The sequence below is a fragment of the Actinophytocola sp. genome (assembly GCF_036555685.1).
GTDB lineage: Bacteria > Actinomycetota > Actinomycetes > Mycobacteriales > Pseudonocardiaceae > Actinophytocola.
Genome location: NZ_DATBKY010000028.1, coordinates 1 through 44,916, shown reverse-complemented (window position 1 = coordinate 44,916; position 44,916 = coordinate 1). Strand labels below are relative to the sequence as shown.

Here is a 44,916-nt window from a genome sequence, read left to right as displayed (position 1 = left end):
CGGGCCGGCGTGCTCGAGCCGTCCGGCGGTCGGCGGGACGGCCGGCTGGCCGTAGTGGTCCCGCTTCACGATCGACATGTGCTCGAGCTTGTTCGCCCGTACCTGCTTGGCCGAGAAGTAGATGTCGCCACCCACCTGCGGATACGACTCGTCGAACGTGAGGTGCTTGCTCATCTCGTTCGGGTCGTGCCACGGCGCGCCCTGCGCGGGATCGGCGACCTTGTAGTTGGCCTGTCCGATGTAGAGGTTCACGTCCGTGCCGTCGACCACGGCGGACCACCACGGCACGAGCTTCGCGTAGTCGGCGACCGCGAAGCCGATGTTCCAGTACACCTGCGGCGCGATGTAGTCGAGCCACTCCTCGCGCACCCACTTGCGGGTGTCCGCGTACAGGTCGTCGTAGGTCTGCACGCCACCCTGCGTGGGCGAGCCCTCCGGGTCGGTCGACGCGTTGCGCCAGATCGCGAACGGGCTGACGCCGAACTGCACCCACGGCTTCTCCGCGCGGATCGCGGCGGAGAGCCCGGAGATCAGCGTGTCGATGTTGTGCCGCCGCCAGTCCGCGATGTTGTCGAAATCGCCGCCGTACTCGGCGTAGGTGCCGGCGTCGTCGAAGGTCTGGCCGGCGACCGGGTACGGGTAGAAGTAGTCGTCGAAGTGGACCGCGTCGATGTCGTAGCGGCGGACCGCGTCCATGATCGCGTCGATCGTGAACCGCTGGACCGCCGGCAGGCCCGGGTCGTAGTACAGCTTGCCGCCATACGGGATGACCCAGTCCGGGTGCACGCGCGCGGGGTGGGTGGGCACGAGCTCGTCGACGTTGGTGTTCATGGAGATCCGGTACGGGTTGAACCAGCCGTGGAACTCCAGGTTGCGCTTGTGTGCCTCGGACACGGCGAACGCGAGCGGGTCGTAGCCCGGGTCCACGCCCTGCTGTCCGGACAGCCACTTCGACCACGGCTCGAGCGGCGAGGGCCAGAACGCGTCCGCCGTCGGCCGGACCTGCACGACCACGGCGTTGAGGCCGAGGTCCACGGCCTCGTCGTACCAGCGGAGCAGTTCGGCCTTCTGCTCGTCGGCGGACAGGCCCGGCCGCGACGGCCAGTCGATGTTGGTGACGCTCGCGATCCACTCGGCGCGTAGCTGCTGCTTCGGCGTCGCGGGGTCGGGCGCGGGGCAGTCCGCGCCACCGAGCGGGTCGGCCACGGCCGCGGCGGGGACGGTCAGCAGGGTGAACGCCACGATCGCGGCGCCGGCGAGACGGCGAAGACGCATTCGCGAATTCTGTCCCGCCGGCACCGTGCTGTAAACCGTGAGTACCTAACCAGTTGCTATCGATCAATCTGAATTGTCCACGACCTGCACGCTGCCACGCCGAGACCGGAGATGCCGCCATTGGCATACGCGGCGTAGCCGAAGATCGTGTACCAGCCTGGCTCAGGCGGCACGAGGGTGTCCTGGACCGTGCCGCTGTGCCGTCCGGGCCGACCGGAACGGTGTGTTCCGGCTGGCCCTCTTCACCCTCGAACGAGTAGGTGAACGTGGTCGCGCCGTCCTGCGGTGCTCGCCCGGGTAGTCGCGAAGTTGGTGATTCCTTTACAAAGGCGGCGTCAGCGGGATTCGGGTCACACCGGAACTCGGTTGCGGGAATATCCACGCCAGGAGGATGCTTGTATCCAGCAACTAGTTGGATGATGCAAGCAACGGGAGTTGAGCGGTCGTGGTCGCACCGGAGCAGGACGTGCTGACCGGCGAGCGGACCGAGTGGGAATTGGAGTGCGCGCGCCGGCTGGCCGGGGCTATGTTCGCCCTCGGCAAGCAACAGGCGAGCCTGGCCAACCGGATGAGCAAGGCGGGGGTCGACCGGTCGTCGATCGTGCTGCTCAAAACGCTGGTCATGCACGGCCCCAGCAGGTCGAGCGAGCTCGCCACGGCCGTGTACTCCGATCCCTCGACGGTCTCCCGGCAGGTCGCGGCGCTGGTCCGCGACGGGCTGGTGGAACGCCGCGCCGACCCGGAGGACGGGCGAGCCAGCGTGCTCGTCGCCACCGAGAGCGGCAAGGCGATGCTCGAGGAGCAGCGCAAGCGGATGGGGCTCGCGCTGGCGCGGGTGGTTCGGCAGTGGGAACCCGACGACGTGTCCCACTTCCTCGAGTTGCTGGAGCGGTTCGTCGCCGACCACGAACGCGCTTTACCGATGTTGATTGACGAATGCGCTGTCCGGGCGCGTTCCGAAGGGGAGAACTGATGTCCGAATCTGCCTCGCGCGCCTTGCCCGAGGCGTCGGCACCGTCCACGGGGGGACGGGGCGCGCTTTCGCACCGCGAGATCATGACGGTGCTCGCCGGGCTGATGCTCGGCATGCTGCTGGCCGCGCTCGACATGACGATCATGGCGTCGGCGACCAAGACGATCGCCGACAAGCTGCACGGCCAGACCATCCAGGCCTGGGTCACCACGGCCTACCTGATCACGTCCACGATCTCCACACCGCTGTACGGCAAGATGTCCGACATCTTCGGGCGCAAGCCGATGTACCTGACCGCGATCTCGCTGTTCCTGACCGGTTCGGTGCTGTCCGGCGTCTCCAGCTCGATGTACGAGCTGGCCGCGTTCCGCGCGGTCCAGGGTCTCGGTGCCGGTGGCCTGATGTCGCTGGCGCTCGCGATCATCGCCGACGTCGTCTCGCCGCGGGAACGCAGTCGCTACCAGGGCTACTTCATGGGCGTCTGGGGTATATCCAGCGTCGCGGGCCCGGTGGTCGGCGGCTTCTTCGCCGGTGCGGGCACGGTCTTCGGCATCGACGGCTGGCGCTGGGTGTTCCTGGTGAACGTGCCGGTCGGCATCATCGCGCTGGTCGTCGTCACCAAGTTCCTCAACGTGCCGCACAAGCGGGTCGACCACCGCATCGACTACTGGGGCGCGGGCGCCCTCACGGTCGCGCTGGTGCCGCTCCTGATCGTGGCCGAACAAGGCCGCGAATGGGGCTGGGGCGCCGGCCGGTCGATCCTGATGTACGTCATCGGCTTCCTCGGTGTGGTCGCGTTCATCGTCATCGAGCGGATGATGGGCGACGAGGCGCTGCTGCCGATGCGGTTGTTCCGCAGGTCGGTGTTCTCGCTGTCGAACGTGATCAACTTCGTGATGGGTCTCGGGATGTTCGGCATGATGATGTCGCTCCCGCTGTACCTGCAGATCGTCAAGGGTGCGACGCCGACCGAGTCCGGGCTGCTGACCCTGCCGATGACCGCGGGGATCATGACCGCGTCGATGGGCAGCGGCATCGTGATCTCCAGGACCGGGCGGTACAAGCGCTTCCCGATCGTGGGGCTGGCGATCGTGTCGGCGGCGATGTTCCTGTTCGCGCAGATCGGCGTGGACACGCCGATGTGGCAGACGATGGTCGTCATGGCGGTCGCGGGCGTCGGGCTGGGCCTGTGCATGCAGACCCTGATCCTGGCGATCCAGAACGACGTGCCAGCCAAGGACATGGGCGTGGCCACCTCGTCGGCGACCTTCTTCCGGTCGATCGGCGGCACGGTCGGCACCGCGGTGTTCCTGTCGATCCTGTTCGGCGTGGTCGGCACCAAGATCGCCAACGCGTTCGCCGCCGTGCGGACCGACCCGGCGTTCCTGGCCGCGCTGTCGCACAACCAGCAGTTCGCGCACACCCTGCAGGGCGGCGGAGGCGGCCTGGACCTGAACAACACGGAGTTCCTGAACACGCTCGACCCGGAGCTCGCCCGGCCGATCCTGACCGGGTTCGCCGAGTCCGTCGACACGGTGTTCATGGTCGGCGGGTTCGTGATGCTGGTGGCGTTCGTGCTGATGTGGTTCCTCAAGGAGGTTCCGCTTTCCGACAAGTCGGGCATCCAGCGGGTCGCCGACGACGAGGCGGCCGCGGCGGCGCCGGCCACGGTGCACTGAGTTTCGCCTGACCGGGGAGGTGCGGGGCCCCGCGCGCAACGCGCGCGGGGCCCTTTCTCACTGCTGGTGGTCCTTGAGCCGCTGGTAGGAACGCCTGATCTCGGCCTCGGCCTCCGTGCGGCCAACCCAGGAGGCGCCCTCGACGGACTTGCCGGGCTCGAGCTCCTTGTAGACCTCGAAGAAGTGCTGGATCTCCAGGCGGTGGAACTCGGCGAGGTGGTGGATGTCGCGCAGGTGCTCGGTACGCGGGTCCACGGCCGGAACGCAGAGGACCTTGTCGTCGCCGCCCTTCTCGTCCTGCATGCGGAACATGCCGATGGCGCGCGACTTGATCAGGCAGCCGGGGAAGGTCGGCTCGATGACCAGGACGAGCGCGTCCAGCGGGTCGCCGTCCTCGCCGAGCGTGTTCTCGACGAAGCCGTAGTCGGCGGGGTACTGGGTGGCGGTGAAGAGCGTCCGGTCGAGGCGGATCCGGCCGGTCTCGTGGTCCATCTCGTACTTGTTGCGTTCCCCCTTGGGGATCTCGATGGTGACGTCGAACTCCACGCTGTCCCCCTCACTCCGGTCAAGTCTTGCCGCGCTGCCCATTAGTGTGGACCACCGCGAGGAGGAAGACTTGGAGGGCACGTGCCGCAGCCAGGGGACACCAATGGCGACGAGGGCGCAGCCGGCCGCGCGCACAGCCCGGCGACCTGGCCCGTCTCCGATCTGGAGCAGGGCAAACGGCTGACCCGACCGGTGTCGCCGAGCACGCCGTCATCGCCTGCCGGGGCCGGCGGTTCCGACACGGCGACACCCCCCGCCGCGGGGCCTTCCGACGCGGTGGACGCAAAGGCACCAACCGACTCCGCCAAGGAGCGGACCCCCACTTCCGCCCCACCGGCCAAGCCGGCCGCTGCGGGTTCCGCCACACCCAAGGCGGTATCCGAGCCCCCCGCCGACTCGACGAAGCCCGCGACGGGTTCGCCGGAGAAGCCGGCACCGGCGACACCACCGAGCCCGCCGCAGTCCGAGGCGCCGGCCGGCGCGCAATCCGAGCGCTCACTGTTCGAGCCCTACATCCCACCGGCACCCCAGCCTCCGATCGCGGACGCGCCGGAACCGTCCCGCCTGGGCCACCGCTCGTGGTTCAAACCGCGAGCCAGCCGCACGCCGGCCGAGCCCGACTCCCGCGCAGCCGGCGAGACCTCGACGAAACCGGCGTCCCCGCCCGACTCGCCCACCGCCCGAGTGGCCGAGCGACGCCCGGCCGCGTCCCCCGACAAGCCAACACCCGACACACCGGCGGACGCGGAGCCGCGCCCACCGGCCGCGCCGAGCAGCCGGGGAACGGAGCCGCGGCCACCGGCAGCGCCGAAGCCAACTTCGGACGCGCCGAGCGGCCGTGTCGGGGAGTCGCTCCCATCCGCCGCCCCCAAGCCGACTCCGGACGTGCCAACCGATGGCGCGGAGCAGGGCCCATCAACCGGCCCGACGTCAGACGCCTCCGGCCGCCCAGCAGTGGAATCACCCCAGCCGGCCAAACCCGGTGCGGAACCGCACCCACCGGCCAAACCAAAGCCAGACTCGCCGAGCGACCAAGCCGCCCGTCCACCCGCCGCCCCCGAGAAGCCGACTTCCGATTCGTCCGCGGGGCGGGTGGCGGAGCCGCGTTCACCTGCTGTACCGGACAAGCCGTCCGCCGATTCGCCAACCGGTCGGGTAGCGGAGGCGCGCTCACCCGCTGCGTCGGACGAGCAGACCGGTGCGCCGCGGCCGTCGGAGAAGCCGTCTCCGGACTCGCCGCCCGGCCGGTTAACGGGTCCGGACAAACGGACCGGTGCGCCGGGCGAGCGTCTCGCTGAACAGCGCCCCTCGGCGGCGGAGAAGCCGGACTCGCCCGCCGGCCGGTCAGTCGAACCGCACTCACCCGACGCGCCGCAGGAGCAGACCGGTGCGCCGCGCCCGGCGGCCTCGCCGGACAAGCAGGCGGGTACACCAGCCGACCAAGTCACCGAGCCACGCCCACCGGCGACACAGACCAAGTCCCCGGAGGCACCCGGCGGCGGGGTCGCTGAGCCGCGCCCTTCGGCCACACCGGACAAGCCGTCGCCAGACGCATCCAGCGGCCAGCCTGCCGAGCGGCGCCCAACGTCGCCGCCAGCAGCCACGACGCCAGATTCTCCTCGTGGCCAAGCCGCGCCCGTGCCAGTCAAGCCGGCGTCCGACTCGCCCGGTGGCCGAACAGCCGAGTCGCGCCCGCCGGCGGCGCCGGACAAGGAGCAGGGCGGGCCAGTCGATCAACGCCCGCCGACTCCGCCGACCAGGCCGTCCCCGGACTCACCCAGCGGCCGCCTCGCAGACCCGCGCACTCCCGCGCCGTCGCCGGACGTGTCAGCCCCCGCCGCAACCGGCGATCCGACGGCCGAACCACCCGCGCCGACGCCCTCGCCCGCACCGTCGACGGATTCGCCCGCCGGCCGGGTCGCCGAGCCGCAACCACCCACCGCGCCCGGCAAGCGGCCGGACGCGCCGGCTGACCGGGTGGCCGAGCCTCGCCCGCCCGCCCAGCCTTCGCCGGGTTCACCCGCCGGTCGCGGAACGGAACCACACCCGCCGACCGCACCGGAGAAACCACCTGCTGACGCGCCCAGCGGCCGCGTCGCCGAGCCCCGGCCGCCTGCCCCACCGACCGAACCGGCGCCGGAGCAGCGAGGCCCGCAGGCTCCCGAATCGCCGAGTGGTCGGATTGCGGAGCCGCGTCAGCCTGCTTCGTCCGACATGCCCTCGGCCCCGCCGAGTGGCCGCACGGCCGAGCCGCGCCCACCCGCGGCACCAACCGGCCCGGCACCGGACGGACCGGAAAGCCGAGTAGCCGAACCGCGCCCGCCCGCTACGCCCGAGAGGCAGACGCCCGACTCGCCCAGTGGCCGGCTCGCTGAGTCGCGGCCGCCGACTTCGCCCGACCCGCAGTCGGGTGCGCCGAGCGGTCGTGGTGCCGGGCCGCGTCCGTCGGGTCCGCCGGCCGGGCCATCGCCGGACGTCTCCGGTGGCCAACTTGCTCAACCGCGGCCGCCTGCCGCGTCAGAGGGCCCGTCGCCCGATTCGCCTGCTGGTCGGGTTGCCGAGCCGGGCGCACCGGAGAAGCCGTCGCCGGACTCGCCCCGCGGTCGGGTCGCCGAGCCGCCGCTCGCCGCGCCGGATGCGCGGACCAGCGCTCCGGCCGTGCACCCCGCGGAGCCGCGTCAGCCGGTGCCCCCGGGCAAGCCGGATTCGCCAGGTGGTCGCGTTGCCGAGCCACATGCGCCTGCCGCACCGCGGCGGCCGTCGCCCGATTCACCTGCTGGTCGGGTTGCCGAGCCGGGCGCACCGGAGAAGCCGTCGCCGGACTCGCCCCGTGGCCGGGTCGCCGAGCCGCCGCCCGCCGCGCCCGACCGGACGAGCCCGCGCGACGGTCGGGTGGCCGAGCCGCGCCCGCGGACTCCGGACTCGCCTCGCGGTCGCGTTGCTGAGCCGCCTGTCACACCGGCCAAGCCGGCGCCCGACGCACCCGGTGGCCGGGTGGCCGAGCCGCGCCCGCAGGCGCCGGACTCGCCTCGGGGCGGTGCGCCGTCCACTGCTCAGCCTCCACATGAGACCGAGCGCCCGGCTACTCCGCCGCGTGGCAAGCCAATCGGCCGGCCCACTCCTTCGGACGAGCCGCGCCAAGGGCACGCGCCGATCGGTTGGCCGACCGCGCCACCGGATTCGCCGCGAGGTCGGGTAGCGGAACCGACCGAACGCCCGCCGACCGGCCCCCAGCCGCCACGCGCGGACGCACCCACGCAGGCCAGGCCTGACTCGCCGCAGGCACCGGCAACTCGCCCGCCATGGGCGCCGCCGGCTCCGCGCGACACCACCCAGGCGCCACCTGTTCGGCGGCCCGACCAGGCCACTCCGCCCCGCCCGGACTCGCCTCCGACGCCGGCCGGCCGCCCCGACTCGCCGCCGGCGCCATCGGCCGATCGCACGAGGTGGCCTCAGTCGCCGCCTGACGCACCCCCCGCCAAGCCGCCGGTTGAGCGAAGCTCACGGGCCGACGCACCGACTGAGCGGAAGTCGTGGCCGTTCGAAAAGCTGAGGCAGCTCGTCGAGCGTGCGACCCCTCTGGGTAGCCCGCCCAAGAAGCCGGACGAGCAGGCGCGTCCAGCGGAGGCGCCACCGGCGAAGCCGGATGAGCGGCCCGGAACGAAGTCGCCGAGCGACCGGACGGCGTGGCCGGACTCGCCTCCGGTGCGGGAGCGGCCCGCGCCCAAGCCGGACGAGCGAACCGGTCGTCCGCCGGCCGAGCCGGATGCGCGGCAGGGCTCGCAGACGAGACCGCCGACGGAGCGTCCGCGGCCGGACTCACCCCAGACGCGGCCACCAACCCGGCCGGATTCACCCCCGGCCGACCGTGCGCGCCCCGACACCCGACCGCCCGCCGAGCGAGTCCGCCCCGATTCCCCGCAGCCGCGCCCGCCGGCTGACGACACTCGGTCCGATTCGCAGCAGACGCGGCCGCCGGGTGAGCACCCCCGTTCGGATTCGCCGCCGCCGCCTCGAACCGACAGCCCATCGGCTGATCGGACCCGGCCGGAGGCGCCGCGAACCCGGCCACCGACGCGGCCTGACGTGCCGCCGGCGGACCGCGCGCGGCCGGATACCCGGCCGTCGGGTGAGCGGGTTCGGCCTGATTCGCCTTCGGCGCGGCCGCCGGCGGACGACACGCGGTCGGATTCCCAGCAGACGCGGCAGCCGGGCGAGCGCACGCGTCCGGATTCGCCGCAGACGCGACCGCCGACCCGGCCTGATGCGCGGCCGGGGGACCGGACGCGGCCGCCTGGTGAGCGCGCACGGCCGGACTCGCCGCCAACACGGCCGCCGGCCGCGCCTGATGCGTGGCCAGTTGATCGGACGCTGCCGCCTGAAGAGCGGGTTCGACCGGACTCGCCGTCGGCGCGCCCGGCTACGGACGACACGCGGTCGGATTCGCCGCAGACGCGCCCGCCAGGTGAGCGCACACGTCCGGATTCGCCGTCGGCGCGGCCGCCGGCTGATGACACCCGGCCCGATTCGCAGCACACGCGTCCTCCGGCCCGGCCGGATTCACCGACCGGTCGGACGGACTCGTCGCGGACCAGGCCGCCTGGTGAGCGCACGCGACCTGACTCGCCGCGGACGCGGCCGCCCGCTCGGCCGGATTCACCGGCGGCGAAGCCGCCTGTCGAGCGGGCGCGCCCGGATTCGCCTTCGACGAAGCCCGACGAGCGGCCGCCGGCGCTGCCCGACTCGCCCGAGACCAAGCAGCCGACCGATCGCACGCGGCCCGACTCTCCGACGACCAAGCAGCCCGCGGACCGCGGGCCGTCGGACGGGCAGCAGACTCGGCCGCCCAGCGAACGGGATCGCGCTGACCAGGCGGACGGGCCAACCACGCGGCCGCCAGGCGAGCGCACGCGGCCGCCGACCCGGCCGGATCGCACGCGGCCGTCCGGTACCCGCTCCGACTCGACCGAGACGCGGCCGCCCCGGGACCGGACTCGGCCGGATTCGCCGCCTGCGCCGCCGGTCGAGGAGCGGCGGGACTCGCAGCAGACCCGACCGCCCGAGGAGCGGAAGCGGCCGGACTCGCCGGACGCTCGGACGGATTCGTCGCGGACGCGGCCCTCCGGCGACGACACGCGAACCCGTCGCACCTCGCGCGACGACACGCGGCCGCGGCCGCCCGGTGACGACACGCGGACACGGCCAGATGACTCGCGCACGCGGCCCCCGAGCGATGACTCGCGAACGCGGCGGGACGACTCGAGAAGCCGGCGAGACGACGAGCGCACACGACGGGACGACACGCGCACACCGCGGGACGACTCCCGAACGCGACGCCCCGGCGACGAGCAGACCCGCCCGCCAGCCGACCGCACCCGGTCCGACGGCCCCCGGACGCGCCCACCGCAGGGCAGGCCACCAACAGAGCCACCCTCGCGCCCCCAAGGCGGACGGCACGCCGCCCACCCGCCGGCCGACCCACGCACCCGCCCGCCGGGCGGCCAGAGCCCCACCCAGCGGCCGATACAACGGCCACCCCAACGTCCGCCGGTCCAACGACCGGGCCCGCCCCCGGGCCGGATCGAGCCGCGCACCCCGCCGACCGGCTTCCGGGGCGAGGCGACGCAGTTCCTCCGCCCGTCGCGCAACAGCCAGGACGAGGCGACGCAGTTCATCCCGCTGCCGGTAATCCGGCCGACCGAGGTCCGACCGGGCGACGTCCGGCCTGCCAACGGCCGGCCGGCAACGCTGGACAAACCGGTCGAGAGGCCGGTCGAAGCACCGAAGAAGACCAAGCCACCGAAGACCAAGCCGCCAAAGACCGGAGAGCGACGCGGAAAGCCCCTGGTGATCACGGCGATCGCGATCGTCGCGGTCGTCGCCGCGGCGGCCGGCGTCGTCTTCGCCGTCCCCGGCCTGTCGGCCAAGCTCGGCCTGACCAGCGCCGAGGAGGTCGCGGTCGCCCCGCCGGCCCCGCCCGTCAAGTTCCAGCCGGGACTCCAAGCGCCCGGCCAGGACGCCCCCGCCCCGACCCCGGACGGCGTACGTGCCGCCCTCGCCGGGCCGACGAGCGCGGGTGAGCTGGGCACGCTCACCGGCGTCGTCTACGACCCGATGACCAAGGAAACCCTCTGGGAGAACAACGCGACGACCCCGCTCGTCCCCGCGTCGACCGGCAAGCTCCTCACCGCCACGGCCGCGCTGCTCAGCCTCGACCACACCGAGCAGCTCACGACGCGCGTCGTCGAGGGCGACCAGCCCGGTGACGTGGTCATCGTGGGCGGCGGCGACCCGACGGTCTCCTCGCTCAAGCCCGGTGTCGAGTCCGTCTACCCGGGCGCCGCGCACATCTCCGACCTCGTCGACCAGGTGAAGAAGAGCGGCGCGCAGGTCAGCACCGTGCACGTCGACCTCAGCCGCTACGAGGGCGACAGCATGGCGCCGGGCTGGTCCAACGCCGACATCGGCGCCGGCTACATCGCGCCCATGGTCCCCGCCATGCTCGACGGCGGCCGTGCGGATGCCAAGGAGCAGGACGGTCCCCGCACGTCCAACCCGGCCCGTCAGCTCGCGGAGGAGTTCGCCGCCCGAATCGGCGCCACGGTCGCCGACGGCGCGGAGACCAAGGCGAAGGACGGCGCGAAGGTCCTCGGCGAGATCAAGTCCGCGCCGATCGTCGAGCTCGTCGACAACATGCTGCACACATCCGACAACGTGCTCGCCGAGGCGGTCGCGCGGCAGGTCGCGAAGGGTGCGGGCGAGGAGGTGTCCTTCACCGGCGCGAGCAAGGCGACCATGGACATCCTGCGGAAGAACAAGTTCGACCTCGACGGCGTGAGCATGTCCGACGGCAGTGGACTGTCCACTCAGGACCGCGTGCCCGCGCGGCTGTTCGGCGAGATCCTCGGCGTGGCCGCGGGGCCGGACGGCAAGGACCCCCGCACCGCCAAGCTCCGGCCGCTCATCGGCGGGCTCCCGGTCGCCGGCGGCACCGGCACGCTCGACAAGCGTTTCGACGACGTCGGCGCCGAGGGCCGCGGCTGGGTGCGCGCCAAGACCGGCACGCTGTCCGGGGTCAACTCGCTCGCCGGCGTGGTCCTCGACAAGGACAACCGGCTGCTCGTGTTCGCGCTGATGACAAACGGCGGCGGCGCCACCCCGACGGTCCGCGACAAGCTCGACGTCGTCGCCGCGACCTTGCGCGGGTGCGGCTGCCGGTAGTCCACGGCCGTTTCACGAAACGTCAGGTAGCGTCGAACACATGAGCGCGGCGGCCAGCTCTGCGGAGACGACGGAAAGCCGGACACCGGTCGACTGGGGGATCGCCGTGTCCACGGCGCATGCCCTCATGAAGCCGGGACCGGCGGTGCCGAGGGCAGAAGCCGAGCGGACCGTCGAGCAGTTACGTGAGGTCACCGGTCCGGCCGAGGCGCACGTCCGCGAGCTCACCGGGCTCGGCGAGGGCCTGCCGCTGCTCCCCGGCGACGTCGTCGACCGGCGCGGCTGGGTGTCCGCGGCGGCCGAGGGACTCTCGATCCTCACCGAGGGCGCGCTACCCGGCGGCCCGAACCGGACGATCGGCCCCGTGCTCGCCACCAGCGCCGGCCTGCAGGCCGGCATGGTGCTCGCCTACCTCGGCGGCCGCGTGCTCGGCCAGTACGACCCCTTCGGTGGCGGCGACGGTGGCGACGACGGTGGCGACGTCGGCGACGGAGGCGGCCACCACAGCGGCCGGCTGCTGCTCGTCGCGCCCAACATCATTGCGGCACAACGGGCCCTGGACGTCCCGGCAGACGACTTCCGCCTGTGGGTCTGCCTCCACGAGTGCACCCACCGGCTGCAGTTCACCGCCGTGCCGTGGCTACGCGAGTACTTCGCCGGGCAGGTCCGAACGTTCCTCACCGGCCTCGACGAGACCGCGACCACCGCGCTGAGCAGGCTGCCCGACGTCATCCGGGCGGCGCGCCGGCGCACGGAGGAGGGCACGAGCGGCGGCCCGCTCGGCCTGATGGAGCTGCTGCAGTCGCCCCAGCAGCGCGAGGTGTTCGACCGCCTCATCGCGCTGTCCACGCTGCTCGAAGGCCACGCCGACCACGTGATGGACGCCGTCGGGCCGACGGTCGTGCCGAGCGTCGCCACGATCCGCGCGCGGTTCACCGCACGGCGCCGCGGCGGCGGGGTCCTCGACCGGATCCTGCGGACGATCCTCGGTGTGGACGCCAAGGTCAAGCAGTACGCCGTCGGCGCCGCGTTCACCCGGCACGTCGTGGACGCGGTCGGCATGGACGGCTTCAACGCGATCTGGACCTCGCCGGAGACCCTGCCGCTGCGCGCGGAGATGAGCGACCCGGCCGCCTGGGTGCGCCGCGTCCACGGCCGTGACGGATAGCCAGGCGGTCGCCGAGGTGCGCCGGGCGGTCCGGACGCTCCTCGACGAGTACGAGCCTGCCTCCGGCGTGCTCGCGGTGGCCGTTTCGGGCGGCGCCGACTCACTCGCGCTCGCCGCGGCCACCGCCCAGCTCGCGGCCCGCCGCGGCCTGACCCTGCACGGCCTCGTCGTCGACCACCAGCTGCAGCCCGGCTCGGCCGACGTCGCCGGACGCGCCGCGAAACAGCTGCGGGCACTGGGTTTCCCCGAAGTCCGCGTCCTCGAGGTCGACGTCCGCGGACCGGGTGGGGTGGAGGCCGCCGCCCGTCGAGCCCGCTACGCGGCGCTGCGCGAGGCGCTGCCCGCGCCCGACTCGCTCGTGCTCCTCGGCCACACCCGCGACGACCAGGCGGAGACCGTCCTGCTGGGGCTCGGCCGCGGGTCCGGCGCCCGGTCGATCGCCGGCATGCGCCGGCTCGACCCGCCGTGGGCGCGACCGCTGCTCGACGTCCCGCGCGCGGTCACCGCGGCCGCGTGCGCCGACCTGGGCCTCGACCCGTGGCAGGACCCACACAACGCCGACCCCGGGTTCGCCCGCGCCCGGCTGCGGCACGAGGTGCTGCCGCTGCTCGAAGACGTGCTGCAGGGCGGGGTCGCGCATGCGCTCGCGCGCACGGCCGCACAGCTGCGCGAGGACGCCGACGCGCTCGACGCGATCGCCGCGGAGGTCCGCGAGCGCGCCGGCAAGGAAGGTGAGCTCGACGTGGCCGAGATGGCCGGCGAGCCGCCCGCCGTGCGCCGCCGGGTGCTGCGGCGGTGGCTGCTCGACACGGGCGTCGCGGAGCTGACGGATGCTCATCTGCGCGCGGTGGACGCACTGATCGGTGAGTGGCGTGGTCAGGGCGGTGTGTGGTTGCCCGGCGGCTTGGAGGTGAGCCGGGCGCATGGCAGGCTCTCGGCGAGGCAACGGTGAGTTTCGAGAGGGGACCGCGTGTACGGCGACGACATCGCCTCCGTGCTGATCACTGAGCAACAGATCCAGGAGAAGATCCGCGAGCTCGCGAAACAGGTCTCCGACGACTACCCGGAACGCGGCGACCGCGACGACCTGGTGTTGGTGGCGGTCCTCAAGGGCGCGGTCATGTTCATGACCGACCTGTCCCGCGCGCTGTCCGTGCCGGTACAGATGGAGTTCATGGCGGTCAGCTCCTACGGCGGGGCGACCTCCTCGTCCGGTGTCGTGCGCATCCTCAAGGACCTCGACCGCAACATCGCCGGCCGGCACGTGCTGATCGTCGAGGACATCATCGACTCCGGCCTCACGCTGTCCTGGTTGCTGAAGAACCTGGAGACCCGCAGCCCCGCATCGCTCGAGGTGTGCACGCTGCTGCGCAAGCCGGACGCGGTGAAGGTCGAGGTGCCTGTCAAGTACGTGGGCTTCGAGATCCCCAACGAGTTCGTCGTCGGCTACGGGCTGGACTACGCGGAGCGCTACCGGGATCTGCCCTACATCGGCACGCTCGACCCGAAGGTGTACTCCTCTTGACCACTTTCCTCACCCCGCTGACGCTGGACTTCCTGTGGGAGTCACTCGATGCGGGGGAGCCGCCGTACCCGCTCGAGGTGATCTCGCACGGCACGACCGCCGACGAGCGCAGCGCGCTGCGCCGCCAGGCGACGGGTGAGCTGCAGGCGCTCGACGGGCGCGTCGAGGACTGGCTGTCGCTGCTCGCCCGCGCGGAACGCAGCATCGACTCGGTGTTCCAGGAGGAGAACCAGCCGCCGGTGTCGGTACTCGCCGTCGCGGCCGGCACCCAGGCGCTGCTCGCGACCCAGACCGGCGAAGGTCTGTGGCTGCGCCCGATCGACCCCGGCTCGCTCGCGTCGTCGGTGATCGGCTCGCTGCCACCCGCGCCGCGCGGCAGCGAGCCGTCGATCAGCGTCGCCGAGTCCGACCTGCCGCACGGACGCTCGCCCGCGGACCGGCAGGTCCTCGCGAGCCTTGCCAGGCAACGCAACCGCCGGGCCGGCCAGCTCGCCGTCAACGCCCGCAAGCCGCTCGGCGGGCGAACTCGCTCGCCGGTGCTGTCCTGGTTCGACACCGAGTCCGGCCGCTACCTGACCTACGCCAAGCGCGGCGCGGACGGGACCGACTGGATCACGATCGCCCCGGCCGACGCGCCCACGCTGCGTCACCGCCTCACCGAGCTGATGTCGGCGCTTCCCGTCTGATCCTCGCTGTTCCCTCGTTGTGCTGATTGACATCCGGACTGTCAGAGGGGTGCGTTAATCTTCTACACAGGGTTACGCGTCGCGCCTGGGGCGGCGCACTCGGTGACGTGAGGGGGATGGGATGTTCGAGGCCGTCGGCAGCGCGGTGGGTGCGTTCAGCAACGCGGCGGCGAGTGGTCAGGTGTCGATCGAGGCGGCGGCGGCGCAGGACGCGCTCGCGCGGATCGGCGACGTGAAGGACCAGCTCGCGCAGCTGCTGCACACGTCCGGCACCGGCGGGGGCGAGGTGCGCCTCGGCGCGAACCCGGTCGGCGTCGCGATGGCGCACAAGTCGATGAGCCGCTACGACGGGGACGACTCGTTCATGGCCGCCTTGACTCTGCTGCTGGAGCAGACCGACAAGGCCGAGCGCGCGTTGCGCCAATGCATCGACAACTATGTCGACATCGACGACGGGCACGCGGCGGACTACGGGCGCCAGGCGTGAGCCGAGCTTGCGGAGCGGACCGGCGAACAGCGGACCGGCGAACACCGGGCGACCGCGAGCGGCGGCACGGAGCATGCGAGAGGGCGTCGTGAGGCGAGCGGCGCTGTCGGTGGGCTGCGCGGCGCTGCTCGCCGGTTGCGGCTCCGCGACGGCCGGTGAGCCGGTTGCGTCCGAGCACGCCCGACCGTCCACCGTGGAGCCTTCGACGAGCGCGGCGGCGGAGTACTCGCTCGCGCACCTGTGCGACCTGCTGTCCCCGGAGGAGAGCAGCAGCATGGGCGGCGGCCGCGCGGGCAAGAAGGGCAACGCCCTCAACGACGGGCACGAGATCTGCGCCTGGGCCGACGAGATGAACCTGCTCATCGGCGTGCAGCCGGACATGCGGACCCATGGTGGCAACAAGGGCCCGAACATCACCAACAAGCCGGTGACCGTCGGCGGGATGGCCGCTGTCCTGTCTCACCAGACGAAGCCGTTCGTGCTGTGCCAGGTGCTGGTGAACCTGCCGAGCGGCAACCTGTACAGCGCCGGCGCCGGACCGCTTTCCCGCGGCGAGGGCAAGTACGACCCGTGCGAGCTCGCCATGCGAATGGGTGAGCTCACCGTGCCGAGAATCAAGGATCAGTAGGGGGAGACCATGGCGCCCAACCACCGCCACCACGGCCACTACGACACGCAGGACTACGCGAGCGACCAGGCGACGCGGACGCATCGCTCGATGCAGCACATGCCGTCCGAGGACCGGGTCGACCGCGGAGATCTGCAGGACTCGATCGCGGGCAGTCAGGCCGCGGAGCTCGCGCCCGAGGTCCGCATGGGCGACGACCGCGTGCTCGGCGACACGCCCAACTGGGAGGGCTTCACCAGCGAGCAGTTGTACGACTTCGCCACGAAGAACAACGAGCCGCCGTCCGCCGACAGCCTCGGGCGCGCCTTCAACGACGGCGGCAACAGCCTGGCCGACGCGGCCAACGGGCTGCTCGACGCGGTGACCCGGCTCGACGGCGCGTGGAGTGGCGTCGCGGCCGACTCCGCGCGGTCCGCGCTCGCGCCGCTCGCCCAGGCCGCCGGGCAGGCGGGCCAGACCGCGCAGATGATGGGCGTGCAGATGTCCCGCCAGTCGCTCGCCGCGGCCGAGGTGCGCAAGTTGCCGCCGGCGAAGACGTTCGACCGGCAGCGGTCGATGCAGGCGATGCTCGCCGGCGGACCGGCCGCGATGCAGGCCGACCTCAAGGCGCAGAAGGAGGCCGCGGACGCGGTCAAGCGCGAGCAGGTCTCCTATCTCGACGCGTACACGCAGGCCATGAGCGCGATCGACGCGCAGACGCCGAGCTTCGTGCCGCCCAAGGGCCGGATCCAGCCGGGCCACGGCGGCGACGCCCGGATCACGGCCAGCCCCGTGGCGTACGCGTCCCGGCACGGCCGCGGCGAGCAACCGACCTCGACCGGCGCGCCGTCCGGCGGCTACACCGGCGTCGGGCCGGGTGCGGGCGCCGGTCTCGCGGACAACCCGGACGGCTCGGACCTTGGCGACTTCACCTTGCCCGGCAGCCTGCCCGGCACGAGCACGGCCGGCTTCAACCCCGGTGGCACCGCGCCGGTGTCGGCACCATCCGCCCCGGTCGGCGCTCCGGCGCCGCCCGCCGCGCCCGCCGCCGGCGCGGGCGGGTTCGGCGGCGCGTTCGGCAACTTCGGCGGCGCGGTGAGCGGCGGCGCGGGTGCCGGGTCGGTGCCCGGTGCCTCAGGGCAACCCGGCGAGAGCGCACGTGGCGGCACGGGTGCGCGTGGTCCGGTGCCCGCCGCGGTGGCCGGGCAGGGCGCGGCCGGTCGTGGCGCGGCCGGCATGGGCGGTGCCGGTGGCCGCCGCCAGGACGAGGAGGACGACGAGCGCGACAAGCCGTCCTTCCTGCTGGAAGGCGACCCGGAGGGCACCTTCGGCAACGACCAGCTGGCGGCGCCGACGGTCATCGGCGCGGACGAGGACGACTGACGTGGCCGAGCGCCTCATCGCACCGCTCGCCCTCGACTTCCTCTGGGAGGCCCTCGACGCGGGCGAGATGCCCTACCCGCTCGAGGTCAGCTCGCACGGCGCCACGGTCGACGAGCGCAACGCGCTGCGCCGCCGGGTCCGCGAGGAGCTCGCGGCCGGCGGCCTGATCGACAACGTGGGCCGGCTCGAGCCCGAGCTGGCGGGCTGGCTCGGCACGCTCGCGCAGCCCGACATCAGCATCGACGCGGTGTTCCTGCCGGAGCTGGACGCGGTACCGGTGCTCGCGCTGGCCGCGTCCGGCCGGGCGGGCGCCGTGCTCGCCGTGCAGCAGCCCGACGGCCTGCGCCTGCGCTCGATCCACCGCGACGGCCTCGTGTCGGCCATCGTCGGCCTGTTGCCGGGCGCCCGGCGGGGCTCCGAGCAGTCGATCTCCGTGCCCGCCGAGGAGCTGCGGGCGGTCCCCGCGGGCGCGCCGGCCCGGGCGAGCACGCAGGAGACGCGCAAGGCGCTGCACACGCTGACCGCGATGCCGAACCACCGCGGCGGGCAGATAGGCGTCAACAGCCGCACCGACATGCGCGGCCGCCGCCGCTCACCGGTCCTGGCCTGGTTCGACAACGACTCGGGCCGCTACCTGACCCAGACCCGAGACGGCTGGGTGACCATCGCCCCGGCCGACGCGGCCGCCTTACGCCACCGAGTCGGCGAGCTGGTCACCGAGGTGACAACCGACCGCCGATAGGGCCTCCGGACGCGCCCCGCACGGTCGGGCCGGATACTCCGGCGCCCGTCCGATCCAGCCACCGGTGTCGCGCCGCGGTCGAACTCTGGTGCACCGACTCGCGCGATCTGCCGCGTGACCGCTCGGCCGGACTACCGTCGCCCACATCACGTCGCGGACCGTTGACCTGCAGCAGCGGCTCGGGAACCGATCCCGGCCCGTGGCCGTTCATCTGAAGAGAGCAAGCCCGCGGGTACTTCGCAGCGTGGGTGCTCTGCTGCGGGCGGTACGCTGGGTGGACCGGAGTGCCTTGTCCGGCCGGTAACGGGCGACGGTGCCCTAAATGCATGTCAGGGAGGGTCGGGCCGCACGGCGGCCGTAAGTTGATGGACCGCAAGCGCCTGCTGCGCAACCCGCTGGTGTGGATCTTGGTGGTGTTGCTGCTCTACTTCTTGATCAGCATGCTGTTCGACGACACGCGCGGCTACACGGAGGTGCCAACCTCCAAGGCCGTGTCGCAGATCACCAACGGCAACGTCGAGAAGGCCGAGCTCGAGGACAAGGAACAACGGCTCAAGCTGACCCTGCAGGACCCGATCGAGCAAGACGGTCAACGGGTCACCCAGATCATCACGCAGTACCCGGCCGCGGCGACCGGGGACATCTACCGTGAGCTGCAGGACCAGGCGAAGAACAAGACCGAGTTCAACACGACGGTCACCCAGGAGTCCTTCCTCACCCAGATCCTCATCTTCCTGATCCCGCTGGGCCTGCTGCTCATCCTGCTGATGTGGATGATGAACAACGTCCAGGGCGGCGGGAACCGCGTGCTCAACTTCGGCAAGTCGCGCGCCAAGCAGCTGCCGAAGGACATGCCGAAGACGACGTTCGCCGACGTGGCGGGCGCCGACGAGGCGGTCGAGGAGCTCTACGAGATCAAGGACTTCCTGCAGAACCCGGGCCGCTACCAGGCCCTGGGGGCGAAGATCCCGAAGGGCGTCCTGCTGTACGGCCCGCCCGGCACCGGTAAGACGCTGCTGGCCCGGGCCGTGGCCGGCGAGGCGGGCGTGCCGTTCTACTCGATCTCCGGTTCCGACTTCGTCGAGATGTTCGTCGGTGTCGGTGCCTCCCGCGTGCGTGACCTGTTCGAACAGGCCAAGCAGAACGCGCCGTGCATCATCTTCGTCGACGAGATCGACGCGGTCGGCCGCCAGCGCGGCGCCGGCCTCGGCGGCGGCCACGACGAGCGCGAGCAGACCCTCAACCAGCTGCTGGTCGAGATGGACGGCTTCGACGCGCGCGGTGGCATCATCCTGATCGCGGCCACCAACCGGCCCGACATCCTCGACCCGGCGCTGCTGCGCCCGGGACGGTTCGACCGGCAGATTCCGGTGTCCGCGCCGGACCTGATGGGCCGCAAGAAGATCCTGCAGGTCCACTCCAAGGGCAAGCCGCTGGACGCGGACGTCGACCTCGACGGCCTGGCCAAGCGCACGGTCGGCATGTCGGGCGCGGACCTCGCCAACGTCATCAACGAGGCCGCGCTGCTCACCGCGCGCCAGAACGGCTCCACGATCAACGGCGCCGCGCTGGAGGAGTCGGTCGACAGAGTCGTCGGCGGGCCGGCCCGCAAGAGCCGGATCATCTCCGAGAAGGAGAAGAAGATCACCGCCTACCACGAGGGCGGGCACGCGCTCGCCGCGTGGGCGATGCCGGACCTCGAGCCGGTGTACAAGCTGACGATCCTGCCGCGCGGCCGCACCGGCGGGCACGCGCTCGTCGTCCCCGAGGACGACAAGCAGCTGATGACCCGCTCGGAGATGATCGCCCGGCTGGTGTTCGCGCTCGGCGGCCGCTCCGCGGAGGAGCTTGTCTTCCACGAGCCGACCACCGGTGCGTCGTCGGACATCGAGCAGGCCACCAAGATCGCGAAGGCGATGGTGACCGAGTACGGCATGTCGGCCCGGCTGGGCGCGGTCAAGTACGGACAGGACCAGGGCGACCCTTTCCTGGGCCGCTCGATGGGCCACGCGCCGGACTACTCGCTGGAGGTCGCGCACGAGATCGACGAGGAGGTGCGCAAGCTCATCGAGGCGGCGCACACCGAGGCGTGGGACGTGCTCAACACCTACCGCGACGTCCTTGACAACCTGGTGATCGAGCTGCTCGACAAGGAGACCCTGCAGCGCAAGGACCTCGAGCGGATCTTCTCGAAGGTGGAGAAGCGCCCGCGGATCACCGCGTTCAACGAGTTCGGCGGCCGCACGCCGTCGGACAAGCCGCCGATCAAGACGCCCGGCGAGCTGGCCAAGGAGCGCGGCGAGCCGTGGCCGCCGGTCCGCGAGGAGCCGGAGCCGACCCCGGTCCGCACTGCGCCCGGCGCGGGCGAGCTGCCCGGCGGACCGCCGCGGCCGAACCCGGAGCCGCCCGGCAACGGCGCCGGCCCGAACGGCGTGCCCGGCCCCGGCTACGGCCAGCCGTACCCCGGATCGCCCGGGCACGGTCAGCCCTACCCCGGTGGGCCCGGCTCGGGCCGTAACTCGGGTCCGCCGAACTACGGCGCACCGCCCGGGTGGACGCCTGCCACGACCCCGACGGGTCACCCGCACAACCAGTGGCATCCGTCGTGGGAGCAGCAGCAAGGCCCCGATGACCGCACTCGCGACCAGCGCGGACCGTCCGACCCGGAGGACCGCGGTCGCGGCTCCGAGTGGGATAGTGGCCGCTGAGTCGCGGAGGCACATTTGACAGCTGACAGCTCCGGCAACGGGTCCGGGCAGGGCCCGCTGTACACCAGCGACGGGCCGCTGCCCATGTTCGACCAGGCCCGCGCCGAGAAGGCGGTCCGCGAGCTGCTGCTGGCGTGCGGCGAGGACCCCGACCGGCAGGGCCTGCAGGACACGCCGGCCCGGGTCGCGCGTGCGTACCTGGAGATGTTCGGGGGGCTCTACACCGACCCGGACTCGGTGCTGGACAAGACGTTCGACGAGTGCCACGACGAGCTGGTGCTGGTCACCGACATCCCGACGTACTCGACGTGCGTGCCGGGGCGCCAGCCGGTGAACGTGATCAGCGGCCCGCGTGCCGCCGAGGACGTGCGGCCCGGCGACCAGCTCTGGACGCTCGCCGAGGGCCGCGTCGAGCCGACGACGGTCCTGCGCGTCACCGCGCGGTCGGCCCGCCAGCTGGTCGAGGTGGTCACGGCGTCCGGCAGCTTCGTCGTCACGCCCGACCATCCGCTCGCGACACCGGACGGCTGGGCCGAGGCCGGCTCGGTGGCCGGCAAGGCGATCGAGTGGACCGAGCCGAACCGCCTCGGGTCGCGGTCGCTGTCGTACGCGATCCCGACCCGCCGGCGGCCGCAGAGCCGCGAGGACGGCACGGGCTGGTGGCGCCGGCACGGGTTCGCGCAGGAGGCGCACCACACCGAGCTGATCGAGTCGCGGTGGACGCCGGTGTCGGCGGTGCGCCCGATCGAGGCGCCCGCCTCCGCGCCGTTCACCGTCTACAGCTTCAACTGCGACCCGCACCCGACGTTCCTCGTCGAGGGCCACCTGACCCACAACTGCGAACACCACCTGGTGCCGTTCCATGGCGTCACGCACGTCGGCTACATCCCGAACAAGCAGGGCAAGGTCACCGGGCTTTCGAAGATCGCGCGGCTGGTCGACCTGTACGCGAAGCGCCCGCAGGTGCAGGAGCGGCTGACCTCGCAGATCGCGGACGCGCTGGTGCGCAAGCTCGAACCGCGTGGCGTGATCGTCGTGGTCGAGGCCGAGCACCTGTGTATGGCGATGCGCGGCATCCGAAAGCCCGGCGCGCGCACCACCACGTCGGCGGTGCGCGGGCTGCTGCGCTCCCAGCCGTCGTCGCGGGCGGAGGCGCTCGAGCTGATCCGCGGGCGGCTTCGGTGAGGACGCCGCACCCGGCGCTGCCGCAGCCCGGTCGCTGCGTGGTGATGGGCGTGCTGAACGTGACCCCGGACTCCTTCTCAGACGGCGGCCGCTACCTCTCGTTCGACGACGCGCTCGCGCACGGCGTGGCGCTGTGGGAGGCGGGTGCGGACCTGGTCGACGTCGGCGGCGAGTCGACCCGGCCGGGCGCCGAGCGGGTGGACGCGGAGACCGAGATCGCCCGCGTGCGACCGGTGATCGCCGGGCTGGCCGCGGCGGGCGTCGCGGTCAGCGTGGACACGACGCGCACGCGGGTTGCCGAGGCGGCGCTCGACGCGGGCGCGCGGGTGGTCAACGACGTGTCCGGCGGGCAGGCGGACCCGGGGATGGCGCGGTTCGTCGCGGAGGCGGACGTGCCGTGGATCCTCATGCACTGGCGGGGGCACAGCCGGGACATGGACTCGCTGGCCACCTATGACGACGTCGTCACCGACGTGCGCGACGAGCTCCGCGCCCGGGTCGACGCGGCGGTGTCGGCGGGCGTGGACCCGTCGGCGCTCGTGCTGGACCCCGGGTTGGGGTTCGCCAAGCGGGGCGTGCACAACTGGGCGCTGCTGCGGCGGCTGGACGTGTTGCGGGAGCTGGGTTTCCCGGTGCTGGTCGGCGCGTCGCGCAAACGTTTCCTGGGGACGTTGCTGGCGTCCAAGGAGGGCACACCCCGCCCGCCGGACGGCCGGGAGGAGGCGACGGCGGCGATCACGGCGCTGGTGGCGGTCGCCGGCGCGTGGGGGGTCCGGGTGCACGACGTGACCCGGTCGCTGGACGCGGTCGCGGTGGCCGTCGCGATGTCGGAGGACTGTGCGGATGACTGACCGGATCACGCTGACGGGCCTGCGGGTCTTCGGCCACCACGGGGTGTTCGACCACGAGAAACGCGACGGGCAGGAGTTCGTCGTGGACCTCACGGTGTGGGTGGACCTGAACCACGCGGCGGCGACCGACGAGCTAGACGACACCCTGAACTACGGCGCCCTGGCCGAACGCGCGGCGAAGATCGTCGGTGGCAAGCCGCGGAACCTGATCGAGTCGGTGGGCGCCGAGATCGCGGACGAGGTCATGCGTGACCCGCGCCCGCATGCGGTAGAGGTGACGATCCACAAGCCGAACGCCCCGATCCCCCTGGACTTCGCCGACGTCGCGGTGACCGTCCGCCGCTCCCGCAAGAGCCGGGGATGACCCGCGCGGTCCTGTCGATCGGCTCCAATCTGGGGGACCGGCTCGGCTACCTGCGGCTCGCGGTGGCCGGCTTCGCGGACGTACTGGTCGCCACCTCACCCGTGTACGAGACGAAGGCCTGGGGCGTCGAGGACCAGCCGGACTTCTTGAACGCGATCCTCGTGGTCGACGACCCGTCCGCCGACGCGTGGGCGTGGCTGCGCCGCGGTCAGGTCCTGGAGTCCAAGGCGGAGCGAGTCCGTGACCAGCGCTGGGGGCCCCGCACGCTGGACGTGGACGTGGTCACAGTGGACGGTGTGACGAGTGATCACCCGGACCTGCTGCTCCCACACCCCGGTACCCCCGACCGAGCCACGGTCCTGATCCCGTGGCTGGCGATCGACCCGGAAGCCGTCCTCCCCAACCACGGCCCGATCCGCGAACTCCTCGACGCACTCCCCGAAGAGTCCAAAAGAGACGTCCACCTCCGCGAGGACCTGACCCTGACCCACTGATGCTCCGTGGATCGCCCCAGCGCCACCATCCCGGCGGACCCATCCCCGGCAGTTGTCCACAACCGCCGGACCTATCCACAGCCGAGCAGCAAACTCCGGGAAATGTCCGCCAAACGGGGTAACGTCAAGTCGGGGGGACCAACCCCGGGTGGGTGGGCCCCTGCCCGGGGGGCGTCAATCGAGTCCGCGTTGGCTGCCTGCCGCGGGTGTCCAGAGCGGACCACGGCGGGACCGCACCCGGGCATGGGATCGAGTGGTCGAGGGCCTCGGCAGCCTCGCCGATCGGACAAGTGTCCACTATGTACGCATCGGAAGCCCGAGGTGCGGCCTGGCGGTGTGGCCGGGCCACGACCGACGTCTGTCAGCCTGCTGCGCGCAGCGCGGCGATGATCCACTCCGCTCGTGGCACCTGGCTCGGCCACTGCGGCCAGCCATTGATGGTCGCCATGAGTTGCCAGTAGCGCTCCGCCCTCGCGTCCGTGCCGCTCTCGATCTGGGCGGCCGCCTCCGCCGGGGACTTGCCCATCGACTCCGCAATGGACAGTGCCAGTTCGCGTCCCGGCGGCGACGACGGCGCGTGTCCGGCCGCCATCGCGTCCGCGGCCGCCGACGTCCACTTCAGCCACTGCTCCTCCGCCACCGCGGGCGGCTGGTCCTGCATCTCACCCGCGTCCCGCGCGGCCGACTGGACCTCGCCCATGCGCCGGATCCGCGCGCGGAAGTCCTTGTCCTGCACCAGCTCCGCCAGCTCGATCCACGCCTGCAGCTGGTCCGGTGTCGGGTCGTCGGGCAGCTCCGGCTTCGCCGACCGCATGCGCGCGTCGAAGTCCGGGTGGATGTTCAACCCGCCCATGACCTCGTCCCAGAACTCGTCGATCAGGCGCTTCCGTTCTTCGTCGGACATCGCCGCCAGGTCCTTCATCAGTCTCACCTCGTCCAGCTCGGAGTCGTTCTTGGCGACCGCGCGCAGCACCGCCCGCCGCAGCCGCAGCACCCGGATCTGCTCGTCGAGCAGCTCCACGTGCCGCCGCGCGAGCTCCGCGACGTTCGACCGGCCGGCCAGCGCGTCGGCCGCGTCGGTCAGGCCCAGCCCCAGCTCCCGCAGTGTGCGCAGGAGCTCGAGCCGGGCCAGTGACGCCGCGTCATAGAGCCGGTACCCGGCGTACGTGCGATCGGCAGGCGGCAGCAGCCCCTCATCGGAGTAGAACCGGATCGTCCGGGTGGTCAGACCCGTTCGGCGGGCAAGCTCGCCGATCGAGAACACCCCGCTGTCGCCCATGGCCGCCATGCTCAACCTTCCAGTAGCTGGAGAGTCAAGTGTCGCCGGTACGGTGGGCACATGCACTTCACCCGGGCCCGCGACCTCGTCGCGGCCGGCCTCCTGGCCGCCGGGACCGTATTCCTGCTCATGCAGGTGGCCTACGGCGACCTGCCGCCCCTGCCCACGTTCGCCGGCGTGACACTCCTCGTGCTCGCCGTGATCGAAGCCGCGCTCGGTGCCTCGCTGCGCGCACGAATCCGCAAACCCGAAGGTGGCCGCCCCGTCCAGCCCCTCACCGCGGCCCGCGCGGTCGCGCTCGCGAAGGCCTCTTCGTTACTCGGTGCGATCATGCTGGGCGCCTGGCTCGGCATCCTCGGCTACCTCCTCCCACGCCGGGCCGAGGTGACCGCCGCGGCCGACGATGTCCCCAGCGCGGTGATCGGGTTGGCCTGTGCGGCAGCCCTCATCGCCGCCGCGCTGTACCTCGAATGGTGCTGCCGGACCCCGCGCGACCAGGACAATCAACCGCCGGAATATCGCTCAGACGCCACCGGGTGAGAAAAAGATCGACCTCGGCTTGGTTTCATAGTGGTAACAGCCCGGTACGGTGTGTGCCATGAACGGCCGCCGTGACTCTATTGATGAGCCCGAGCCCGGCTCGTTTGGCGGCAGAGCGTTACTCATCGGAGCCGTCGTGCTCGCCGTGGTGGCGACCGGGGTACTCGTATTGAGTGACGACCTCAAGCTGATGCGGCTGGGCATCGTCGCGGGTCTGTGGGCGGCGCTCGCCGGTGCGTTCCTCGCGGCGCGGTACCGGCGGCAGGTCGCCGAGCGCGAGGACGAGGCCGCCGAGCGGCAGGAGCGCTACGAGTTCGAGCTCGAGCGCGAGGTGGCGGCCCGCCGCGAGTTCGAGCTCGAGGTCGAGGCCGAGGCGCGCCGCAAGGCCGAAGAAGAGTCCAGAGAGGACATCCTGGCGCTGCGTTCGGAGCTGCACAATCTGCGCCAGACCCTGCAGACATTGCTGGGCGGGGAGTTCCTCGTCGAGCGGTACGCCCTGCGCGCCGAGTCGACGCGCATGCGTTCCCTGCCCGAGCGCGACCCGATGAGCCGGGACCAGCTCAAGCGCCTGCCGGCCGCCCAGCGCAAGGACGGCAACGTCGTCCCGATGGTGGCAAACGAGGCGGACACGGATCTCATCGATCAGGTCCCCGGTGCGTCCGGCCCGCCGCCGCGGCGCAACGACCGGTCGGCCGCGCAGGCGAAGGAGCGCTTTCAGCAGCTCCACCCGGAGCATCCGGCGGAGGTCTCGGACCGCTGGTTCGTGCCGGGCGCCCTCGAGTCCGGCGACGAGTCCGACTGGCGCCCGTCGTGGGAGTCCACTTCGAACGGTGCCCGGGCGAACGGCCACAGCCGTTCCACGAACGGCCACGCCACGAACGGCCGGTCGGCCAACGGCCACTCGGCGGCGTCGAACGGCCGGTCCCAGTCGTCCGGCTACGTCGACCCGCGGTCCGGCGCATCGACCCCGGCTGCCGCCTCCTCGGGCCGGATGCCCCCGGCGAATCCGGCAGCGGCGTCCGTCGGGAGCCGGGCGGCGGAGTCCCGCGGACGCGCTAAACCGGCGAACCCGGCCGCTGCCTCCGCCGGCCGCATGTCCGCGGCGCAGGCTGGTGGGTCGTCGGCTGCGGGACAGAGTGGGGCGTCGCAGTCGTATGGCCGGATGCCGGCGGCGCCCTCGGGTGGCATGTCCGGCGCGCCGGCCGGTGGGCCGTCGGTTTCGGCGTCGGGTGGTCGGGCGTCGCAGTCCTATGGGCGGATGCCGGCGGCCTCGTCGAGCCGGATGTCCCAGGCGGACGCCGGCCGTTCCCCAGCAGCAGCTTCCTCGGGCGGTATGCCTCCCGCGAGCCGTTCGCAGTCGATGAGTCCGGCCACCGCGTCCTCCGGCGGGATGTCGCCGGCCAGTCACTTGCAGTCGGGCGGTCCCGCCGGAGCGTCCTCGGGTGGCATGTCTCCGGCCAGCCGGTCCCAGCCGGCGAGTCCGGCTGTGGCGTCGTCCGGTGGGATGCCTCCGGCGAGCCTTTCGCAGCCTGTCAACCCCGCCGCGGCATCTTCGGGTGGCATGCCTCCCGCCGGCCATTCGCAGCCGGTGGGCACGGGCCCGGCGAGCTGGTCGCAGCCGGCGAGTCCGGCTGTGGCGTCGTCCGGTGGGATGCCTCCGGCCAGCCGCTCGCAGCCTGTCAACCCCGCCGCGGCTTCCTCGGGTGGCATGCCTCCCGCGAGCCGTTCGCAGCCGGTTTGGTCGGCGGCGTCTTCGGGTGGCGTGCCTTCGGTGAGTGCGAGTGCGTCGTCGGGCGGCATGGGGCCCGCGAGCTGGTCGCAGCCGGTGGGCCCGACCGCGGCGCCCTCCGCGGATGCGGGACCGGCGAGCTGGTCGCAGCCGGTGGGGCCGACCGCGGCGGCGTCGGGCGGTATGGGTCCGGCGAGCTGGTCGCAACCCGTGAACCCGGCTGCCGCCTCGTCCGGTGGGATGCCGCCGGCGAACCGGTCCCAGCCGGTCGGTCCGGCCGCGGCGGCCGCCGGGCGCATGCCTCCGGCGCAGGCGGCCGCACAGTCCTACGGGCGGCTGCAGCCCGCGAGCACGACCGCCTCGGCGAGCCGGATGCCGCCGGTCGATCCCGCCTCCTCCTCCGGACGGATCCAGCCCGCCGGCTACATCAGCTCCAGCGCGAGTGGCCAGCAGACCACCACAGGCGGGTCCGGCTACCTGCCCCCGGCCGGCACCGGCGGAGCCGACTTCGGGCCGACCGGATACGGCGCGAACGGAACCACCGGCTTCGGCGAACCGGGGACGACCGGTGGGTTCGACGTCGACCGGCTGACCGGCGGGTATGACGCGTCCGGCGCGAGTTCGACAGGCGGCTTCGGGCCCACGGGATCGGCCGGCGGGTTCGGGCCCACCGGCACACCCGTCGACCGGCGGTCCGTCGAGTCCGGTTACGTGACGCCCGTCGCCCGGCCGGGCACGGACTACGGCACCGGCAACGGATCGGGCTACCGCGGGCGGGGCAGCCACAGCGAGCGGCCTGGCACTGACGGTCGGCGACGCGGCTCCGAAGGCCAGCCGGCCTGGCAGGACTCCTACGAACAGCAGAGCGGCGGCCACGCCCGCCCCGACGCCGACCTCCCCTCCGGCTCGCACGCCACGGGCCGCTCGGTCAGCGAGCTGATCGCCTCCAACGGCGGCACCGCGAGCCCCCGCCGCAGGCGCCGGCGTAAGGACTGAACGGACGTAAGAAAGTCACGAACCCCGTAGGGTGGCGCAGTGCACAACGCCCCCACGCCACCGCGGCACGCGCTACGGCACCGGCCCCGCCGCCGGACCGTGCTGCTGCCCGTCGCCGGGCTCGTCGTGCTCGCCGGATGCGGGCTGACCCTCCTCGCGCTCAGCACGGCACGCGTGGGCCTGCTCGCGGAGGTCGTCGGGATCGTCGCGGCGCTCCTGCCCGTGGGGTCGATCGTCGCGGCGCTGCTGTGGATCGACCGGTGGGAGCCCGAGCCCGCCCGCCTGCTGTGGCTAGCGTTCGGGTGGGGCGCGAGTGTCGCCGCGATAACGGCTCTGCTGATCAACAACACCGCGGAGGCCGTCGGCGACGCGCTTCTCGGCCACGGCAGGGGCGACACGATCAGCGCGATCGTCAGCGCGCCGCTCTTCGAGGAGGCCGCCAAGGGCGCCTTCGTCCTCGGCATCCTGCTCTGGCTGCGCAACGAACTGGACGGCGTCATCGACGGCGTCGTCTACGCGGGCTTCGTCGCCGCCGGGTTCGCCTTCACCGAGAACATCTACTACTTCGGCCGCGCGTTCGCCGAGCACGGCTTCGGCGACACGTCCACCGCCGGCGTCGTCACCGCGTTCATCCTGCGCGGCGTCCTCGCCCCGTTCTGCCACCCGCTCTTCACCGCGATGATCGGCGTCGGCGTCGGCATCTCCGTCCGCTCGCCGAGCCGGTCGGTCACCGTCCTCGCGCCGATCGCCGGCTACGTCGCCGCCGTCACGCTGCACGCCATGTGGAACGCGGCCGCCACGCTCGGCACCGCGCAGACCTTCCTCAACGTCTACTTCCTCGTCATGGTCCCGATCTTCATCGCCGGCGTCATGTTCGTCGGCTGGCACCGCCGCCGCGAGCAGAAGATCGTCGCCCGCGCGCTGCCCGTCATGGTCGGCCGTGGCTGGGTGGCCGAACGCGACGTCGAGCGGCTCACCAACCTCTCCGCCCGCCGCACCTGGCGCGTCCGCACCGCACGCCGCCGCGGCAAGGAGGCCGCCCGCGTCCTCGGCGACTACCAGGCCGCCGTCACCGAGCTCGCCTTCCTCTGGCACGCCGGGCGCCTCGGCCTCGCCGGCGCGGACGCACCCGAGCGCGAGGCCCGGCTGATCGACGCGCTCGAGACGACCAAGGCGGCGATGCCGCAGCCGCGGTGAGCCCGGCGGCCGAAGCGGCGAGCACGGATGATTACGCTCGTTTTCGACAACATCAGGGAGGCGCCATGAACCGACCGGCGCGCCTGGCCGTCGGCGTGGTCTCCGCGGGCCGGGTCGGCGCGGTGCTCGGCGCCGCCCTCGCGCGCGCCGGCCACACGGTCGTCGCCGCCTCCGGTGTCTCCAAGGAGTCCGTCGCCCGCGCCGAGGAGCTCCTGCCCGGCGTTCCGCTCCTGCCGCCCGACGAGGTCGTGGCCAGCGCCGACCTGGTCCTGCTCGCGCTGCCCGACGACGCGCTGCCCGGCATGGTCCGCGGGCTCGCCGCGGCCGGCGCGCTGCGGCAGGGACAGATCGTCGTGCACACGTGCGGCGCGCACGGCGTCGGCGTGCTCGCGCCCGCGGTCGAGCAGGGCGCGCTGCCGCTCGCGCTGCACCCGGTCATGACGTTCACCGGCCGCGCCGAGGACCTCGAGCGCATCGCCGCCTGCTGCTTCGGCGTCACCGCCGCGGACGCCGACGAGACCGCGTGGAGCGTCGGCGAGGCCCTCGTCGTCGAGATGGGTGCCGAGCCCGTCCGCGTCCCGGAAGCCGCCCGCCCGCTGTACCACACGGCACTCGCCCACGGCGCGAACCACCTGGTCACGCTCGTCGCGGAGGCCGCTGACCTGCTCCGCCGAGCCGGCGTCGAAGAACCCGAACGCATGCTCGGCCCGCTGCTGTCGGCAGCCCTCGACAACGCCCTGCGCCACGGTGACCGCGCGCTCACCGGCCCGGTCGCCCGCGGCGACGCCGGCACCGTGCTCGCCCACCTGCGCGTCCTCGCCGAGCACGCGCCGGACATGCTGCCCGCGTACCGGGTGCTCGCCGCCCGCACCGCGAGCCGGGCCGAACAGGCCGGCCTCCTGCGCCCCGATCTCGCCCCCGACGTCACCGCCGCGCTCGACCGCGGCCCCGGTGAGGAGCGCCCATGACGCCACCGAAGTTCATCCCCGGCGAGCTCAACATCCACAGTGGACTCGACAACGTCGCCAAGATCACCCGTGCGCTGCGCGGCACCGGCCGCAAGATCGCGCTGGTGCCGACGATGGGCGCGCTGCACGAGGGCCACCGCCAGCTCATGCGCACCGCCCGGCGGCTGCCCAACTCCGTGCTGACCACGTCGATCTTCGTCAACCCGCTGCAGTTCGGCCCCGGCGAGGACTTCGACCGCTACCCGCGCCCGCTCGACGACGACCTCGAGATCTGCCGCCGCGAACGCGTCGAGCTCGTGTTCACCCCCGAGCGAGACGCGATGTACTTCCCCGACGCGTACACGACCGTCCACCCCGGACCGCTCGGCGACGAGCTCGAAGGCGCGTCGCGGCCCGGCCATTTCGCCGGCGTGCTCACTGTCGTCGCCAAGCTGTTCAACATCGTCCGCCCCGACTTCGCGCTGTTCGGCGAGAAGGACTACCAGCAGCTCGTGCTGGTCCGGCGGATGGTGCGCGACCTCAACCTCGACGTGAAGGTCATCGGCGTGCCGATAGTGCGCGACACCGACGGCCTCGCCCGCTCGTCGCGCAACGCCTACCTCGACGCCGACCAGCGGGCCGCCGCCGTGGCGCTCTCCGCCGCGCTGACCTTCGGCAGCCGGGTCAGCGCCGAAGGCTCGGCGGCCGTGCTCCGCGCCGCGCGCGACGTGCTCGACAAGGAACCCGGCATCGACGTCGACTACCTGGAGCTGCGCGCCCGCGACCTCGGCCCGGCGCCCGCGACCGGTGAGGCGCGGCTGCTCGTGGCCGCGCGCGTCGGCGCGACGCGCTTGATCGACAATGTCCCGGTGTTCCTCGGCGACCCGCGGTAGGGGGAAGGTCTGCGATGCTCCGCACGATGCTCAAGTCCAAGATCCACCGGGCCACGGTCACCCAGGCCGACCTGCACTACGTCGGCTCGGTCACCGTCGACCCGGTGCTCATGGACGCCGCGGACCTGCTGGCGGGGGAGCAGGTGTCGATCGTCGACGTCACCAACGGCGCGCGGCTGGAGACCTACGTGATCGCCGGCGAGCGCGGCAGCGGCGTCATCGGCATCAACGGTGCCGCCGCGCACCTGGTGCACCCGGGCGACATCGTCATCCTCATCGCGTACGGGCAGATGGACTCCGCCGAGGCCGCCTCCTTCCAGCCGCGGATCGTGTTCGTCGACGAGCACAACCGGATCCTCGAGACCGGCACCGACCCCGCGCACGCGCCGGCCGGCTCCGGTCTGGGCGACGGGACCGAGCCGCCCGCCGAGACCGCGGACGCGGCGATGCTCGACGCGCTGCTGCAGCCGGAGAGCTGACCCCGTGCTGCTCGCCATCGACGTCGGCAACACCAACATCGCGCTCGGCCTGTACCAGGACAAGGAGCTGGTGCGGGACTGGCGGATGCGCACCGACGCGCGCATGACCGCCGACGAGCTCGCACTCACCATGCGCGGCCTGCTCGGCGAGCACGCCGACGAGATCACCGGGGTGTCCGCGCTCTCCACCGTCCCGGCCGTGCTCCGCGAGCTGCGGGTCATGCTGGGCCGCTACTACGGCGAGGTCCCGCGGGTCATCGTCGAGCCCGGCGTGCGCACCGGCGTGCCGCTGCTCGTCGACAACCCCAAGGAGGTCGGCGCCGACCGCGTGATCAACACGCTCGCCGCGCACTACCTGCACGAGACCGCGTGCGTGGTCGTCGACTTCGGCACGTCGACCAACATCGACGTCATCTCCGCGAAGGGCGAGTTCCTCGGCGGCGTGTTCGCGCCCGGCATCGAGATCTCGGTCGACGCGCTCGCCGCGCGCGCCGCCGCGCTGCGCAAGGTCGAGCTGGTCCGGCCGCGTTCGGTGATCGGCAAGAACACCGTCGAGTGCCTGCAGTCCGGCATCATCTACGGCTTCACCGGCCAGGTCGACGGCCTCGTCCGGCGCATCGTCGACGAGCTCGAGCGCACGACCCACGCGGGGGAGGTCACGGTCATCGCGACCGGTGGCCTGGCGCCGCTGGTGGTGGAGGAGTCGGCGACGATCGTGGACCACCGGCCGGACCTCACGCTGCTCGGCCTGCGGCTCGTGTTCGAGCGCAACACCCGCTGAGCTGTCCACAACCGCCACACTTGTCCACGAGTCGATCATGAACCCCACGACTGTCAGCGGTCACCGAAAACGGCGCCGCCCGCGCACCACCGACGTCCGCAGCGGCATCTCGAACTCCCCGGCCGCGGTCTCCGGACGTGAGCGCAGGTAGTCGCGGACCTGCCCCAGCACCTGCGCCCGCTCCTCCTCGCTGACCACGAGCGTGTGCGAGTGCGTGCCGATCGTCGCCGTCAGCGAGTCCGCGGTCCGGCGGTGCGCGTGCGGGAACTCCGCCGTCTCGCCCGCCTCGAAGAGCTCGCCGTCGAAGGTCGGCCAGTCGTTCGTCCACGTCTGGGTCACGCTCGAGCTCGCCACCTCGGACAGACCCGCGACCCAGCCGACCGAATCGTCCTCCCGGTTCCAGAACGCGGCCAGCGCGCCGCCCGGCCGCAGCACCCGCGCGATCTCCGCCAGCGCCGCGTCCCGGTCGAACCAGTGGAACGCCTGCCCGACGACGACCGCGTCGACCGACCCCGCCGGCAGCGGGATCGACTCCGCCCGCCCGGGCAACGTCCGCACCTGCGGGAACAGCGCCGACAGCTGCGCGCGCATCTCCGCGTCCGGCTCCACGGCCGTCACCTCGCACCCCAACGCCAGCAGCCCCGCGGTCAGCTTTCCGGTCCCCGCCGCCAGATCGAGCACCCGCCGCACCGCACCCGTCGCGGCCGCGAGCCCCCAGCGGACGCCGTCGACCGGATAGTCGGGCCGGTGCTCGGCGTAGGCGGCGGCCGTGGCCCCGAACGAACGCGCGCGCCTGTCGTGCAACTCCTCGGCGTCCATGCCCCCAACGTAACCGCCGATACCCGTTCGCCCGGGTCCGGACCGTCTCCGTACCCTTGTTCGCGTGACCGATGAATCGCTTCAGCCCCCGGCCGACGACCTTCCCGAGCAGCTGCGGGTCCGGCGGGAGAAGCGGGCGCGGCTGCTCGCCGAAGGCGTCGAGCCGTATCCGGTCGAACTCCCGAGGACACACACTCTCGCCGAGATCCGGGCCGCCTATTCGGATTTGCCCGCGGACACGACGACGGGTGATGTCGTCGGAGTCACCGGCCGCGTGATGTTCATGCGCAATACGGGCAAGCTCTGTTTCGCGACGCTCATGGCCGGTGACGGCACCGAACTGCAGGCGATGCTGAGCTTGCACAAGGTCGGCGCGGAAGCGCTTTCCACCTGGAAGAGCGATGTCGACCTCGGCGATCACGTTTTCGTTCGCGGTGAGGTAATCACCTCGCGACGCGGTGAGCTGTCCGTACTGGCGGACGAGTGGCGAATGGCGGCCAAGGCGCTGCGCCCGCTGCCGGTGGCCCACAAGGAGCTCAGCGAGGAAACGCGTATTCGGCAGCGCTATGTCGATCTGATCCTGCGCCCGCAGGCGCGCGATAACGTACGGATGCGTGCCGGAGTGACGCGCGCATTGCGAGAGAGTTTCAATAATCGGGGATACCTCGAGGTCGAGACCCCGATGCTGCAGACGATGCACGGCGGTGCCACCGCGCGGCCGTTTGTCACACACTCGAACGCGATGGACATGGATCTGTACCTGCGCATCGCGCCGGAGCTGTTCCTCAAGCGGTGCGTGGTCGGCGGAATCGACAAGGTCTTCGAGATCAATCGCAACTTCCGTAACGAGGGGATGGACTCCTCGCATTCACCTGAGTTCGCGATGCTCGAGTTCTACGAGGCGTACGCCACATACGACTCGATGGCCGTGCTCACCCGCGAGCTGATTCAGGAAGCGGCGCAGGCGGTGTTCGGCACGCTCGAAATCACGCTCGCGGACGGCGAGAAGTACGACCTGTCCGGCGAGTGGACCTCGCTCCCGATGTACGGCTCGGTCGCCGCGGCGCTCGGCGAGGAGATCACCCCGCAGACCTCCGTTGACCTGCTGCGCAAGCACGCCGCCGGGGTCGGCTTGGAGGTCGATCCCAAACTCGGGCACGGAAAGCTCGTCGAAGAGCTGTTCGAGCACCTCGTCGGCGACGACCTGTACGCGCCGACCTTCGTGCGCGACTTCCCGGTCGAGACCTCCCCGCTGACCCGCCAGCACCGAGACGTCCCCGGGGTGGCGGAGAAATGGGATCTGTACGTTCGCGGATTCGAGCTGGCGACCGGCTACTCGGAGTTGGTCGACGCCGTCGTCGAACGGGAACGGCTCACCGAGCAGGCGAGCCTGCGTGCCACCGGGGACGACGAGGCCATGCGGCTTGACGAGGACTTTCTGCGGGCACTCGAGTACGGAATGCCGCCGAGTGGCGGTGTCGGAATGGGTATCGACCGGTTGCTGATGGCACTCACCGGGCTCGGCATACGGGAGACGATCCTCTTTCCGCTCGTGCGCCCAGAATGAGCAAGTTGCAACAGCTTCGCTACTAAACCTGACCCAGGATTTGCGTTAACCTCCTTAGTGGGAGTATTTATGTCGGGTGCTGACGCACGCACGTTCGGCCTCGCGTTTCAAACCTAGGAGGGCGCAGATGGCGCAGAAGGTCATGGTTACCCTGGTCGACGATCTCGACGGTTCCGAAGCTGAGGAGACCGTCGAGTTCGGTTTGGATGGTGCGTTCTACGAGATCGACCTATCCGAGGACAATGCGGAGCGGTTGCGAGACGCGCTATCCGAATACGTCGAGCACGCCCGTCGCCAGGCCGGCCGTAAGCGCGTTGGCCTCCGCGTGGGCACGGGTCGCGCGCCGCGCACCGCCTCGGCCGATCGGGAACAGAACCAGGCAATTCGCGAGTGGGCGCGCAAGCAGGGCATGAACGTCTCCGATCGAGGCCGAATCCCCAAGGAGGTCACCGACGCCTACAACGCGCAAGCGTGACCATTCGCCAAGGCGCCGGTTCTCACCGCGGATTCGCGGTCGAGTGAGAACCGGCGTTTTCGCTTTCCGGGACAACTGACGTTCGCTCCCGCGTGCCCAGCGCAATCCAGCCGGCCGTCAGCACGGTCGCCACGCCGCCCGCCGCCATCGCCGTACCCACCGGGGCGAACTCCGCGACGAGCCCGAACACCGTCGGGCCGACTCCCTGCAAGGTCATCAGCCCGGTCGACATCAGCCCGAACGCCTGGCCGCGCACGTCGCCCGGCACCGCGTCCCGGAACGCGCGCTGGACGCCCAGCCCGTAGCCGAACCCGAACCCGGTCACCACGAGCAGCGCGCCCAGCGCCACCACGCCGAGCTCCAGCGCGAACCCGAGCAGCGGCAGGCCGAGCACGACGACCAGCAGCGGCACGGCGCGCTCCCGGGTCGTCGGGGAGAGCACCCGCGCGACCACGAAGTTGCCGAGCATCATCCCCACGGGCACGCACGCCAGCAGCAGGCCCGGCGCCCCGTCCGAGAACCCGCGCGCCGCCGCGTACGGCACGAGGAGGCTCTCCGCGCCGGTGACGCACGCGGGCGGCAGCCACATGGTGAGCAGCAGCCGGCGCACGGTCCGGTCGCGCAGCAGCTCGCCGTTGACCCGCCAGCTGCGGCGCAGGAGCGACTGCTCCTTCGCCCGGCCCGGCGCGGGCAGGTTGGGCAGCCCGAGCTGCGTGCCGAGCGCGGCGACGAGGTGGCAGCCGGCCGTGATCAGCAGCGCGTGCTCGGCGCCCAAGGCGGCGACCGCTATCCCGCCCGCGGCGAGGCCGACCAGCTGCGCGGCGGAGACGACGAGCTGGAAGAGGCTTCTTCCGAGGACGAACGCGTCGCCGGTGAGCGAGTCCGCGGTCAGCTTGCCGGCGGTGCCGTTGAACACCGGGCCGAGGCAGCCGATCGCGGCGACCAGCAGCAGGCTCGCCCACGCCGGCAGGCCGGCGAGTGCCAGCACCGCCGCGCCCGCGCCTTCGAGCAGGTAGCCGGTGACGATGAGCGGTCGGGGCCGCACGAGGTCGGGCAGCGCACCGACCACGACGCCGCCGATGACCTGCGGCAGGAACGAGATGCCGAACGTCATCGCGCCGAGGAACGCCGAACCGGTCTGCGCGAAGACCAGTACCGACAGCGCCACGGTGCGCAGCACGTCCGCGCCGACCGCGACCGCGCGGCACCAGAACAGCACGCGGAACACCGGCTCGGCGAGCACCTGCCGGAACGTCGCCCGGCCGACGGCTTCTGTCACGTGCGCAGCGTCTCCCGGCTCGCCCGCCCGGCACCAAGCATTCGCCGTGGGACGTAAGGTCGGAGTCGTGCTGCGGATCACCGTCCACCGCGACGACATCCTGAACAGCCGCTTCGCGGTATCGCCGCTGTTCGAGCTGGACAACATCCTGCGCAGGTTGTCGGGCCTGAGCCACGCCCGGCTGCCGGCGGACTGGGCGGCGCGGCTGCGCCCGGTGTACCGGCGGCTGCGGGCCACGACCGAGCTCGACGCGGTGCTGGCGCTGCAGACGCGAACGTACGGCGCCGCGTTCGTGGCGCCGCCACCGGCGAGCATGGCCCAGACCGTGGCCGACGACCTCGCCGCCGTCCGCGCGACACCGCTGGACGTCGCCCGCGCGGAGATCGCCAAGTGCCGGCACGACGAGCCGCCGTCCGCGCACGTGCGGGCCGTGTTGCGGGCCCCGGACGTGGTCGCCGTCGTGGCCGAGACCCTGGAGACTGCCTGGCACGAGCTGGTCGGCCCGGACTGGGCGGCGCTGCGGGCGGTGTGCGAGCGCGACGTCGTGCACCGGGCGGGCATGCTGAGCCGCGGCGGCTGGACGGCGGCGCTCGAGGGCCTGCACCGCAAGGTCTCGTGGCGGGACGGCCAGATCGTCGTGGGTCACCGTGCGGACGGCGAGGTGGACCTGGACGGGCGGGGCTTGCTGCTCGTGCCGTCGGTGTTCGTGTGGCCGCAGGTGGCGGTGTACACCGACCCGCCGTGGCCGCACGCGCTCATCTACCCGGCCCGCGGCACGGCGGCCCTGCTGGACCCGGACGACGTCCCGCCGCCGTCCGCGCTGGCCGACCTGCTGGGGCGCTCGCGGGCGCGCCTGCTGGCCAGCCTGGCCGAACCGGCGAGCACGACGCAGCTGGCCGCGAGCCTGCGCCTGGCCCCGGGCGCGGTCGGTGATCATCTGGCGGTGCTGCGCCGAGCCGGCCTCGTGAACCGGGCCCGGGCAGGCAGGTCGGTCCTGTACCGAAGAACCCCACTGGGCGACGCCCTGGCCGGCACCCCGGAGGACTGACCGCACGAGCCCGGAACCAACGCGAACGATCCACCGCGGCAACCCACGCGCACGCGCGCGTGCAGAACGCGAGAAACGTAGCCCCCGCCCTCTCCGGGGGCACCCCTCGTGACCGTCAGTCTACCGGGGAGGGCTGACAAAACGGGTGGTCACGGCGCTTCTGTGGACAGCTTCGGCCCTTGTGGACAACCGGGCCGGCGCAGCTACTTCGGCAGCAGTCGTGGGCACGTCGAGCACGCGCCCTTGCCCTGCGCCAGCAGGTAGTGGAAGCAGCAGCTCTCCCGCCGGCGGGTCCAGCCCGTGCCCGACGGGCGGATCGTCGACCCCGACGTGAGCGGGCCCAGGCGGGCCGGCAGCAACAGCTCCGCGTCCAGCACGCCCGCGCCCTCGTCGCCGCCGTACCGGCCCGCCAGCAGCATCGAGTCGTCCAGGGCGTCCGTCGCCGCGGCCCACAGGGTGTGGCGACCGAAGCGGACGGTCGGCGCGAAGGCCTCGATGAAGCGCGCCGCGTGCGCGGTGAACCGGCCCCGCAGCACCGCCGCGAGCGCCTGCTCGTCCGGCACGACGGTCGCCTCCCGGCTCCGCGCCGCCGGGTCGTCGGGCAGGCAGACGAAGCGGTCGTCTAGTGCCGCGATCGAGTCGGGATGGGGGCGCGGTCGAGCCGTGTGGAAGGCGAGATGCTCAGGACGCAACGACGGCACCCGGCGCTCGTGATGGAAGAGAAGCGCCGCAAGGTAGCCGGGCACCCCGAGGTACCACGTCATGACGTAGCCGGCGGTCGTCCGTTCGGGGGCGTCCCCGTACTGCTCATACAGCCATTCGGCGAGCGCGGCACGCCAGGTCGCGAAGCCGGCGGTGTCGGAGAGTAGTCGCCCGCAGTTCACCCAGTCGTCAGAAATCTCTGGCAGCCCAACTCGCAGCGACGTCCTGACCTGCTGTGACGAAGCATGCGCGACCGACTCGGCGAGATCGTCCCGCCGGGTTCCGGTCACGAGCCGTAGGCTCGCGGTGGTCCGCATCAGCGACCTCCGCTCGGCCAATGAGTGGTGAGGTGTGCCTAACCTTAGCGGGGAGCGGACGACCCGGCGAGCCGGGTGTGACCACGCGAACAGGGGCTGTTCGCGCACAGCGGACAGCCTTATCGAACCGGGATCCAGCGGAATCCTTCCTGATCCCTGCACGTTGTTCCGTAAGACGATGATTACGTCGTTGTAGATGACTGCGCTTAGCCCCAAGTGGTACTGAGAGCGACGGGCTGGGCGACTACAGTGGTCTTCACGGTGCTGGACCCACCGGCAAGGAGAGAATTCGGTGGGGCATAGGGCCGCCGGCGCAGCAGTCAGGAGTGCAGATGTTTGAGAGGTTCACCGACCGCGCGAGGCGGGTGGTTGTGCTGGCCCAGGAAGAGGCCAGGATGCTCAACCACAACTACATCGGCACCGAGCACATCCTCCTGGGCTTGATCCACGAGGGTGAGGGTGTCGCCGCCAAGGCGTTGGAGTCGTTGGGGATCGCGCTGGAAGGCGTGCGGCAACAGGTCGAGGAGATCATCGGCCAGGGCCAGCACGCGCCGAGCGGGCACATCCCCTTCACCCCCAGGGCCAAGAAGGTCCTCGAGCTGTCGCTGCGGGAGGCGCTGCAGCTCGGTCACAACTACATCGGCACCGAGCACATCCTTCTCGGCCTCATCCGGGAAGGCGAGGGCGTGGCCGCCCAGGTCCTCGTGAAGCTCGGCGCCGACCTCAACCGTGTCCGCCAGCAGGTTCTCCAGCTGCTGTCGGGCTACCAGGGCAAGGAGCCCGCCGAGACGGGCGGCCGCGGCGAGGGCACGCCGTCGTCGTCGCTGGTCCTCGACCAGTTCGGCCGCAACCTCACGTCCTCGGCGCGTGAGGGCAAGCTCGACCCGGTCATCGGGCGGGCCAAGGAGATCGAGCGGGTCATGCAGGTGCTGTCCCGCCGCACCAAGAACAACCCCGTGCTCATCGGCGAGCCCGGCGTCGGCAAGACGGCCGTCGTCGAGGGCCTCGCGCAGATGGTCGTCAAGGGCGAGGTCCCGGAGACACTGAAGGACAAGCAGCTCTACACGCTCGACCTCGGCTCGCTGGTCGCCGGGTCGCGCTACCGCGGTGACTTCGAGGAGCGCCTCAAGAAGGTGCTCAAGGAGATCCGCACCCGCGGCGACATCATCCTGTTCATCGACGAGATCCACACGCTCGTCGGCGCGGGTGCCGCGGAGGGCGCGATCGACGCCGCGTCGATCCTCAAGCCGATGCTGGCCCGCGGCGAGCTGCAGACGATCGGCGCGACCACGCTCGACGAGTACCGCAAGTACGTCGAGAAGGACCCCGCCCTGGAGCGCCGCTTCCAGCCGATCCAGGTCGGCGAGCCGACGCTCGAGCACACGATCGAGATCCTCAAGGGCCTGCGGGACCGGTACGAGGCGCACCACCGGGTCACGATCACCGACCCGGCCCTGGTCGCCGCGGCCACCCTGGCCGACCGGTACATCAACGACCGCTACCTGCCGGACAAGGCGATCGACCTGATCGACGAGGCCGGCGCCCGGATGCGGATCCGTCGCATGACCGCGCCGCCGGACCTGCGCGAGTTCGACGAGAAGATCGCCGACGTGCGCCGCGAGAAGGAGAGCGCGATAGACGCGCAGGACTTCGAGCGGGCCGCCAAGCTGCGTGACTCCGAGAAGCAGCTGCTCGGCCAGAAGGCGGAGCGGGAGAAGCAGTGGAAGGACGGCGACCTGGACGTCGTGGCCGAGGTCGACGACGAGCAGATCGCCGAGGTCCTCGCCAACTGGACCGGGATCCCCGTGTTCAAGCTCACCGAGGAGGAGACCACGCGTCTGCTCCGCATGGAGGAGGAGCTGCACAAGCGGATCATCGGCCAGGAGGACGCGGTCAAGGCCGTCTCGCAGGCCATCCGCCGTACGCGGGCCGGCCTGAAGGACCCGAAGCGCCCGTCCGGCTCGTTCATCTTCGCCGGCCCGTCCGGTGTCGGTAAGACCGAGCTGTCCAAGGCGCTCGCGAACTTCCTGTTCGGCGAGGACGACGCGCTCATCCAGATCGACATGGGTGAGTTCCACGACCGGTACACCGCCTCGCGGCTCTTCGGTGCCCCTCCGGGCTACGTCGGCTACGAGGAGGGCGGCCAGCTGACCGAGAAAGTGCGGCGCAAGCCGTTCTCGGTCGTGCTGTTCGACGAGATCGAGAAGGCGCACCAGGAGGTCTACAACACCCTCCTGCAGGTGCTCGAGGACGGCCGCCTGACCGACGGTCAGGGCCGCACCGTGGACTTCAAGAACACGGTGATCATCTTCACCTCGAACCTCGGTACCCAGGACATCTCCAAGGCCGTGAACCTGGGCTTCTCGTCCGGCGAGTCGACGCAGAGCTACGACCGGATGAAGCAGAAGGTCGACGACGAGCTGAAGAAGCACTTCCGGCCCGAGTTCCTCAACCGTATCGACGACATCATCGTGTTCCACCAGCTCACCGAACAGCAGATCGTCGAGATGGTGGACCTGATGATCACCCGCGTCGAGACGCAGCTGAAGAACAAGGACATGGCGCTCGAGCTGACCCCGGCGGCGAAGAAGCTGCTCGCCACCCGCGGGTTCGACAAGGTGCTGGGTGCCCGGCCGCTGCGCCGCACGATCCAGCGCGAGATCGAGGACCAGCTGTCGGAGAAGATCCTGTTCGGCGAGATCCAGCCGGGCCAGATCATCATCGTCGACGTCGAGGGCTGGGACGGCGAGCCGGACTCGTCGACCGACAAGGCCGTGTTCACCTTCCGCGGCGAGCCCAAGCCGGACAACGTGCCGGACGCGCCGCCGGTCGACATGGCCGCCTCGAGCGGCGGGGAGAGCGGCGAGGACTCCGAGTCCGCATAGCTCGAACTGGTCGAAAGCCGCATCACCACGGCGTGGTGATGCGGCTTTCGCCATTTTCGGGCGCGGTTTCGGGCATATTGGAGCCCATGGACTCCGACTGCGGGCGCGGACGTGCGTAGGTCCGCGTCGGTGGAAGAACTCGACGCCGAGTGGGACGTCGAGGCGCCTGCGCGCCGGATCGGCGGGCACAAGCTCGGGTTCTTCCTGGTCACGTTGGCGCTGGCATTCGTCGCGTACGTGGTGCTGCGGATCGCCGGCATCGAGTCGGCCGAGGTGCTCGTCGCCGCGATGGCGCTGACGCCATACGTGGCGGCGTTCGGTTTCGTGCTCGGTCTGCTGTGCGTGCTGCTGCGCCGGCGGGTGGTCGGGTTCACCGTGCTGCTGCTCGCGATCGCGCTGGGCGCGTTGCTCGTGCCGCGCCTGCTGTCGGAGGAACAGCCACCCGCGGACGGCGACCGGCTGCGGATCATGTCGCTCAATCTCTATCTCGGCCGCGCCGACGCGCACACGGTCGTCCGCATCGCCCGCGAGCAGAAGATCGACGTGCTCGTGCTGCCCGAGCTGACCCAGCAGGAGGACGCCGCGCTTTCGAGGGAGGGGCTCGAGGACCTGCTGCCGAACCGCGTGTACGACACGGACACCAGCGGTTCGGGCACGGCGGTCCTGTCGAGCCTGCCGTTGCGGCAGATCGTGTTGATGGACGAGACGACGCTCGCCCAGCCGTCGATGGTCGTGGACCTGCCGGGCAACGACGACGTCGAGCTGACCGCGGTGCACATCCAGCCGGGCGTGCGTTCGGGCACGGCCGCCACGTGGCGCAGGGAGCTCGGTGAGCTGCCCCGCCCGGATGAGCGCGTCCGGGTCCTGGCGGGCGACTTCAACGCGTCGCTCGACCACGCGGCCTTCCGGGCGGTGGTGGACCGCGGCTACGCGGACGCGGCGGAGTCGACGGGCAACGGCCTGGTGGCGACCTGGTCGAACTGGCCGTGGGCCCCACCGGTGACGATCGACCACATCCTCGCGGACGACCGCTGCGCGTTCGGCAGCTACGCGGTCGTCGACGTCCCGGGCACCGACCACAACGCACTGGTCTCGGAGATCATCCTGCCGTAGCGGTCCACAGGCCTCAGCCACTCGCGCCGGCTTTGTCGGTACCTACCGGCAACGTGGAATTCGGGGGGCCCCGGGCCCGATTGAATGGACCGTTCAATCGAGTTCGTTGTCCACAGGGCCTGGCGAGGCCCGGTTCGGTCGGTGGCCGCCGGTAGGCTGGTGATCGGGGGCCGGAGGCCGGCGTCGATCCCGAGGAGACCGCGGACGCCAGCCTCGTGGGCGGGCCACGCGGGACCCCGTCGAACGGCCCGTCCTCAGTGGACGTCCACAGTAGTCACCTGGCCAGCGAGCCCGGGTAGAGGAACCTGTCGTCCGGCTTGGTGTCCGAGTGGAACCAGGCAACGAAGAACGCGCTCAGGTCCTTGCCCGCCGTGCCCTGCACGAACTTCTCGAACTCCGGCCACGACGCGTTGCCGTCCCGGTGCTTGGCCGGCCACTCCTTCAGCACCCGGTTGAACGCCTTGTCCCCGATCTCCCGGCGCAGCGCGTGCAGCGCCATCGGGCCCTTGTCGTACACGCGCGTGAACTCGTTGCCCGCGCCCATGTCGAAGAGCTTCCCGTGCCACAGCTTGTCCGGCGCGCCCTCGGCCGTCCGGCGGTACTGGTCGTCGAGGATCACGCCCTCCTTCGCCTCGTCCCAGAGCCACTGCGCGTAGCTCGCGAAGCACTCGTTCAGGCAGATGTCCGCCCACGACTGCACCGACACCGAGTCGCCGTACCACTGGTGCGCGTTCTCGTGCACCACGACCGGCAGGTCCGCCCACGACGCGTAGATCGGCCGGCCCTGTGTCTCCAGCGAGAACCCGATGTCCTCGTTGATGTAGATCCCGCCCGCCGCGCTCTGCGGGTACGGCCCGAACTTCGACGCCAGGAACTCGAGGATCTCCGGCAGCCGCGACTCGACGTCCCGCTTGTCCGCGGCTCCCGGCGCGTACGCCGACACCAGCGGCGTCCCGTCGGAGAGCTTCGAGCGGTCGAACGTCCACTTGTCGATGCCGACCGTCGTGAGGTACGTGGTGATCCGGTTCGGCTCCGCCCAGTGGTACGTCGTCCAGCCGTCCGAGCCACGCGTCGGCGGCTTCTCGCGGCCGTTCGAGATCACGCTCCAGCCGTCCGGCACCCGCGCGTCCAGCGCGAACGTCGCCTTGTCGCGCGGGGTGTCGTTCGCCGGGTACCAGGACGTCGCCGAGTGCGGCTCACCCGCCGCGAACGCGCCGCCCGACGTCGCGATCTGCCAGCCGTTCACGCCGAGCGTGCCCTCCTCGGCCGCCTTCGGCACGCCGCCGTACCGCACGCGCGTCGTGAACTCGGTCCCCTCGGCGATCGGCGAGGCCGGCGTGATCACCAGCTCGTGCTCGCCCGTGCGGGAGAACTTCGCCGCCTTGCCGCCGACGTCGACCGCGCTGACCTTCAGGCCGTTCAGGTCCAGGTTGAACCGGTCGAGGTCGCCGGTCGCCTTCGCGGTGATCTGCGTGTCGCCGGTGAGCTTGCGGCTCTTCGGTTCGTAGCTGATCGAGACGTGGTAGCCCGACACGTCGTAGCCGCCGTTGCCGTCCTCCGGGTAGTACGGGTCCCCGACACCGTCCGCGCCCGGCTCCGCCTCGGCGGGCGGCGTCGGCTCCGGCGGCTTCGCCGGCTCGCTCGGCCGCGAGGTGCACGCGGCCAGGCTCACCGCGGCGAGGGTGAGGCAGGCGGCGCGGACGGCCGTGCGGTGGTGCATCGTCAACAGCTCCCGTCATCGGTACCCGACCATCCTGGTCGGCCGGCCGTGTTGCCCGGGTCAGGACGGTATATGAACTTCCCGTGGCATCTCGACCTGACGTGATCTCCTTCGGTGGCACCGGTCCGACGATCCTGCTGCTGCACGGGCTCATGGGCCGCGCCACCACCTGGCGGCCGGTCGCGCACTGGCTCACCAGGTACGGCAGGGTCATCGGGCTCGACGCGCGCGGGCACGGTCACAGCCCGCACCGCGG

Annotated in this window: 36 protein-coding genes and 3 pseudogenes; 31 read left to right on the top strand and 8 right to left on the bottom strand. The window is 71.9% G+C overall.

What is annotated here, in order from left to right; translation table 11 throughout:
• Positions 1–1,275: glycoside hydrolase family 10-like protein (locus VH969_RS03155; protein ID WP_331970031.1), on the bottom strand; the 1,275-nt coding region annotated here is incomplete at its 3' end.
• A gap of 445 nt (positions 1,276–1,720) precedes the next feature.
• Between VH969_RS03155 and VH969_RS03150 the strand changes: the two genes are divergently transcribed.
• Positions 1,721–2,248: a MarR family winged helix-turn-helix transcriptional regulator gene (locus VH969_RS03150; RefSeq protein WP_331970028.1), complete on the top strand. Its 528-nt coding sequence runs from the start codon at positions 1,721–1,723 to the stop codon at positions 2,246–2,248.
• Positions 2,248–3,927 carry an MDR family MFS transporter gene (locus tag VH969_RS03145; protein WP_331970025.1) on the top strand — a complete coding sequence of 560 codons (1,680 nt, stop codon included), beginning with the start codon at positions 2,248–2,250 and terminating at the stop codon, positions 3,925–3,927. Before VH969_RS03150 ends, VH969_RS03145 begins: the two co-directional genes overlap by 1 nt.
• Before the next feature lie 57 nt (positions 3,928–3,984).
• Here the strand turns inward: VH969_RS03145 and VH969_RS03140 are convergent, their stop codons facing one another.
• On the bottom strand, positions 3,985–4,473 hold the full coding sequence (locus tag VH969_RS03140; RefSeq protein ID WP_331970022.1) for an inorganic diphosphatase: 489 nt from the start codon (positions 4,471–4,473) through the stop codon (positions 3,985–3,987).
• 5,847 nt (positions 4,474–10,320) lie between these two features.
• On the opposite strand from VH969_RS03140, the gene dacB reads away from it, so the two are divergent.
• The 15 genes and pseudogenes from dacB (at position 10,321) to folK (ending at position 23,894) form a co-directional block, all read left to right on the top strand.
• On the top strand, positions 10,321–11,694 hold the full coding sequence (gene dacB / locus VH969_RS03135; protein ID WP_331970019.1) for a D-alanyl-D-alanine carboxypeptidase/D-alanyl-D-alanine endopeptidase: 1,374 nt from the start codon (positions 10,321–10,323) through the stop codon (positions 11,692–11,694).
• Positions 11,695–11,734: 40 nt separating this feature from the next.
• Positions 11,735–12,862 carry an Rv3626c family coenzyme F420 biosynthesis-associated protein gene (locus VH969_RS03130; protein ID WP_331970016.1) on the top strand — a complete coding sequence of 376 codons (1,128 nt, stop codon included), beginning with the start codon at positions 11,735–11,737 and terminating at the stop codon, positions 12,860–12,862.
• On the top strand, positions 12,852–13,814 hold the full coding sequence (gene tilS / locus VH969_RS03125; protein WP_414638419.1) for a tRNA lysidine(34) synthetase TilS: 963 nt from the start codon (positions 12,852–12,854) through the stop codon (positions 13,812–13,814). The genes VH969_RS03130 and tilS overlap by 11 nt, the downstream gene beginning before the upstream one ends.
• Before the next feature lie 18 nt (positions 13,815–13,832).
• A complete protein-coding gene (hpt, locus tag VH969_RS03120) occupies positions 13,833–14,387 on the top strand; it encodes a hypoxanthine phosphoribosyltransferase (protein WP_331970013.1) in 555 nt (184 codons plus the stop codon).
• The gene (locus tag VH969_RS03115) at positions 14,384–15,073 is read left to right on the top strand and encodes an ESX secretion-associated protein EspG (RefSeq protein WP_331970010.1); all 690 of its coding nucleotides are present in this window, start codon (positions 14,384–14,386) and stop codon (positions 15,071–15,073) included. The genes hpt and VH969_RS03115 overlap by 4 nt, the downstream gene beginning before the upstream one ends.
• Before the next feature lie 121 nt (positions 15,074–15,194).
• Entirely contained in the window at positions 15,195–15,560 is a 366-nt protein-coding gene (locus tag VH969_RS03110; protein WP_331970007.1) for a hypothetical protein, read from the top strand.
• 88 nt (positions 15,561–15,648) lie between these two features.
• Positions 15,649–16,188 carry a DUF3558 domain-containing protein gene (locus VH969_RS03105; RefSeq protein WP_331970004.1) on the top strand — a complete coding sequence of 180 codons (540 nt, stop codon included), beginning with the start codon at positions 15,649–15,651 and terminating at the stop codon, positions 16,186–16,188.
• Positions 16,189–16,197: 9 nt separating this feature from the next.
• Positions 16,198–17,550 carry a hypothetical protein gene (locus tag VH969_RS03100; RefSeq protein ID WP_331970001.1) on the top strand — a complete coding sequence of 451 codons (1,353 nt, stop codon included), beginning with the start codon at positions 16,198–16,200 and terminating at the stop codon, positions 17,548–17,550.
• A gap of 1 nt (position 17,551) precedes the next feature.
• Positions 17,552–18,292 (top strand): ESX secretion-associated protein EspG, encoded by a 741-nt coding sequence (locus VH969_RS03095; protein WP_331969998.1) that lies wholly within the window; start codon positions 17,552–17,554, stop codon positions 18,290–18,292.
• 365 nt (positions 18,293–18,657) lie between these two features.
• The gene (ftsH, locus tag VH969_RS03090) at positions 18,658–21,000 is read left to right on the top strand and encodes an ATP-dependent zinc metalloprotease FtsH (RefSeq protein WP_331969995.1); all 2,343 of its coding nucleotides are present in this window, start codon (positions 18,658–18,660) and stop codon (positions 20,998–21,000) included.
• Between the two features lie 84 nt (positions 21,001–21,084).
• A pseudogene (locus VH969_RS03085) lies at positions 21,085–21,312 on the top strand (GTP cyclohydrolase I); the annotation flags it as partial.
• A 525-nt stretch (positions 21,313–21,837) separates the two neighbouring features.
• Positions 21,838–22,185 (top strand): annotated as a pseudogene (gene folE / locus VH969_RS03080) (GTP cyclohydrolase I); the annotation flags it as partial.
• Between the two features lie 44 nt (positions 22,186–22,229).
• A complete protein-coding gene (gene folP, locus VH969_RS03075) occupies positions 22,230–23,036 on the top strand; it encodes a dihydropteroate synthase (protein ID WP_331970034.1) in 807 nt (268 codons plus the stop codon).
• Entirely contained in the window at positions 23,029–23,400 is a 372-nt protein-coding gene (gene folB, locus VH969_RS03070) for a dihydroneopterin aldolase (RefSeq protein ID WP_331969990.1), read from the top strand. The genes folP and folB overlap by 8 nt, the downstream gene beginning before the upstream one ends.
• Complete coding sequence (gene folK, locus VH969_RS03065) at positions 23,397–23,894, top strand: 2-amino-4-hydroxy-6-hydroxymethyldihydropteridine diphosphokinase (RefSeq protein WP_331969987.1); 498 nt, start codon at positions 23,397–23,399, stop codon at positions 23,892–23,894. Before folB ends, folK begins: the two co-directional genes overlap by 4 nt.
• Positions 23,895–24,255: 361 nt before the next feature.
• Here folK and VH969_RS03060 read toward each other — a convergent pair whose 3' ends face one another.
• Positions 24,256–25,173, bottom strand: coding sequence for a MerR family transcriptional regulator (locus VH969_RS03060; RefSeq protein WP_331969984.1), 918 nt, complete (start codon positions 25,171–25,173; stop codon positions 24,256–24,258).
• 60 nt (positions 25,174–25,233) lie between these two features.
• Between VH969_RS03060 and VH969_RS03055 the strand changes: the two genes are divergently transcribed.
• Positions 25,234–25,713 carry a DUF3180 domain-containing protein gene (locus VH969_RS03055; RefSeq protein WP_331969981.1) on the top strand — a complete coding sequence of 160 codons (480 nt, stop codon included), beginning with the start codon at positions 25,234–25,236 and terminating at the stop codon, positions 25,711–25,713.
• Positions 25,714–25,771: 58 nt separating this feature from the next.
• A pseudogene (locus VH969_RS34445) lies at positions 25,772–26,170 on the top strand (DUF6779 domain-containing protein); the annotation flags it as partial.
• Positions 26,171–27,117: 947 nt separating this feature from the next.
• Here the strand turns inward: VH969_RS34445 and VH969_RS03045 are convergent.
• Positions 27,118–27,741: a hypothetical protein gene (locus tag VH969_RS03045; protein WP_331969975.1), complete on the bottom strand. Its 624-nt coding sequence runs from the start codon at positions 27,739–27,741 to the stop codon at positions 27,118–27,120.
• On the opposite strand from VH969_RS03045, the gene VH969_RS03040 reads away from it, so the two are divergent.
• The 6 genes from VH969_RS03040 to VH969_RS03015 all read left to right on the top strand — a co-directional run bounded on the left by VH969_RS03040 (position 27,740) and on the right by VH969_RS03015 (position 32,735).
• On the top strand, positions 27,740–28,438 hold the full coding sequence (locus VH969_RS03040; protein WP_331969972.1) for a hypothetical protein: 699 nt from the start codon (positions 27,740–27,742) through the stop codon (positions 28,436–28,438). The genes VH969_RS03045 and VH969_RS03040 overlap by 2 nt on opposite strands.
• Before the next feature lie 39 nt (positions 28,439–28,477).
• Positions 28,478–29,635 carry a PrsW family intramembrane metalloprotease gene (locus VH969_RS03035; RefSeq protein WP_331969969.1) on the top strand — a complete coding sequence of 386 codons (1,158 nt, stop codon included), beginning with the start codon at positions 28,478–28,480 and terminating at the stop codon, positions 29,633–29,635.
• Positions 29,636–29,700: 65 nt separating this feature from the next.
• Complete coding sequence (locus tag VH969_RS03030) at positions 29,701–30,603, top strand: Rossmann-like and DUF2520 domain-containing protein (protein ID WP_331969966.1); 903 nt, start codon at positions 29,701–29,703, stop codon at positions 30,601–30,603.
• A complete protein-coding gene (panC, locus tag VH969_RS03025; RefSeq protein ID WP_331969963.1) occupies positions 30,600–31,475 on the top strand; it encodes a pantoate--beta-alanine ligase in 876 nt (291 codons plus the stop codon). The genes VH969_RS03030 and panC overlap by 4 nt, the downstream gene beginning before the upstream one ends.
• 14 nt (positions 31,476–31,489) lie before the next feature.
• Positions 31,490–31,954 carry an aspartate 1-decarboxylase gene (panD, locus tag VH969_RS03020; protein ID WP_331969960.1) on the top strand — a complete coding sequence of 155 codons (465 nt, stop codon included), beginning with the start codon at positions 31,490–31,492 and terminating at the stop codon, positions 31,952–31,954.
• A gap of 4 nt (positions 31,955–31,958) precedes the next feature.
• Positions 31,959–32,735, top strand: coding sequence for a type III pantothenate kinase (locus VH969_RS03015; protein WP_331969957.1), 777 nt, complete (start codon positions 31,959–31,961; stop codon positions 32,733–32,735).
• A 60-nt stretch (positions 32,736–32,795) separates the two neighbouring features.
• On the opposite strand, the gene VH969_RS03010 is transcribed toward VH969_RS03015, so the two are convergent.
• A complete protein-coding gene (locus VH969_RS03010) occupies positions 32,796–33,554 on the bottom strand; it encodes a class I SAM-dependent methyltransferase (protein ID WP_331969954.1) in 759 nt (252 codons plus the stop codon).
• A gap of 64 nt (positions 33,555–33,618) precedes the next feature.
• Here VH969_RS03010 and lysS point away from each other — a divergent pair, with 64 nt between their 5' ends.
• Together lysS and VH969_RS03000 are read left to right on the top strand one after the other, a co-directional pair.
• A complete protein-coding gene (gene lysS / locus VH969_RS03005) occupies positions 33,619–35,121 on the top strand; it encodes a lysine--tRNA ligase (protein WP_331969951.1) in 1,503 nt (500 codons plus the stop codon).
• A gap of 127 nt (positions 35,122–35,248) precedes the next feature.
• The gene (locus VH969_RS03000) at positions 35,249–35,596 is read left to right on the top strand and encodes a histone-like nucleoid-structuring protein Lsr2 (protein WP_331969948.1); all 348 of its coding nucleotides are present in this window, start codon (positions 35,249–35,251) and stop codon (positions 35,594–35,596) included.
• Between the two features lie 22 nt (positions 35,597–35,618).
• On the opposite strand, the gene VH969_RS02995 is transcribed toward VH969_RS03000, so the two are convergent.
• Complete coding sequence (locus VH969_RS02995; RefSeq protein WP_331969945.1) at positions 35,619–36,875, bottom strand: MFS transporter; 1,257 nt, start codon at positions 36,873–36,875, stop codon at positions 35,619–35,621.
• A 46-nt stretch (positions 36,876–36,921) separates the two neighbouring features.
• Between VH969_RS02995 and VH969_RS02990 the strand changes: the two genes are divergently transcribed.
• A complete protein-coding gene (locus VH969_RS02990) occupies positions 36,922–37,923 on the top strand; it encodes an ArsR/SmtB family transcription factor (protein ID WP_331969942.1) in 1,002 nt (333 codons plus the stop codon).
• Between the two features lie 203 nt (positions 37,924–38,126).
• Here the strand turns inward: VH969_RS02990 and VH969_RS02985 are convergent, their stop codons facing one another.
• Positions 38,127–38,942 (bottom strand): (2Fe-2S)-binding protein, encoded by an 816-nt coding sequence (locus VH969_RS02985; protein ID WP_414638418.1) that lies wholly within the window; start codon positions 38,940–38,942, stop codon positions 38,127–38,129.
• Positions 38,943–39,274: 332 nt separating this feature from the next.
• Here VH969_RS02985 and VH969_RS02980 point away from each other — a divergent pair, with 332 nt between their 5' ends.
• Both VH969_RS02980 and VH969_RS02975 read left to right on the top strand, forming a co-directional pair.
• A complete protein-coding gene (locus VH969_RS02980) occupies positions 39,275–41,827 on the top strand; it encodes an ATP-dependent Clp protease ATP-binding subunit (protein WP_331969936.1) in 2,553 nt (850 codons plus the stop codon).
• A gap of 129 nt (positions 41,828–41,956) precedes the next feature.
• Positions 41,957–42,940, top strand: a complete 984-nt coding sequence (locus VH969_RS02975) for an endonuclease/exonuclease/phosphatase family protein (RefSeq protein ID WP_331969933.1) — start codon at positions 41,957–41,959, stop codon at positions 42,938–42,940.
• Between the two features lie 274 nt (positions 42,941–43,214).
• On the opposite strand, the gene VH969_RS02970 is transcribed toward VH969_RS02975, so the two are convergent.
• Positions 43,215–44,660: a M1 family metallopeptidase gene (locus VH969_RS02970; protein ID WP_331969930.1), complete on the bottom strand. Its 1,446-nt coding sequence runs from the start codon at positions 44,658–44,660 to the stop codon at positions 43,215–43,217.
• A gap of 83 nt (positions 44,661–44,743) precedes the next feature.
• On the opposite strand from VH969_RS02970, the gene VH969_RS02965 reads away from it, so the two are divergent.
• Positions 44,744–44,916, top strand: a 173-nt coding sequence (locus tag VH969_RS02965) for an alpha/beta fold hydrolase (RefSeq protein ID WP_414638420.1), incomplete at its 3' end; no start/stop codon positions are given.

Bases quoted from the DNA above. Each gene is read 5' to 3' on its own strand.
- VH969_RS03010 (WP_331969954.1), bottom strand. From the start codon at position 33,554: ATGGACGCCGAGGAGTTGCACGACAGGCGCGCGCGTTCGTTCGGGGCC.
- folK (WP_331969987.1), top strand. From the start codon at position 23,397: ATGACCCGCGCGGTCCTGTCGATCGGCTCCAATCTGGGGGACCGGCTC.
- VH969_RS03055 (WP_331969981.1), top strand. From the start codon at position 25,234: ATGCACTTCACCCGGGCCCGCGACCTCGTCGCGGCCGGCCTCCTGGCC.
- VH969_RS03040 (WP_331969972.1), top strand. From the start codon at position 27,740: ATGCCTCCGGCGCAGGCGGCCGCACAGTCCTACGGGCGGCTGCAGCCC.
- VH969_RS03100 (WP_331970001.1), top strand. From the start codon at position 16,198: ATGGCGCCCAACCACCGCCACCACGGCCACTACGACACGCAGGACTAC.
- VH969_RS03130 (WP_331970016.1), top strand. From the start codon at position 11,735: ATGAGCGCGGCGGCCAGCTCTGCGGAGACGACGGAAAGCCGGACACCG.
- folB (WP_331969990.1), top strand. From the start codon at position 23,029: ATGACTGACCGGATCACGCTGACGGGCCTGCGGGTCTTCGGCCACCAC.
- VH969_RS03045 (WP_331969975.1), bottom strand. From the start codon at position 27,741: ATGCGCCCGGCGGCCGCCGCGGCCGGACCGACCGGCTGGGACCGGTTC.
- panD (WP_331969960.1), top strand. From the start codon at position 31,490: ATGCTCCGCACGATGCTCAAGTCCAAGATCCACCGGGCCACGGTCACC.
- VH969_RS03000 (WP_331969948.1), top strand. From the start codon at position 35,249: ATGGCGCAGAAGGTCATGGTTACCCTGGTCGACGATCTCGACGGTTCC.
- VH969_RS03060 (WP_331969984.1), bottom strand. From the start codon at position 25,173: ATGGGCGACAGCGGGGTGTTCTCGATCGGCGAGCTTGCCCGCCGAACG.
- VH969_RS02980 (WP_331969936.1), top strand. From the start codon at position 39,275: ATGTTTGAGAGGTTCACCGACCGCGCGAGGCGGGTGGTTGTGCTGGCC.
- VH969_RS03030 (WP_331969966.1), top strand. From the start codon at position 29,701: ATGAACCGACCGGCGCGCCTGGCCGTCGGCGTGGTCTCCGCGGGCCGG.
- VH969_RS03110 (WP_331970007.1), top strand. From the start codon at position 15,195: ATGTTCGAGGCCGTCGGCAGCGCGGTGGGTGCGTTCAGCAACGCGGCG.
- VH969_RS02985 (WP_414638418.1), bottom strand. From the start codon at position 38,942: ATGCGGACCACCGCGAGCCTACGGCTCGTGACCGGAACCCGGCGGGAC.
- VH969_RS03145 (WP_331970025.1), top strand. From the start codon at position 2,248: ATGTCCGAATCTGCCTCGCGCGCCTTGCCCGAGGCGTCGGCACCGTCC.
- ftsH (WP_331969995.1), top strand. From the start codon at position 18,658: ATGGACCGCAAGCGCCTGCTGCGCAACCCGCTGGTGTGGATCTTGGTG.
- VH969_RS02970 (WP_331969930.1), bottom strand. From the start codon at position 44,660: ATGCACCACCGCACGGCCGTCCGCGCCGCCTGCCTCACCCTCGCCGCG.
- folP (WP_331970034.1), top strand. From the start codon at position 22,230: ATGGGCGTGCTGAACGTGACCCCGGACTCCTTCTCAGACGGCGGCCGC.
- panC (WP_331969963.1), top strand. From the start codon at position 30,600: ATGACGCCACCGAAGTTCATCCCCGGCGAGCTCAACATCCACAGTGGA.